This is a genomic window from Paludibaculum fermentans, assembly GCF_051172195.1.
GTDB classification, from domain to species: domain Bacteria; phylum Acidobacteriota; class Terriglobia; order Bryobacterales; family Bryobacteraceae; genus Paludibaculum; species Paludibaculum fermentans_A.
Map to the genome: position 1 here is coordinate 1,330,300 of NZ_JBPJAQ010000001.1, position 55,950 is coordinate 1,386,249.

The 55,950-nt window shown below is 62.3% G+C and carries 48 protein-coding genes and 2 pseudogenes (2 of these 50 cut by a window edge); 17 read left to right on the forward strand and 33 right to left on the reverse strand.

The window, feature by feature from the left end; genetic code table 11:
- A protein-coding gene (locus ACR9Y2_RS05385; RefSeq protein ID WP_435040032.1) for a carboxypeptidase regulatory-like domain-containing protein crosses the window boundary here: on the forward strand, positions 1 to 2,224 show its 3' portion. The gene continues 770 nt to the left of window position 1, outside the view; the window shows 2,224 of its 2,994 coding nt (coding positions 771-2,994); its start codon lies beyond the left edge, outside the window; the stop codon is at positions 2,222 to 2,224.
- Positions 2,225 to 2,279: 55 nt separating this feature from the next.
- Positions 2,280 to 3,050 carry an SDR family oxidoreductase gene (locus ACR9Y2_RS05390; RefSeq protein ID WP_435040033.1) on the forward strand — a complete coding sequence of 257 codons (771 nt, stop codon included), beginning with the start codon at positions 2,280 to 2,282 and terminating at the stop codon, positions 3,048 to 3,050.
- 56 nt (positions 3,051 to 3,106) lie between these two features.
- On the opposite strand, the gene ACR9Y2_RS05395 is transcribed toward ACR9Y2_RS05390, so the two are convergent.
- The 5 genes from ACR9Y2_RS05395 to ACR9Y2_RS05415 form a co-directional block, all read right to left on the reverse strand.
- Positions 3,107 to 3,889 carry a hypothetical protein gene (locus ACR9Y2_RS05395; RefSeq protein ID WP_435040034.1) on the reverse strand — a complete coding sequence of 261 codons (783 nt, stop codon included), beginning with the start codon at positions 3,887 to 3,889 and terminating at the stop codon, positions 3,107 to 3,109.
- A 19-nt stretch (positions 3,890 to 3,908) separates the two neighbouring features.
- Complete coding sequence (locus tag ACR9Y2_RS05400; RefSeq protein WP_435040035.1) at positions 3,909 to 5,297, reverse strand: sigma-54-dependent transcriptional regulator; 1,389 nt, start codon at positions 5,295 to 5,297, stop codon at positions 3,909 to 3,911.
- On the reverse strand, positions 5,294 to 6,325 hold the full coding sequence (locus ACR9Y2_RS05405; RefSeq protein WP_435040036.1) for a two-component system sensor histidine kinase NtrB: 1,032 nt from the start codon (positions 6,323 to 6,325) through the stop codon (positions 5,294 to 5,296). The genes ACR9Y2_RS05400 and ACR9Y2_RS05405 overlap by 4 nt, the downstream gene beginning before the upstream one ends.
- 183 nt (positions 6,326 to 6,508) lie before the next feature.
- On the reverse strand, positions 6,509 to 6,904 hold the full coding sequence (locus tag ACR9Y2_RS05410; RefSeq protein WP_435040037.1) for a hypothetical protein: 396 nt from the start codon (positions 6,902 to 6,904) through the stop codon (positions 6,509 to 6,511).
- Complete coding sequence (locus ACR9Y2_RS05415) at positions 6,901 to 7,269, reverse strand: HPF/RaiA family ribosome-associated protein (protein WP_435040038.1); 369 nt, start codon at positions 7,267 to 7,269, stop codon at positions 6,901 to 6,903. The genes ACR9Y2_RS05410 and ACR9Y2_RS05415 overlap by 4 nt, the downstream gene beginning before the upstream one ends.
- Before the next feature lie 221 nt (positions 7,270 to 7,490).
- Between ACR9Y2_RS05415 and ACR9Y2_RS05420 the strand changes: the two genes are divergently transcribed.
- Positions 7,491 to 9,305, forward strand: a complete 1,815-nt coding sequence (locus ACR9Y2_RS05420; RefSeq protein ID WP_435040039.1) for an alpha/beta hydrolase family protein — start codon at positions 7,491 to 7,493, stop codon at positions 9,303 to 9,305.
- Between the two features lie 19 nt (positions 9,306 to 9,324).
- Positions 9,325 to 11,094, forward strand: coding sequence for an ArnT family glycosyltransferase (locus ACR9Y2_RS05425; RefSeq protein ID WP_435040040.1), 1,770 nt, complete (start codon positions 9,325 to 9,327; stop codon positions 11,092 to 11,094).
- Here ACR9Y2_RS05425 and ACR9Y2_RS05430 read toward each other — a convergent pair.
- The 5 genes from ACR9Y2_RS05430 to ACR9Y2_RS05450 all read right to left on the reverse strand — a co-directional run bounded on the left by ACR9Y2_RS05430 (position 11,063) and on the right by ACR9Y2_RS05450 (position 14,340).
- Positions 11,063 to 11,860: a glycosyltransferase family 9 protein gene (locus ACR9Y2_RS05430; RefSeq protein WP_435040041.1), complete on the reverse strand. Its 798-nt coding sequence runs from the start codon at positions 11,858 to 11,860 to the stop codon at positions 11,063 to 11,065. The two genes, ACR9Y2_RS05425 and ACR9Y2_RS05430, sit on opposite strands and share 32 nt — an antisense overlap.
- Positions 11,857 to 12,327, reverse strand: a complete 471-nt coding sequence (locus ACR9Y2_RS05435) for a protein-disulfide reductase DsbD domain-containing protein (RefSeq protein WP_435040042.1) — start codon at positions 12,325 to 12,327, stop codon at positions 11,857 to 11,859. Before ACR9Y2_RS05435 ends, ACR9Y2_RS05430 begins: the two co-directional genes overlap by 4 nt.
- Positions 12,311 to 12,847: a TlpA family protein disulfide reductase gene (locus ACR9Y2_RS05440; protein ID WP_435040043.1), complete on the reverse strand. Its 537-nt coding sequence runs from the start codon at positions 12,845 to 12,847 to the stop codon at positions 12,311 to 12,313. Before ACR9Y2_RS05440 ends, ACR9Y2_RS05435 begins: the two co-directional genes overlap by 17 nt.
- Before the next feature lie 30 nt (positions 12,848 to 12,877).
- Positions 12,878 to 13,351, reverse strand: coding sequence for a hypothetical protein (locus ACR9Y2_RS05445; RefSeq protein ID WP_435040044.1), 474 nt, complete (start codon positions 13,349 to 13,351; stop codon positions 12,878 to 12,880).
- Between the two features lie 65 nt (positions 13,352 to 13,416).
- Positions 13,417 to 14,340, reverse strand: coding sequence for a peptidylprolyl isomerase (locus ACR9Y2_RS05450; RefSeq protein WP_435040045.1), 924 nt, complete (start codon positions 14,338 to 14,340; stop codon positions 13,417 to 13,419).
- A 29-nt stretch (positions 14,341 to 14,369) separates the two neighbouring features.
- On the opposite strand from ACR9Y2_RS05450, the gene ACR9Y2_RS05455 reads away from it, so the two are divergent.
- A complete protein-coding gene (locus tag ACR9Y2_RS05455) occupies positions 14,370 to 15,017 on the forward strand; it encodes a ribulose-phosphate 3-epimerase (protein WP_435040046.1) in 648 nt (215 codons plus the stop codon).
- Here the strand turns inward: ACR9Y2_RS05455 and ACR9Y2_RS05460 are convergent.
- Positions 15,009 to 16,436 (reverse strand): sialate O-acetylesterase, encoded by a 1,428-nt coding sequence (locus ACR9Y2_RS05460; protein WP_435040047.1) that lies wholly within the window; start codon positions 16,434 to 16,436, stop codon positions 15,009 to 15,011. The genes ACR9Y2_RS05455 and ACR9Y2_RS05460 overlap by 9 nt on opposite strands.
- Before the next feature lie 229 nt (positions 16,437 to 16,665).
- Between ACR9Y2_RS05460 and ACR9Y2_RS05465 the strand changes: the two genes are divergently transcribed.
- Entirely contained in the window at positions 16,666 to 17,880 is a 1,215-nt protein-coding gene (locus ACR9Y2_RS05465) for a Gfo/Idh/MocA family protein (RefSeq protein WP_435040048.1), read from the forward strand.
- Positions 17,881 to 18,064: 184 nt separating this feature from the next.
- Positions 18,065 to 20,485 carry an ATP-binding protein gene (locus ACR9Y2_RS05470; RefSeq protein WP_435040049.1) on the forward strand — a complete coding sequence of 807 codons (2,421 nt, stop codon included), beginning with the start codon at positions 18,065 to 18,067 and terminating at the stop codon, positions 20,483 to 20,485.
- Here the strand turns inward: ACR9Y2_RS05470 and ACR9Y2_RS05475 are convergent.
- On the reverse strand, positions 20,400 to 21,134 hold the full coding sequence (locus ACR9Y2_RS05475) for a DNA alkylation repair protein (RefSeq protein ID WP_435040050.1): 735 nt from the start codon (positions 21,132 to 21,134) through the stop codon (positions 20,400 to 20,402). The genes ACR9Y2_RS05470 and ACR9Y2_RS05475 overlap by 86 nt on opposite strands.
- A 19-nt stretch (positions 21,135 to 21,153) precedes the next feature.
- On the opposite strand from ACR9Y2_RS05475, the gene ACR9Y2_RS05480 reads away from it, so the two are divergent.
- Positions 21,154 to 22,368: an anaerobic sulfatase maturase gene (locus ACR9Y2_RS05480; RefSeq protein ID WP_435040051.1), complete on the forward strand. Its 1,215-nt coding sequence runs from the start codon at positions 21,154 to 21,156 to the stop codon at positions 22,366 to 22,368.
- 12 nt (positions 22,369 to 22,380) lie between these two features.
- On the opposite strand, the gene ACR9Y2_RS05485 is transcribed toward ACR9Y2_RS05480, so the two are convergent.
- Entirely contained in the window at positions 22,381 to 23,277 is an 897-nt protein-coding gene (locus ACR9Y2_RS05485; RefSeq protein WP_435040052.1) for an alpha/beta hydrolase, read from the reverse strand.
- Positions 23,278 to 23,395: 118 nt separating this feature from the next.
- Between ACR9Y2_RS05485 and ACR9Y2_RS05490 the strand changes: the two genes are divergently transcribed.
- Positions 23,396 to 26,023, forward strand: coding sequence for a protein kinase domain-containing protein (locus ACR9Y2_RS05490; protein WP_435040053.1), 2,628 nt, complete (start codon positions 23,396 to 23,398; stop codon positions 26,021 to 26,023).
- Here the strand turns inward: ACR9Y2_RS05490 and ACR9Y2_RS05495 are convergent, their stop codons facing one another.
- Positions 26,024 to 27,442 carry an esterase/lipase family protein gene (locus tag ACR9Y2_RS05495; RefSeq protein WP_435040054.1) on the reverse strand — a complete coding sequence of 473 codons (1,419 nt, stop codon included), beginning with the start codon at positions 27,440 to 27,442 and terminating at the stop codon, positions 26,024 to 26,026.
- A gap of 2 nt (positions 27,443 to 27,444) precedes the next feature.
- Positions 27,445 to 28,587: an FG-GAP repeat domain-containing protein gene (locus tag ACR9Y2_RS05500; RefSeq protein WP_435040055.1), complete on the reverse strand. Its 1,143-nt coding sequence runs from the start codon at positions 28,585 to 28,587 to the stop codon at positions 27,445 to 27,447.
- Between the two features lie 67 nt (positions 28,588 to 28,654).
- On the opposite strand from ACR9Y2_RS05500, the gene ACR9Y2_RS05505 reads away from it, so the two are divergent.
- Positions 28,655 to 30,124, forward strand: a complete 1,470-nt coding sequence (locus ACR9Y2_RS05505; protein ID WP_435040056.1) for a hypothetical protein — start codon at positions 28,655 to 28,657, stop codon at positions 30,122 to 30,124.
- Positions 30,125 to 30,127: 3 nt separating this feature from the next.
- Here ACR9Y2_RS05505 and ACR9Y2_RS05510 read toward each other — a convergent pair whose 3' ends face one another.
- Positions 30,128 to 30,991 carry an alkaline phosphatase family protein gene (locus ACR9Y2_RS05510; RefSeq protein ID WP_435040057.1) on the reverse strand — a complete coding sequence of 288 codons (864 nt, stop codon included), beginning with the start codon at positions 30,989 to 30,991 and terminating at the stop codon, positions 30,128 to 30,130.
- Positions 30,992 to 31,027: 36 nt separating this feature from the next.
- Complete coding sequence (locus ACR9Y2_RS05515; RefSeq protein ID WP_435040058.1) at positions 31,028 to 32,185, reverse strand: hypothetical protein; 1,158 nt, start codon at positions 32,183 to 32,185, stop codon at positions 31,028 to 31,030.
- Positions 32,186 to 32,505: 320 nt separating this feature from the next.
- Between ACR9Y2_RS05515 and ACR9Y2_RS05520 the strand changes: the two genes are divergently transcribed.
- Positions 32,506 to 32,832, forward strand: coding sequence for an HU family DNA-binding protein (locus ACR9Y2_RS05520; RefSeq protein WP_435040059.1), 327 nt, complete (start codon positions 32,506 to 32,508; stop codon positions 32,830 to 32,832).
- A gap of 248 nt (positions 32,833 to 33,080) precedes the next feature.
- On the opposite strand, the gene tatA is transcribed toward ACR9Y2_RS05520, so the two are convergent.
- Complete coding sequence (tatA, locus tag ACR9Y2_RS05525; protein ID WP_194453766.1) at positions 33,081 to 33,233, reverse strand: twin-arginine translocase TatA/TatE family subunit; 153 nt, start codon at positions 33,231 to 33,233, stop codon at positions 33,081 to 33,083.
- Between the two features lie 315 nt (positions 33,234 to 33,548).
- On the opposite strand from tatA, the gene ACR9Y2_RS05530 reads away from it, so the two are divergent.
- Positions 33,549 to 35,987, forward strand: a complete 2,439-nt coding sequence (locus ACR9Y2_RS05530) for a DNA internalization-related competence protein ComEC/Rec2 (RefSeq protein ID WP_435040060.1) — start codon at positions 33,549 to 33,551, stop codon at positions 35,985 to 35,987.
- A gap of 3 nt (positions 35,988 to 35,990) precedes the next feature.
- Here ACR9Y2_RS05530 and ACR9Y2_RS05535 read toward each other — a convergent pair whose 3' ends face one another.
- Complete coding sequence (locus ACR9Y2_RS05535; protein ID WP_435040061.1) at positions 35,991 to 36,248, reverse strand: putative signal transducing protein; 258 nt, start codon at positions 36,246 to 36,248, stop codon at positions 35,991 to 35,993.
- A gap of 81 nt (positions 36,249 to 36,329) precedes the next feature.
- On the opposite strand from ACR9Y2_RS05535, the gene ACR9Y2_RS05540 reads away from it, so the two are divergent.
- Together ACR9Y2_RS05540 and pruA are read left to right on the forward strand one after the other, a co-directional pair.
- Entirely contained in the window at positions 36,330 to 36,602 is a 273-nt protein-coding gene (locus tag ACR9Y2_RS05540) for a YtxH domain-containing protein (RefSeq protein WP_435040062.1), read from the forward strand.
- Positions 36,603 to 36,607: 5 nt separating this feature from the next.
- A complete protein-coding gene (gene pruA, locus ACR9Y2_RS05545; RefSeq protein ID WP_435040063.1) occupies positions 36,608 to 38,161 on the forward strand; it encodes an L-glutamate gamma-semialdehyde dehydrogenase in 1,554 nt (517 codons plus the stop codon).
- Positions 38,162 to 38,275: 114 nt separating this feature from the next.
- Here the strand turns inward: pruA and ACR9Y2_RS05550 are convergent, their stop codons facing one another.
- The 4 genes from ACR9Y2_RS05550 to ACR9Y2_RS05565 form a co-directional block, all read right to left on the reverse strand.
- Positions 38,276 to 38,998: a DUF429 domain-containing protein gene (locus ACR9Y2_RS05550; RefSeq protein WP_435040064.1), complete on the reverse strand. Its 723-nt coding sequence runs from the start codon at positions 38,996 to 38,998 to the stop codon at positions 38,276 to 38,278.
- Complete coding sequence (locus tag ACR9Y2_RS05555; RefSeq protein ID WP_435040065.1) at positions 38,995 to 39,636, reverse strand: MOSC domain-containing protein; 642 nt, start codon at positions 39,634 to 39,636, stop codon at positions 38,995 to 38,997. Before ACR9Y2_RS05555 ends, ACR9Y2_RS05550 begins: the two co-directional genes overlap by 4 nt.
- A gap of 162 nt (positions 39,637 to 39,798) precedes the next feature.
- Positions 39,799 to 40,659 carry a carbon-nitrogen hydrolase family protein gene (locus ACR9Y2_RS05560; RefSeq protein WP_435040066.1) on the reverse strand — a complete coding sequence of 287 codons (861 nt, stop codon included), beginning with the start codon at positions 40,657 to 40,659 and terminating at the stop codon, positions 39,799 to 39,801.
- Positions 40,660 to 40,757: 98 nt separating this feature from the next.
- Positions 40,758 to 41,921, reverse strand: a complete 1,164-nt coding sequence (locus tag ACR9Y2_RS05565) for a WG repeat-containing protein (protein ID WP_435040067.1) — start codon at positions 41,919 to 41,921, stop codon at positions 40,758 to 40,760.
- 117 nt (positions 41,922 to 42,038) lie between these two features.
- Between ACR9Y2_RS05565 and ACR9Y2_RS05570 the strand changes: the two are divergent.
- Together ACR9Y2_RS05570 and ACR9Y2_RS05575 are read left to right on the forward strand one after the other, a co-directional pair.
- Positions 42,039 to 43,412: pseudogene (locus tag ACR9Y2_RS05570) on the forward strand (glucuronyl esterase domain-containing protein); the annotation flags it as partial.
- 138 nt (positions 43,413 to 43,550) lie between these two features.
- Positions 43,551 to 44,159 (forward strand): annotated as a pseudogene (locus ACR9Y2_RS05575) (GDSL-type esterase/lipase family protein); the annotation flags it as partial.
- 86 nt (positions 44,160 to 44,245) lie between these two features.
- On the opposite strand, the gene ACR9Y2_RS05580 reads toward ACR9Y2_RS05575, so the two are convergent.
- From ACR9Y2_RS05580 to ACR9Y2_RS05590, 3 genes are all read right to left on the reverse strand, one after another.
- Positions 44,246 to 44,392 (reverse strand): hypothetical protein, encoded by a 147-nt coding sequence (locus ACR9Y2_RS05580; protein WP_435040068.1) that lies wholly within the window; start codon positions 44,390 to 44,392, stop codon positions 44,246 to 44,248.
- Positions 44,389 to 44,718: a hypothetical protein gene (locus ACR9Y2_RS05585; RefSeq protein ID WP_435040069.1), complete on the reverse strand. Its 330-nt coding sequence runs from the start codon at positions 44,716 to 44,718 to the stop codon at positions 44,389 to 44,391. The genes ACR9Y2_RS05580 and ACR9Y2_RS05585 overlap by 4 nt, the downstream gene beginning before the upstream one ends.
- A gap of 500 nt (positions 44,719 to 45,218) precedes the next feature.
- Entirely contained in the window at positions 45,219 to 47,570 is a 2,352-nt protein-coding gene (locus tag ACR9Y2_RS05590; protein WP_435040070.1) for an alpha/beta fold hydrolase, read from the reverse strand.
- A 223-nt stretch (positions 47,571 to 47,793) separates the two neighbouring features.
- On the opposite strand from ACR9Y2_RS05590, the gene ACR9Y2_RS05595 reads away from it, so the two are divergent.
- Positions 47,794 to 49,752, forward strand: a complete 1,959-nt coding sequence (locus ACR9Y2_RS05595) for a hypothetical protein (protein WP_435040071.1) — start codon at positions 47,794 to 47,796, stop codon at positions 49,750 to 49,752.
- Positions 49,753 to 49,821: 69 nt separating this feature from the next.
- Here ACR9Y2_RS05595 and ACR9Y2_RS05600 read toward each other — a convergent pair whose 3' ends face one another.
- From ACR9Y2_RS05600 to prfB, 7 genes are all read right to left on the reverse strand, one after another.
- Positions 49,822 to 50,511: an energy-coupling factor ABC transporter ATP-binding protein gene (locus ACR9Y2_RS05600; protein WP_435040072.1), complete on the reverse strand. Its 690-nt coding sequence runs from the start codon at positions 50,509 to 50,511 to the stop codon at positions 49,822 to 49,824.
- Positions 50,508 to 51,119: an energy-coupling factor transporter transmembrane component T family protein gene (locus tag ACR9Y2_RS05605; RefSeq protein ID WP_435040073.1), complete on the reverse strand. Its 612-nt coding sequence runs from the start codon at positions 51,117 to 51,119 to the stop codon at positions 50,508 to 50,510. The genes ACR9Y2_RS05600 and ACR9Y2_RS05605 overlap by 4 nt, the downstream gene beginning before the upstream one ends.
- Positions 51,104 to 51,979: an energy-coupling factor ABC transporter permease gene (locus ACR9Y2_RS05610; protein ID WP_435040074.1), complete on the reverse strand. Its 876-nt coding sequence runs from the start codon at positions 51,977 to 51,979 to the stop codon at positions 51,104 to 51,106. Before ACR9Y2_RS05610 ends, ACR9Y2_RS05605 begins: the two co-directional genes overlap by 16 nt.
- Before the next feature lie 98 nt (positions 51,980 to 52,077).
- Entirely contained in the window at positions 52,078 to 52,803 is a 726-nt protein-coding gene (locus tag ACR9Y2_RS05615) for a LytR/AlgR family response regulator transcription factor (protein ID WP_435040075.1), read from the reverse strand.
- Between the two features lie 5 nt (positions 52,804 to 52,808).
- The gene (locus tag ACR9Y2_RS05620) at positions 52,809 to 54,476 is read right to left on the reverse strand and encodes a sensor histidine kinase (RefSeq protein ID WP_435040076.1); all 1,668 of its coding nucleotides are present in this window, start codon (positions 54,474 to 54,476) and stop codon (positions 52,809 to 52,811) included.
- The gene (locus ACR9Y2_RS05625) at positions 54,473 to 55,384 is read right to left on the reverse strand and encodes an L-threonylcarbamoyladenylate synthase (protein WP_435040077.1); all 912 of its coding nucleotides are present in this window, start codon (positions 55,382 to 55,384) and stop codon (positions 54,473 to 54,475) included. The genes ACR9Y2_RS05620 and ACR9Y2_RS05625 overlap by 4 nt, the downstream gene beginning before the upstream one ends.
- A 7-nt stretch (positions 55,385 to 55,391) precedes the next feature.
- Positions 55,392 to 55,950 (reverse strand): peptide chain release factor 2 gene (gene prfB / locus ACR9Y2_RS05630; RefSeq protein WP_435040078.1) (it continues 579 nt past the right edge of the window). Within the gene, positions 55,392 to 55,950 belong to an annotated coding region that runs on past the window's edge; the region does not span the whole gene.

Here is a 55,950-nt window from a genome sequence, read left to right on the forward strand (position 1 = left end):
TTCGAACGAATACCGCGGTGCGCTCACTGAGTTTTTCCGCCACGAGAAACTGGCGGCCAACGACTGGTTCATGAACAAGCCGGGAGAGGGCCGGACGCCCTTGCGGGTCAATGACTTCAGCGGAGCATTGGGTGGCCCGCTGCTGCGCGACCGCACGTTCTTTTTTCTCAACTACGAGGGGCTGAGGCTGTTGCAGCCCACCTCCTGGATGCAGGCCGTACCGACGGCGCAACTACGCGGCAAGGTGCAGAATTGGGTTCGTCCGGTACTGGAACTCTTCCCGCTGCCGAATGGCCGGAACTTTGACCAGAACATCGGCGAGTGGACCGGACGGATCAGCCGGCCCGCTCATTCGGACAACGGGAGCGCGCGGTTGGACCATGCGTTGACCCAGAAGATCACCCTGTTCGCGCGCTTCCAGGAAGCGCCTTCGTCCAGCCGCTTCGGCAGCTCGCAAATCAGCGATTTGGACATCGATTCGAGAACCATCACCTGGGCGGCCAACTTCCGGCCCAGGCCAGACGCCGTCTTCGACCTGCGAATGAACTTCGCCCGGATTGAGGCCCACTCCGTCTGGCGTCCGGCGGATCCGACGGATTCGGCCGGCTGCACGATGAACGCGGTAGCAAGCACCTTTCTGCCGACCAAGAGCGCCTGCAACTACCTGTACCGGTTCTCCATCGCCGGCGTGGGCCAGACAGTTTCCGGCGCGGAGAGCGTGCAGCGCCAGGGGCAGTGGCAGATCGTACCAAGCGCTTACCTGATCCGCGGCGCACACCAGTTCCGTTTCGGCGGCGATCTACGGAGACTCGATCCCTCGCGCCGCGATGTGGACGGCAGCTTCAGCATCATCGCCGAGAGCCTCGAGGACCTGGTGGAAAGCCGCAATCTCTGGACAGCCTCGTCCACCCAGCAGAGCCGGGCCGGACGCCTGCTGGAGTCCTCGCTGTTCTTCCAGGACACCTGGCGCATCCACCGCACCCTGACGTTCACGGCTGGTGTCCGCTGGGAACTGGCGCCGGCGCCAACGACCAAGGACCTGACCGAGAATCCGTTCGGCGGAACGCCCAGCACGAGTCCCAGCTCAGCAATCTGGCCCATGCGGTATACCAACATCGCGCCGCGAGCCGGGCTGGCCTGGCGGCCGGGCCACGCCGGGCAGATGGTGATCCGCGCAGCGTACGGTTCCTATTACGACTCGAGCCTCAGCTTGGCTACGGATCTTGTCAATGGAGGTCCACTGAACATGGAGCAGTTCACCAGCGGGTCCTCGGCGCCGTTCACGACAATCCTGCAGTATGGCTTCGACAACAATGTCCGCCTGCCGCGCGTGCAACAGGGGAATCTTTCCGTGGAGCGGGCCTTCGGGCTGAACAACCTGCTCTCCGCCAGTTATGTGTTCGCCAAGGGCCAGTGGCTGGTGCGGCGCGAGTACGGCACGCTGGGGGGAAACGAGCTAATCCGGACGGTCCTCTCCACAAATCACGCCTCGTCGGATTACCGGGCCCTGCTGGTTCAGTACCGGCGCCGGATGGCGCGCGCCCTGCAGGCGCATGTCTCCTATTCCTGGGCTCACTCGATTGACGACAGTTCCAGCGACGCGGCCCTGTTCCTGGTGAACGCGGCCACGGTGGGCAGCAGCAACCGGGGCTCCTCGGATTTCGATGTCCGCCACTCGTTTACGGCGGCCTTCACCTTCGCGCCGAGGGTAATGCGGGGCGTAACGCTCGACGGCATCTACCGGGCGCGCAGCGGTTTCCCCATCACGGTGGTAAACCAGGAGTACGCGATGGGTTTGAGCTTCTCGAACGCATTCCGGCCCAACCTGCTGCCGGGTGTGCCGGTTTGGCTAAACGATCCCACCGCGGCAGGCGGCAGGCGGCTGAACGCGGCGGCCTTCCAAACCACGGGGACGACTAAACAGGGCAATCTGGGGCGGAATGCGATCACCGGTTTCGGAATGTCGCAGATGGATCTCGCCGTGCGCCGCGATTTCCGATTGAGCCGCCGCCAGACACTCGAGATGCGGGCTGAGGCGTTCAATCTCCTGAACCATCCGAACTTCGGCGACCCGGTGCGAACGCTGGCCAGCCCGCTGTTTGGACAGTCCACTTCGATGCTGAACCTGATGCTAGGTACGGGCAGCCCGGGCAGTGGACTGGCTCCGGTCTTCCAGTCCGGCGGTTCCCGCTCTGTCCAGTTGGTGCTGCGGCTCCGCTTTTAACCCTCCCTCCGGCTGCGATAACCTATCCACAGCAAAGAAAAGTTGAGGTTTGAGAATGTCCGATCTTTTTGACCTTTCCGGGAAAGTAGCCGCCATTGTGGGCGGCGGCGGCGTGTTGGCCGGCGAGATGGCCCTTGGACTGGCCCGTGCCGGAGCCGACATCGCCATCCTCGATTTCAATCTGGACGCGGCGAACGCGCGGGCCGCGCAGGTTCGTGAGTTGGGCCGCCGTGCCATCGGCGTCAAAGTCGATGCGACCAAGAAGGCCGACCTGCAGGCCGCGCTGGACGCGATCCTGGCGGAACTCGGCCATGTCGAGGTCCTCGTGAATGCGGCCGGGATCAACTCCGGCACCCCGTTCTTCGAGATCACCGAAGAGGAGTGGCACCGCATTCTGGATGTAGATCTCACCAGTGTCTTCCTGGCCTGCCAGGTCTTCGGCCAGCATATGGTGCAACCCGGCAAGGGCGGCTCGGTCATCAACATCTCGTCGGCCTCGTCCGGCCCGCCGCTGTCGAAGGTCTTCACCTATTCCGTGGCCAAGGGCGGCGTGAACCAGGTGACGCAGTTCCTGGCCCGCGAGTGGGCGACCCAGGGCGTGCGCGTCAACGCCATCCTGCCGGGCTTCTTCCCGGCCGAACAGAACCGTAAGCTGCTGACGGACGAGCGCGTGGCGTCCATCATGAAGCACACGCCGATGAACCGCTTCGGCGAAGCTTCGGAGTTGGTGGGCGCAGCCGTGTATCTGGCTTCCGACAAGGCATCGAGCTTCGTGACGGGCTCGATTATGCGTGTCGACGGCGGCTACATGGCAATGACGATCTAGCGCCTGCTGGAGATTGCCGGAATGGGCCGGGGGCGCGCGCCTCCGGCCCATTTCCATTAGTGGATCAACCGGCGGACAGGGACATAGATGTCGGCTGCGGTCAAACCGCACTGCTGTGCCATACGCAGGCAGTAGTCGATCTCGCCCATCCCCTTGACGTGGCTGTTGGAGCCGAAGGAGAACTTCGCCCCGGCGGCTTTGGCACGGCGGATGAACGCGGCACTCGGCACCTGGAAGTGGGCATTGATCTCTATGGCGACATGGTTGCGCACGGCGGCCTGGATCAACCGGTCCATGCGGGCAGTGGTCCAGAGGGCGTCGTATTGCGACTTCAGCTTCTCGGGGACATAGGTCGGATTGGCCCAGATCTGGATCGGCTGCGACAGTACACGCTCGTTGAAAGCAACGTACCGGTCCATGAAGTCCTGGGCTTCGCCCACTTCGATATTGGGCAGCCAGAGCCAGATGCTCTTGCCGCTCCTGTCGGGGAAGACGAGCGCGTCCGCGGCGATGTAGTCGAGTTGGCCGCGCAGGTCGGCGGAGAGGCAGGTCGCCCAGTCAAAGCCGTAGACCTGGAGACCGCGCCACAGCGGTTGGTCCCGCACTTCTCCCAGGAACTCACCCAGCGTCTGGTTGTCGTGAATGTCGCCGCGGCAGCCCCCTTCGGCCAGGATTCCGAAGCGGACGCCCAGCTTGCGGGAAAGGGCGGCGGCATCGGCAGGTTTCATTTCCGGTGTGTTGTGGTCTTCCCCGTGGAGGTGGATGTGCAGGTCCACCTTGGGCAGGTCGGCGGCCAGCAGCACGGGTGCGCAGAGAAGCAGTAAGAATTTAGAGACCATAGGATCTCTTTTACTGTAATCAACCGGGGCCCGCGTCTGTGCCCTTACGCCGGATGCCGTGCTTCTCCATACGGTAGATGAGCGTCTTCCGGCTGATGTCGAGATAGCGCGCGGCGTGGGTCTGATTCCAGTTGGACATCTCAAGCGCCTTCACGATCAGTTCCTTCTCCACCGAATCCAGGCTCAGGCCCTGCGCGGGCAGGTCGAGGCTGACGGCGGCCGCAGACGGACGCGCCTTGCGGATCATCTCCGGCAAGTCCTCTTCCGTGATGGTGTTGCCGCGGCACAGCACGACGATGCGCTCGACGATGTTCTCCAATTCGCGGATGTTGCCGGGCCAGCGGTAGCCCTGAAAGAACGGGATCAGCCTGCCTGGCAGATTCAGGTCGGGCCGGCCCACTTTTTCCTTCGATTTGAGGAAGAAACTCTGGACCAGCTCGGGGATGTCCTCGGCGCGCTCGCGCAGCGGAGGCAGTTCCAGCGGGATGACCGCCAGGCGGTAGTAGAGGTCCTCACGGAAGGCCGCGTCCTCGATCATGGCCTGCAGGTTGCGATGTGTGGCGGCAATGATGCGAACGTCGACGCGGCTGGCCGTAGCCGCACCCACCTTTTCAATCTCACCCTGCTGGATGAGGCGGAGCAACTTGGCCTGCACCTCCATCGGGAGCTCGCCGATTTCGTCCAGGAAAAGGGTGCCCCCGCTGGCCAGCTCCACCTTGCCCTGCTGGTGGGACACAGCTCCGGTGAAAGAGCCTTTCACGTGCCCGAACAGCTCACTTTCCAGCAAGTCCCGCGGGATGGCGCCGCAGTTGATCGTGACAAAAGCACGTTCCTTGCGCGGGCTGTTCTGGTGGATGGCCCGCGCGAGCAACTCCTTGCCGGTGCCGGTCTCGGCGCGGATCAGGATTGTGGAATTGGTCTGTGCGGCGCGCGACGCCATGTCCAGCACGGTCAGCAAGGTCTCCGACTGCCCGATGATGCTCTCGAAACCGTACTTGCGATCGAGGTTGGTGCGCAGGGTGCGGACCTCTTCAATCAGCCGCGAATGCTCCAGCGCGCGGCGTACCAGCAGGTTCAACTCCTCGAAGTCGATGGGCTTCGTGAGATAGTCATACGCTCCGGACTTCACGGCCTCAACGGCGTTCTGGATGGTGCCGAAGGCGGTGATGATCACGACGGGGAGATCCGGATTGGACTCGCGCAGCCGGCGCAGCAAGTCCAGGCCGGAGAGGCCGGGCATGCGCAGGTCTGTCAGGACGAGAGCGGGAGGATCGTTCGCGGCGAGGGTGAGCGCTTCTTCGGCCGTGCCGGCCGTCAGCACGGAATAACCGGCGTCCTCCAATTGAGTTTGCACCACCCACCTGAGATTCGCATCGTCGTCCACCAGCAGAATGCTCTGTGCAGTCATACTCCCTTTCGTTGCAGCGGCAGATGGACACTGAAGGTCATCCCTTTTCCGGGATTGCGGCGTGCGTCCAGCCAGCCGTGCATCTGGCCCACAATCTGGTGGGCCACGGGCAGGCCGAGGCCTGTTCCGTTCTCCTTAGTCGTAAAGAATGGGTCGAATAGTTTGTCGATATCGCCTGGGGCGACGCCGGAGCCCTCGTCGCGGACCCGGATCCAGACGTTGCGGCGGTCCGCACCGGCTTCCAGGACGACTGCCGCGCCATCCGGACTGGCTTCCACGGCATTGATGAGCAGGTTTAACAGCACCTGCTCCAGTTGCTCGGAGTCGCAGTAAAGCGACGGGATCTTGCCCTGCTGGCGGCGTTCGATGGTGATGCCGCGGCGGCCGACGCGATGTTCCGCCAGCGCGGCCACGTTTTCCAGCAGGGGTTCCAGCGCCGCCTGGCCCATCTTGGGCGGCCGCGGCCGGGCGAAATTGAGAAAGGTGGTCAGCAGGCCGTCGAGGCGGGCGCATTCCTGCCCGATGATGGTGACGCAGCGCGATTGCTTCTCGTCCAGGGCGGGTGCGCGGCTCAGGATCTGCGCCGCTCCAGCGATGCTCGCCAGCGGGTTACGGATTTCGTGCGCCAGTCCGGCGGAGAGTTGCCCAATGGCCGACAGGCGCTCAGCCCGCTTCATCGCTTCGGACGTCTCCTGGATCTTCTGGTAGGCGGCGTTCAGCCGTTCCGTCAGGATGCCGGTGCCGGTTCCGACAAAGCAGAACACGACGCTCTCCATGGCGTGGTGGAGCATGGTGTCGGTCTGCTTGAGGGAGAGGATCAGGCCGCTGCAGAGGCCGGCGGTGACAAGGCCACCGCGCCAACCATCATGTACGGCTGAAAACAGGATGGCGACATAGAACAGACGGGGCAGCACGAAATGCCAGTTGACGCGCTCCAGCGGCACGGTAGCCTGCAGCGCCGCGATGGAAAACGCGGCGAGAACGACAGCCGAGCGCTGCACCCATACATATCGTGTGTCGGTCACCATGGCCGTTACTTCCTTATATTGTGCCCATGGGATGGCCTGGACAGGGAGCTGAATTCAGCTCAAACAAAAAGTGGGCCGCCTCCGCGGGCGGCCCATGTTTCAGTTCCAGAATTTGACCGCCCGCCGTGACGGCCGGGGAGAAGGAGTAACCCGGTGTCACGGCGATGGCGGAGTAATACGATTTCAGGCGGCGTCGCATTGGGACCGTGCTTCTGCCTGGCTTGAGGCGAAATGCCACGCACAGGCAACGGTCCAGGCTGGCTCCATGGCCTCAAAGGGCCTCACAATCGTGTCGTAGACACCTGCGTCCTTGGCTTCCTTGATGTGGCGCGGGCCATCGCAAACGGCTACGACCAACGCGGGCGGATCCAATTGCCGCGCAGCATTGACGGCCTGGCTCCAGGAATGATCCGTAACCAGGATGCCGCCCGCCGCCTGAGGCAGCTCCTGGGCGGCATGTTCCCAATCAGCGAAGCAGAGTACATCCCAGCTTTGCTTGGTCAGGACCCGAGCGAGTTCTCCTCGCAGGACGCGATCTTCGCTTACCACCAACAGGGGTGGGTTGAACGGCCAGCTCAAACGGCACCTCCCACCTGCTCTAAACGAGCAGCACGGCGATGCAGGCGGTGTGCGGCGTCTTCCGGCCGGCGCCTGCGCAGAGACTGTTGAATTCGATAACCCAAGCGCCGTGCCGCGCCATCGACAGCGCCGGCAAAGGTCGCGTTCTGCTCCAGGATCTTCACTCGTTCCAATCCGGGCAGTTCGGCCGTGATCTGGCACAGCTTATCCACCCCGCCCTTCGGACCATTGGTGTCGTCCAGATAAACGACCACCTCGGCCAACCGCGTTTCGTAACGGTCCAGGGCAAAGCCGATCCGCCGTTCAACATACTGCTGCAGTTCCCCAGTCAACTCGATGCCGTGTGTCCTGATCGACAGATTCATTGGTGCCTCCTACCCTTCTCAATGGCAATCGCCGTGCCAATCGATTTCCACCTGGAATCAATGAGATATGGGGATGCAAGGCGGTTTTAGTGGTCCTTTTGAGGCAACCCTTACACTTTGAGTGCGATTTCCGACAGTACTTCCTTCCAGACAATACCCTTCGTCCGCTGGGGATTGCCTGCGTCGCCTCATCCGGCGGGATGAGCTACAATTCCGGCACAATGACCTCCCTCGTGCTATTGCTGGCCCTGCTCCAGCCGCCGGACGAAATCAGGGCGAAAATGGCGCAGTCGATCGGCGGGCTGCCGGACGTCCGGGCGGACCTGAATGCGCGCGTGACGGGCAGCTTCGAGCGCCAGGGGTACCGTGTCGAGAAGCTGTTTTTCGAGTCGCTGCCCGGCTTTCGGGTCACCGCCAACCTGTACATACCCACCGGGTCGGAAGGACCGTTCCCGGCGGTTCTGGGTGTGGCGGGACATGCGGACAGCGGCAAGGCCTATCCCACCTACCAGAAAGTCTGGATTACCCTCGCCCGGCGCGGCTACGTCGTGCTTGCCTACGATCCTCCGGGTCAAGGCGAGCGCTTGGAGTATTTCGATCCCGAACTGGGTCTGTCCCGGGTGGGTCCCGGGGTGAAAGAGCACATCACGGCCGGGGTACAGTGCCTGCTCACCGGCACCTCCATCGCCCGTTACTTCATCTGGGATGGGGTCCGCGCTGTGGATTACCTGCTGACCCGCAAAGAGGTGGATCCGGCCCGGATCGCTGTGGCGGGCAACTCCGGCGGTGGAACCCAGGCCGCCTACCTGGCGGTGTTCGAACCCAGGCTGGCGGCGGCGATTTCCTCCTGCTACATCACGCAATGGCGCGAACTGATGGAGGGCCCGGGGCCTCAGGATGCTGAGCAGGTCCTGCCCGGCTTTCTCAACATGGGTCTGGACTTTGTTGATTTCATTAAGGCTTTCGCTCCGAAACCGTTCCTGGTCACCTCCGCCACACGGGACTTTTTTCCAATTGCAGGAGCGCGGGCAACCTTTGCAGCGGCGGCGCGTCACTACGAGTCGGTGGACGCTCCGGGACGGGTTTCGTTCTTTGAGTTCGACGATACGCACGGCTGGTCGCAGCCGCGGCGCGAGGCGGCTTACCGCTTTCTGGATAAGTACTTAAAGGGTGTCGATGCCGAAGTGCACGAGGATTCCATCGATACTGAGCCGGAGAGTTTGCTGTGGGTGACGCCTACGGGTCAACTGGCGCCGTCCTTTGGAAGCGAGACGGTATTCTCGATGAACCGGGCGCTGGCGCAGAGACTCTATCCCGCGCGCAAGGCGCAGTCGGCCACGAATCCCCAGCAACTCCGGGAGTTGATCCTGCGGCGGGTTGCGCCGGCACCGCTTCATCTGATCGCGCGGACGGCGCCGCGCGGCAGCCGGCCAGGCATGGTCACTTCGGGCGTACCGGAGGTGGACCTGGCGGAATTGAGGGCGGCCGGGTATGTCCTGCGAGTGGTGAATTCTCCTCTTCCCCAGGGTGATTCAGGTGGATACAGCGCGGCCTACCAGGCTGCCGCGAAAGAGTGGCTGAACGGGCGGTCGCTTCTAGCCTGGCGTGTGAGCGAGTTGACCAGTGCTTTCTACGACCTGGCGGCCGACCCCGAGGTCGATCCCGAGAACATCTCCGTGTGGGGTCGAGGTAACGCCGGAGTGGCTGCGCTGCTGTTTACGGCACTGGAGCCGCGCGTCGCCCGGGTAATGGCGGAAGACACCATCACCAGTTGGTTTGTGGGCACACAAAGCCACCTGCATTCCAATCTGGCCGAGATCACGATCCCGGGCGTGCTGCTGGATTTCGATTTGCCGGACCTGGTCAAGGTGATCGCACCTCGGCCGATTTGGCTGGTGGATCCGCGCACCCCCACCGGTGCCAGGTCGCCGGCAGTGGAGTATCCGCGTGCGTTCGTCCAACTCTATGAGCGGCCGGAGGGTTGGCCGGTGTTGAAGGCATTCGGCGCCTGGCTGAACGCGCCTGTCCTGCGCTGAGCAGGGGTACACTGATTACTTGCGGAAGCAAGCACTCCTGGTCACCCTGTTTGTGCTGCTGGTGAGCCTGCCCTTTTGGAATCAGGCGATCCAGGGCGACGATTACTACTACCTGGCAGCCGCGCAGCACGCGCAGATCGACCCGCTGCATCCCCACCACGCCGAGTATGTTTTCCTGGGGATTCCCATGAGTATGCGGGGCCACTCGCATCCACCGGGGGACGCCTGGCTGCTGGCGGGGATCCTCGCTCTCGTGGGTGACATTCGCGAGGTGCCATTCCACGCCGTTTATTTTCTGCTGGCTTTGACCGCGGCGCTCTCAATGCTCGCCCTGGCCCGGCGGTTTGTGCCGGAGCGAGCGGTGGAGGCAACCTTACTCTTCTGTGCGGTGCCGGCGTTTCTGGTGAATGCGACCTCGCTGGAATCGGACCTGCCGTTTCTCGCCTTTTGGGTACTGACCGTGGCCTTGGTGGTGTACGACCGCCCGAAGAGCGCCGGGTTGGCGCTGGCGGCTTGCTCGTTGATGGCCTATCAGTCGGTGGTGTTGATCCCGATTCTGGGCCTGTATTTCTGGCAGCAAGGGACGCTGCGCAGGAACTGGTGGCTGCTGACCGTGCCCGTACTTGGGTTCGTGGGCTACCAGGGCTTTGAGCGGATCACCAGCGGCCAGTATCCGGCTCTGGTGCTGGGCCAGCATTTTCAGACATATAAGTTCCAGAGCAGCGAGATGAAGGTGCGCAGCGCCATCGGGCTGACGGGCCACCTGGCAGTGATGTTCACCCCGCTGGGGCTGTGGGCGCTGTTGCGTAGCCGCGACCGGTTTCTCAGCGCCTGGGTGGCGATCTTCTACGCAGCGGCGCTGGTGCTGTTCTTTGCAGGATCGGCGCGGTATCTGCTGCCGCTGGCGGCTCCGTTTGCGATTCTCGTGGCGCGCTATTACGCCGCGAAGCCCCGGTTGTTGTGGCTGATCTTTGGCCTGCAGTTGGCTTTGGGGCTGGGGCTGGCTTCGGTGAACTACCAGCACTGGGATGGTTACCGGAAGTTCGCGGCGGCGGCCATGAAGGACACCGCCAACCACCGGGTGTGGGTGAATAGCGAGTGGGGTCTGAGGTTCTATACGGAAGCCGAAGGCGCGCTGACGGTGACCCGAGGGCAAACACTGCGGCCGGGCGATATCCTGATCGGCAGCCAGCTGTCGGACCAGATTCCGTACACCACCGGCGGAGGGCAGGCGGTGGAACAGATGCGTGCGGAGATCCGGCCCACCTTGCCGCTGCGGCTCGTCGGCCTTGGCTCGCGGTCGGGTTACTCCAGTGTGGCTTTCGGCTTGTGGCCTTTCGATCTCAGCGACGCGCCGGTGGATATTGTCACGAAGTCGCTGATTGTAGAGAAGAAACCGGAGCTTTCCTGGCTACCCATGTCGACTGTGGCGGCCGAGCATCAGCTCGTCAGCGGCGTCTATAACCTGGAAAACCAACAGTGGCGTTGGATGAGCGGGCGGGCGGTGTTTCTGTTGAAGCCACCAGCTACCCCCCAACCCCTGATGGCAAAGGTGTACATCCCTGATGGGGCTCCGGGACGAACGGTGATACTCACCCTCAATGGAGTTGAAGTCGTGAAGCAGACCGTTCCGAAGCCGGAGAGCTACACGCTGGAGACCGGGCCGTTGACCGCGCCGGGTGACACGGCGACGGTGGTGTTGAGCATCGACCAGGAGTTCAGCCCGCCGGGCGACAACCGTCGTTTGGGCATGATTCTCACCGGGATCGGGTTTCAGCCGAAGCAGTAAGCAGGTCGGAGGCCTCGGCCGCGACGCGTGCCGGCGGCCAATCCCAGGCGGCAATGCGGACATGCCGGCCGCGCGGGGCCCAAACGGCGGGATCGGTGGGTCCAAAGACGGCCACGACCGGGACACCGCAGGCGGCCGCCAGGTGGGCGATCCCGCTGTCGTTGCCGACGAAGAGACTGGCAGTGCTCAGCCAGCGAGCCAAATCCCCTAAGTCTTGGAAACGAAAAGCTTCATCGAGGGACTCCTCGGGACCGGCACACCAGTGGACCGGGAGCTGCAGTAGGCGGGCAACCTCCTGGAAGCGTGCCAGCGGCCAATTCTTAGATTTCCCACCGGAGAAAGGGTGAATGACCGCGAAGCCCGCGGGCCGGTGCTCGATGGGCAAGCGGGGGCTTGCGCCGAGCGGCGCGCCGACCTGATCCAGGTAATAGTCGACGGCGTGCAGGGGGGAACCGGTGGGCGGCAGGGCGGTGAAAAAGCGAAAGGGGAGATGGCCCACTTGGGCTCGGAAGTCCTCGCGATTGGCGCCGTACCAGGAGACGATGTCGTCGAATGCGGCGAGACAGTCGAGAGTGGGTTGGGCCAGATGGAGGGCGTCGAGGCCGGTGGAGACGAGGGTGCGTGTGGCACCTAAGTGGCTGAGAAGTGGAAGATTGACGGATGGCGCCCACAGCTCTGTGGATTCTGTACAGAGGTGTTCAAGAGCGGGTAAGGAGACGATAGTATCGCCGATGGCGCCCGGGCGAACGATCAACCGGCGGGTCACTGCATCAGGATGGGCAGTTTGATCTCGACGCTCTTGGGCGGCAGGCACATCTTGTCGTTGCAGGCCTGATAGCGCAGCTTGCCGGTGATGTAACCCGGGCCGAGCGCCGGATTGGCGGCCCGCTTGAACTTGGTTACCACCGAGAAATCGCCGCCGAAGACGGAGATGGGTTTGGCGGCGAAATCGTACTTTTCCAGTTTGGCTTTGGGGTAGATGATCTCCGCCACTTCGAGGGCGCCCGGTTCCCAGGTGAGTTTGAAGGGAATCAGGTACTCCTCAGTGGGGGTATTGGAGTTGGCATGATAGCCGGGGCGAATGGAGAGTTTGAGCTCGAAGGCGGGGTTCTCGGTCCGCTTCACAATGAGCTTGGCAGGTTCCGTGACGGTGAGCACACCGGTGGAGGGCGCCTGGGCAAAGGCGAAGGAGGCGCAGAGCGCGATTCCGGCCAACCTACTGAAGCAGTTCATTGATGTCGCTCTCATACTCTTTTCTGCTGATCAGCCCCACATGCGTATTGGCAATGCGGCCTTCCTTGTCGATGATGAACGTGGTGGGCAGGGCGTCAATTCCGCCATAGAGCTGTTCGACGGACGCATTGCCCGTAACGACCGGATAGTTCACCTGTTTGTCCGAGATGTAGGGCTTAACCACTTCCCAGCCTTCGTCGTCCAGAGCCACACCGATCACGGTAAAGCCTTTATCCTTATAGGTTTTCTGAAACTCGATGAACCAGGGGATCTCGATCTTACAGGGGCCGCACCAAGTGGCCCAGAAGTTGAGCAGCACGACCTTACCCTTGTAGTCGGCAAGGGTGATGGGTTTGCCGTCAACGTCCTTGAGGGTGAAGTTCGGGGCGGGATTGCGGGTACTGGCCGGTTTGGAGCTGGGCGGCTTTTCCAGGCCTTTTTGAGCCTGAGAAGCACAACCCGCCATCGTGACCACAAAGACTGCGAGCGTGGCGGCGCTGCGCTTCCAGGAAGATGTCATTCAATAGGGTCCTAAAGGCGATTCTACCAACTAGATGCGCAGTGCGCCCCCATGGTGACTGGTAAGTTGGTCGAACCAGCGCCGCCTCGTCTTGCGGAAGCGGGGCTTCAAGGTAAACTCTTCATGTTCAGGGACCCCGCTGTAGATCCAGGCGGCTGTGTCGCAGAAACTCTCACAAATGTAGTCGCGCCAGAGCCGGGTATGGTCGTGGCGGTCCTCCATGCTGAGACGTTTTTTGCGGGCTTCAGAGGACCAGCCGAGTTCACCCACGGCGCCGCGGGCGAACTCATCTTCGAGGATCGCCTGCCACTCCAGCCGGTTGGGGTTGCCGAGGCGCCACCAGACGAAGTGAAACATCTCGTGTGTGAGAATCCGAGCCAGTTCAATCGAGTCGCGTTTGAGGGAGCTATCGAGAACCAATTCCCTTTTGCGCAGAAAACTGGCGGCATGAACCTGCTCACCGGGCCCTTCACCGGAGTGTAACCGGCCGCGGTAGGCTCTCAATTCATGCTGCCATGTGATGTTGACCGGTTTGCCCTCGAAATGAGGGAGACGCAGCAGTTGCTTGGCTACTCGATCGGAGACTTGTAGTCCAAGTACTTGTCGTCTTTGAACTGGACGTCGAGGCTCTTCTGCATGCCTTCCATCCACTGCTGAAAACGCTCCCTTTGAATCGTCAGGTAGATGTCGTCGCGGACTTCATCGAAGGGTGAAGTGACAAACTCATCGAGACGAAAGATCCAGAACCCACCGGTCTGGCGTACAGCATCGGAAATCTGGCCCGGCTTGAGGGCGAAAACGGCAGACTTGATCTGGACAGGCAACGAATTGTCGGCCGGCTGGATGACCGGGAACTCGCCGTTTTTGGCTTTGGAATCGGCGTCGTCAGAGTATTTCTGGACCAACTGCGCAAAATCCGCCCCACCGCGAGCTAATTGTATCACCTGATTCGCCAGCTTCTCGGCCTCGGCGCTGGTTTTCGGTTTCTTCGCTTTCGGGTCACCGGCAGTCACGGGCGTGTCGTTAAAAGCGAGGTAGATGACCCTCACTTTTGCCTTGGAATAGTCGGCTTTGTGGGCTTCGTAGTACGCCTTCTGATCCGCCGGTAGCACCAGGGTGGCCGTTTCCTGGGCAGCCATGAAGACTTGGGCCAAGTACAACTGGCGGTTGTACATCAGGCGCCATTTGTGCGGATCCACCTTGTCCATGCCCGAGGTTTCGGCCATGTTGGCAAACTTCGCCATGGTGGCGAGTGTCCGGAGGAAGGCCCGCTTGTCGGAGTAGTACTGATTCGGAATCCTGCCGCCGAGCGCCTTTACCAGGTGCTCCAGATCAGATCGTTTCCACTCTTTGCCCTCAATGACGACAACGACATTGTCGTCTTTTAGAGAGGGGGTAGCTTCGGCGGGAGCGGCGGGCTTCGGTTCGGCGGGAGGGGCTTGGGCGAACAGAACACCGCAGAAAATCGTGGCAAAGAGGGGCAAACACTTCATCGTGATACTTTGAATGTAGCATGGGGTCTTTGACTGAGAATCTATGGTTGGACGTTTCGCTATGGTCAGCGGACCTCGCCAACCTGCAGCAGGAAGTTGCCCGGATGGAGCCATTTGCGGACTCCTTTCACCTGGACGCCTGTGACGGGCATTACGCCCCGTCCCTGTTGTTCTTTCCTGACCTCGTGGCCCGGATTCGGGAACTGACGCGGGTCCCCTTTCACCTGCATCTGATGGCGACACGGCCGATGGATCTGCTGGACGCATTTCTGGATGCCGGGGTGGACCGGGTGACGGTCCCGATTGAGATTGGCAAACGAGTCTGGCAGGTGCTGGAGCGGGTGCAATCCCGAGGCAAGGCTGGCGGTATCTCGTTTGAGCTGGACACTCCGGTGGAACTCGTCAGACCTTTCAAAACAAAGGTAGATACCGTAGTTCTAATGGGTACGGCAATGGGCGTGAAGGGTTGCGGGTTGGACGAGCGGGCGTGCGACCGGGTGACGGCGATGAAGTCCCTGATCGACGAAACCCCCATCCGCCTGGTGGCCGATGGGGGTATTCGTCAGGAGACGGCGCCATTGCTGCGGGCGTCCGGAGCCGATGGGCTGGTCCCCGGATCCCTGATGTACAAAGCGGCGGACCTGGCGTCCACCGCCCAATGGCTCAAATCATTGTGAGATCGGCATGGGTCCGAACGCCGGGGCAGCCATGCCGGCTTCATCCCGCAGGTTGACATAGGGATCACGGCCCACGCCGTAGCGCAGCGTGGCGCCTTCCGGCAGTTTGCCGCCGAATAGCAACTCCACCACGTTCGGATCGTCGGCACTGACGCGCTGCCTGTAAATGACTGGAGCAAAAGCGCCGGCGGCATCGTGGACGCTGAAGCCGTAGAGGCGGCCTGCGTGTTTCAGGCGGCCGTTCACTTCGGCGAAGTCCACGCGGATGATGCCGTCCTTCGCGCGGGCGGAGACAGGACGGGGCCCCTTGCGGGTTTCGCCGGTGGCCAGATTGGCGAGGCGGTGGCCCAGCAGCGGCTGGTCGGAGGTGCCGACGTGGATGCCGTCGTCGAGTTCGCAATCCACACAGGTGACCATGCCGACGTTGGGGATCTTCGACTCGAGCTTGAGCTGCAGGTCCTGGATCTGATTCCACTCATTCTGATTGGTCAAGTTGGTATGGCGGCCGATCTGGACGTAGTAGAACGGTAAGTCGGGCTGGTTGAAGTCCTTGCGGACGGCGGCGATCAGGTTGGTGAACTTTTCGGCGAAGAGCGGCGCGGCCGTGGGGGAGGCGTCGGATTCGCCCTGATACCAAAGCAGCCCTTTGATCTTGCCGCCGGCCAACTGGAAGCGGCGCACCATGCCGCCGTAGAGGGAGTCGCCGCCCTTATCCTTCAGTGCGGGATTCCACTGTTCCATGGAAGTTCCGCCGTGGGCGCACGGGACGAGGCCGATGGGCACTCCGGTGCGCCGGACCATTTCCAGCGCGAACGGCAGCCCCGGGCCGGCGCCCTTTTTGCGGTTGGCGATCCACTTCGCCAGGGCCTCGCCTTCGAGTTTCTCGGGTTGGCGCTGGGCATTGACGCGCCAATGGACGCGGTCGTTGGAATCGGGCAGGCGGTGCAGCGGATCGGTGGCGGTGACCCAGATGTCGGTCATATCCAGGGAGTTGACCTGCGCGCTGGGCAGCGGCGTGTTCTCGAGGTTGCCGACGCCTTCCATATTGGACTGGCCGGCCAGGAGCCAGAGGTCGCCGACGAGGAGATTGGAGACGGCGGTGACGGGTCCGCCGGCCACGCGCAATTCCAGGCGGTACGGGCCGCCGGTGGGGACATTGGGGAGTTCGGCGGTGAAGGCGGTGGCGGTGGCTTTGCCGGAGGGTTTCCAGTCGAGGTCTTTGGCGGGCAGGCCGGCGGCGACCAGGCGGGCTTCGACGGCTTTTCCGGCAGCACCCTGGGCGGAGCCTTCGACGTGAATGGCGGCGGTATTGCCGGGACCGCGCTGGTAGACCTGGTATTCGGCGGCTCCTTTGGTGATTTGGAGGGTTTGCGCGGCCAGGGGCAGGGCCAGCAATAGACAGGACAGCAGGATACGCATAGGGGAATCTCCGAAGGATGATTGTATCGGAGTGGGCGGTCAGTCTTCTCAAGGTTGGTTCGTGGCTATCTTGTGTACCGTTCAAAGGGGATGTGGCTGCACCGTCGCGCTGCTTCTCGTTCCAAGTGCCTGGCAGCGCTTCCGGACTCCGTGAACCGATTACAAATTTGCGTGAACGAACCCGCAGATCGGTCCGCCGGAAGGGGTGCTCCGGGGATATAATTCCTGCATGCCAAGTCAGACTCACGCGCGGCGAGCGTTCCTGCGCTCCGCCGGCCAGGCTGCGATCGCCTGGTCGGCTCTCTCCTATTCCCGGATCCTGGGCGCCAACGACAAGATCAACATGGGCCTCATCGGCGCCGGCGAGCGCGGCCGCGGCGTGATGAGCAACTTCCTGAAGACCGGCGACACGAACCTGGTGGCGGCGTGTGATGTTTACGCCGAGATGATCGACCGGGCGCAGAGGATGGCGCCGGGCGCGAAGGGCTTCAAGGATCACCGCCAACTGCTGGAAGAGAAGGGCATCGACGCGGTTCTGATCGCCACGCCCGACCACTGGCACTCGACTGTAGCCATCGATGCGTTGAACGCAGGCAAGGACGTTTATGTCGAAAAGCCGCTGACGCTGCGGATGGAAGAAGGTCCGCTGATTGTGAAGGCGGCGCGGGTGAACAACCGGGTATGCCAGGTGGGCCTGCAGCAGCGCTCCGGCGCGCATTATATCGAGGCGAAGAAGAAGTATATCGACGAAGGCGTGCTGGGCAAGATCTCGCTGGTGCGCACATGGTGGCACGGGAACGGCTACCACCTGCGGAAGGCTCCGCCGTCGCTGGCGACGCTGCCGTCGAACCTGGATTGGGCGCGGTTCCTGGGTCCGGTGAAGTGGCGCGACTGGGATCCCCAGCAGTTCTGGAACTGGCGCGCGTACCTCGATTTCGGCGGCGGCCAGGTGACCGACCTGATGACGCACTGGATCGACGTGGTGCACATGTTCATGGGCACCGACGCGCCGACCTCCGGCGTGGCCGCGGGCGGCGTGTACTGCTATAAGGACGGCCGCACGGCTCCGGATACGATCAATGTCCTGCTGGAGTATGGCAACGAGTTCACGGCGACGTTCGAAGCCACCCTGGCGCCGGGTATCCGCGGCGAGGGTATCGAGTTCTGCGGCACGAAGGGCAAACTGTACATCGACCGGCGGCGGTATGAGTACACCAGTGCGGAGCGTGGAGCGAAGCCGGTGGAAGTGATGGGGCCGAAATATGACTTCACCTTGGACCATGTGAAGAACTTCCTGGAGTGTTGCAAGACGCGGCAGCGGCCCAACTGCGATGTGTACACGGGACACCGTTCCGCGATGGCCTCACACCTGGGCAACATCAGCTATGTGCAGAAGAGGCGGCTGAACTTCGATCCGCTGCGGGAAGAGATTCTTCCGCTCTAAGCAACGGAAACCGGCAGCTTCGGGTATCATGATCCGAACGGCACACCGGGGCGCTTATCTGGCGTTCCGGTGTGCAGATTCCGCTGAAGCAGCCGATTGAACCGTTGTGAGTCATCCTGAGCCAGCGTCCGCGAGTAAACCGGATCCTGCGGCCCACGGCAATTGGGCGCCAGTGCCGGTGTGGATGTTGTTCCAATGTGGCCTGTGGCGCCAACGGCCCGCGTTGCTACTGCTGGCTGGATGCGTGGTGCTCACCGGATTGTGTTGGGTGTATGGCCTGCATGTGAGCGCGGTGCCGTTCAACCGGGTAGAGGTTGGCACCTGGCCCATCTCGGTTTTCCCTCCCCTGGCGCTGGGCATCGTGCTGATGTTCTGGTTTGGGTTGGAGTATGCCGTACTGCCGGTGATTGCGGCCTGTGCGGGCATCGGCCTGGCGGTGCACCTGCCGCTGCGCTGGTTGGCTCCCTTCGGCCTGACGGATGCGGCGGCGCTGACGATTCTGGCTATTGTCTACCGCCTGAGCGGACTCCCTTACCAATTCACCAATACAGCCGCGCGACTGGGCTATTTCATGAGCGCGCTGCTGTGCACACTGGTCGCTTCCTCGGGTTCGTTCTTTCTCAGCCAGTTGACCGATGCGCAGGCCCAGGTGACGCTGGCGCAGTGGGAGGCGTGGTGGCTGGGTTCGCTGATCGATGCGGCGGCGGCGGCGCTGATCCTGTATACCTGTTCGCCCGCGGTGGAGCGCTGGAAGCAGCGCAGCTTCGGCGTCCTGAACCGGGCGCCTGTCTCCTCGCGCACCGTGTTTGCGGGTGTACTGGCCGGCGCGGTGATTCTGGCGGTGATTGTCTTCGGAGTCACCGATATGATGTGGCAACGGTTAGAGGCCACATTTCACTCGGGCTCGGCTGAACGGATCGGGCGCAACCTGCAGGTGCTCAGCCTACTGTGGACGTTGATGAGCAGGGTGACCATGTCGCTGATCCTCGCGCTGTGCGGAGGAGGCATCGTTCTAGCCTGGAAGTGGAATCAGGACCTGCAGCGCGAAGCCAGCCGCCGGGTACGCGAAGTGGACGAGATGGAGCGGCGCTTTCGCACTACGTTCGCCGAGGCGCCGCTGGGCATAGCGCATGTCTGGCCGACGGGCCGGTTCATCCTCGCGAATAACAAGTTCTGCGAGATCTTCGGCTATCCATGGGAAGAACTGCGGGAGATGAATTATCTCGACATCGTGGATCCGAAGGAGCACGGGGTCGCGAGGCAGAGGGCGTTTGATCTGGTGATGGGCGAGAGGCGCCATCACGATTTTGAGCGTGCCTTCGTGGCTAAGAACGGGGAGGCGGTATGGGCGCGGGCGCGGATCTCCATCGCCCTGACCACGGACGGGCAACCGGACTACTGCATCGTGCTTCTGGAAGATATCCGGCAGCGCAAGGAGATGGAGGAGCAGATCCGCCAGACCAGCAAGATGGAGGCGGTGGGGCGCCTGGCCGGCGGGGTGGCACACGACTTCAACAATCTGCTGACGGCGATTCTCGGGTTCAATGAGATTGCCAGGAATCAAGCGGGGCGCGGGCAGTCCCCTGCCTCCTCGCTGGAGCAGGTGAGAAAGGCCGCCGAGCGGGCCGCTGAATTGACGCGCCAGTTGCTCACCTTCAGCCGGCGGCAGATTACGCAGCCCCGGCTGCTTGACCTGAATGTGGAAATTCGGGAGACGCTGCAATTGCTGCCGCCGCTGCTGGGAGCGCGTATTGAGGTCAACTTCCAACCGGGCAGCGAACTGCCGGTGATCCTGGCGGATCCGAGCCAGATCTCACAGATTCTGGTGAATCTGGCGGCGAACGCAAAGGACGCGATGCCGGGTGGCGGACGGATTCTGATTAGCACCTATCTCTCCAAGTTTGAGAGCGGGCAAACGGGCGAGCTCACCGGCCTGCTGCCGGGTACGCATGTGACATTGGAGTTCCGGGATTCCGGCGAGGGAATCGCGAACGAGCTGCTGCCGAAGATCTTCGAACCCTTTTTCACTACCAAAGAAACGGGCCGCGGTACCGGACTGGGCTTGGCCACTGTCTACGGGATCGTGCGGCAGAACCAGGGCGCGATCGAAGTGCGCAGCGAACCGGGCCAAGGCACCCAATTCGTGATCCATTTTCCGGCCCGGACCGGCCCGGCAAAGCGGATTGATCAAGCGGTGACTGCGCCAGTGGAGACCGGCGCGGGCGCAAGGATACTACTGGTGGAGGATGAGCAGGCGGTACGCGAGTTTCTGGCGACGGCGCTGGAGCGATCGGGTTTTCACGTGCAACCGGCAGCGTCGGGCGCCGCGGCGCTGGAGCTTTTCGCGGGGCGGCCGTTCGATCTGGTGCTGACAGACGTTGTGATGCCGCATATGACCGGAGTCGAAATGGTGGCCAGGATGCGTGCGGTACAGCCCGAGATTCCGGTATTGTTTATGTCCGGCTACAGTCACGAGACGCGCGTCGAGGCGCTGCCGGGGCGGTTCATTCCCAAGCCCTTCACGATTGATGCGTTGATTGATGAGATGCGAGCAGCGATTGCCGGTGTTCCGGCGTCATCTTCTCCGCGGCATAGCGCAGGGTGAGGCGGGTGGCGATTTCGCGATTCTCCAGCAGGAACGAGTGGGTCTCGCGCGGCCGTTTGGGGTAAGTCTCTTTCAACAACCAGCCGATACCTTTTTCCACCATGTCATCGCGGTCCGGCAGCAACAGGCTGGCGATCTCGAAGATGTAGGCGGTGTGGCGGCCAGCCTTAGCCTCCTGCAGCAAAGAGACGGCGGAAGCGCGGCGTTTCCAACGGTTTAAAGAGGTGGTCCAGGGCTTCAGTGCAAATCGCAGCTCGGGTTCGTTCTCGATGCAGGCGGCGAGCAGCCAGGAGGAGACTCCGTCGGTGTGGGCCCAGTTGTGGACATAGCGGTCGAGCCAGCGTTCGAAGAGTTGGAATTCGCAGGCTGTGCACTGCCGGGCGAAGCGGCGGTAGAGGTGGCAGGCGAGAGTTCCCGATTCGAGCTTGCCGGTTTCCCACAGGTGCTTCATAAGGGTATTGCGGCCGGCCAACGGCCAGTCCCTGATGACGGCATAGACCTCGCGGACCAGGGCGTTGAGATGCTGCGTGCGCACACCGTAGGTGTCGACCTCATGCTGGAAGAAGCGCCGCTGGCCGGTGGCGAAGCCGGGATCGGCCAGAGCCAGCATACGTTCGTGGATATGGTCGGAGAGGCCTTCCGGAGTCATAGTGATACACTCCGAGCATATGACGCCTGGGAACCCCTTTGCGATCGTGAACGACAGTTATTCGACCGCGTCCATCCAGGGCCAGGCTCCGCGCATCACTTCGCTGCTGATCAAGCCGGCCTCAGCAGTTTGCAACCTCGATTGCTCGTACTGTTTCTATCTTGATCGCGATGCGGATCCGTACAAGGAATTGCCGGCGCGGCTGATGACTGACGATACGTTGGAGCGGTTGGTGGACAACTACCTGTTCTACTCCTACCCGGCGTCGACGTTCGCGTTTCAAGGTGGAGAGCCAACCTTGGCCGGTTTACCGTTCTTCCAGAAGCTGGTGAACCTGCAGCAGCGTCATGGCCGCAACGGGCAGTCGGTGTCGAATGCGCTGCAAACCAACGGCGTGCTGCTCGACAAGGATTGGGGGCAGCTCTTCCGCGAGTACAAATTCCTGATCGGCATTTCGCTGGACGGCCCGGAAGAGGTGAACGACCTCTACCGCTTCAACAAGGCGGGCCATGGCACGTGGAAGAACGTGATGCGCGGCGTGGAGGCGATGCAGAAGGAGAAGGTGGATTTCAACGTACTGTGCGTGCTGAGCCAGTCGAACGTGCACAAGCCGCGGGAGATCTATAAGTTTTACCGGTCGTTGGGCATCGACTACATGCAGTTCATTCCGCTGGCCGAGTTTGATGCCGAGGGCAAGCCGTTCCCCTTTACGATCACTCCGGAGGAGTACGGCCGATTTATGTGCGAGATCTTCGACCTGTGGTGGCCGGAGCGGCGCAGGATCCGTGTGCGGTTTTTCGACAATCTGGCGGAGTCGATCGCGGGGCAGAAGCCCGGCAGTTGTACGATGCACGAGACGTGCGACAGCTATGTAGTGGTGGAATACAACGGCGACGTGTATCCGTGCGACTTCTTCGTCGAGTCGTCGTGGAAGCTGGGGAATGTGAATCTGGATTCGTTCCCGGAGATCGCGCGGCGGCAGAAGCGCTATTCGTTCGCGGTGAAAAAGACGCTGGCGCATCCGGAGTGCCAGGTGTGTGAGTTCCAGACGATCTGTCACGGTGGATGTCCCAAGACGCGGCACGGGGTGAACCGGCGGTTTGAGGACCTGGATTATTTCTGCCAGGCGTACAAGATGATTTTCAGCAAAGCGGTGGGACCGCTGCGCAAGGATGTGGAGAAGCTGCTGGGGCGCAGCGCGGAACTGGCGCCGCACTCGATCAGTCCCTACTGAGAGAGCTGTCAGCTACTTCACTGCTGGCAGCAATCCGAGACCCCGCATCCACGACTCCGCCAGCTTCGGCCAGCCGGTTACCGGCAACTCTGTGGGACGCAAGCCGTAACCATGGCCGCCCTTTGCGAACAGGTGCATTTCGGCGGGCACGTGGGCGTTCTTTAGCGCCAGGTAGTACACGAGACTGTTTTCGACTCGCACACCGTCGTCCTCGGCTTGAACGAGGAAGGTCGGGGGCGTGTTGGCCGTGACGGGCGTCTCTTCAGCCAGTTTGTCCCCCTGCTCCTTCACTGCGAGGTAGGCGGGGTAGATCAAAACGGAGAAGTCGGGCCGGCTGCTCACCTGATCGGCCGCGTCTACGGTTTCGTAGCTGCGCCGCTCGAATTGAGTGCTGGCGAGGGCCGCCAGATGTCCCCCGGCGGAGAAGCCCAGGACGCCGATCTTCCTGGGGTCGAGCTGCAGTTCGACGGCGCGCGAGCGGACGATGCCGACGGCGCGTTGCGCGTCCTGCAGCGGCGCTGCCCAGCGCGGGCCACCTTTGCGGGCGGGCACGCGATATTTCAGCAGGATGCCGGTGACCCCAATGGAATTGAGCCACTCACATACCTCAGTACCCTCGAGGTCAAGGGCCAGGATGTTGTACCCGCCGCCAGGAAAAACAACCACGGCGGCTCCGGAATTCAAGCGCTTCGGGGCAGGATAAACCGTGATGGCTGGCTCACTTACGTTGCCCAGGCGGATGAGGCGGCGGCCGGCGACGAGGTCTCCGTCTGCTTTCGTTGTGTCTGCTTCCGGGGCGATATCGCCTTTCTCACCGGGCGCGCCCTTAGGCCAGATCTTCTGGGCGGGTGGCTCCGCTGCATAGGCGATGGTACTGGCGATGATCAGGAACACAGTGAAAATGCGCATGGTCGTAGGTATCCTTGCTGAGCCACTATCGTATCCCTTGCTCTATCGCCCTGGGAGACGGGCGCCGATAGTTTTCGATAACCGGGGAACGGTCCCCTGGTGACATCCGCCTCTATTTATGCCCAAGCTGAGCCTGGAGGAGATTCTGGCGCGCCTCAACACAGAGGAGGCCGCTCCGCTGCCGGACCGCGCCGCGTTTCTCGACGCGGCCTGCGGCTCGGATGCGGACCTGCGCCAATTGGCCGGGGCGTTGTTCGACAGGAAGTTCAACACAGTCGACGCCAAGTCGGCCGACTCCTCAGACATACCGCGGATGGGCGGGCGCGTGGGCCCTTACCGCATCGAGCGTGAACTGGGACGCGGCGGCATGGGCGTGGTGTACGTGGCGATGCGCGACGACGATCAGTATCACAAGCGCGTCGCGATCAAGGTGTTGAACATCAGCCAGGACAGCGAGGAGTTGCTGCACCGGTTCCACAACGAGCGCCAGATTCTCGCCAACCTCGACCATCCGAACATCTGCCGCTTGTTGGACGGAGGTGTGACCAGCGCGGGTCTGCCGTATTTCGTCATGGAGTACATCCGTGATGCGCGGCCGATTGATGAGTACGCGAATGCCCACAACCTGTCGCTGCGCCAGCGCCTCCTGCTGTTTCTCAAGGCCTGCGCGGCGGTGCAGCACGCCCACCGGTTCCTGATTGTGCACCGGGACCTGAAGCCCAGCAACATTCTCGTCTCAGAAGAGGGCGAGGTGAAGCTGATGGACTTCGGCATCGCCAAGAACCTGCTGGCCTGCCTGGACGGGAGCTTCCATTCGCAGACGATGGGGCTGCAGCCGATGACGCCCGCGTACGCGAGTCCGGAGCAGGTGAGCGGCGAACCCATCACCACCAGCAGCGATGTCTACTCGCTGGGTGTGGTGCTGTATGAACTGCTGACGGGCCAGCATCCGTCCCGTCGAACCGAGCAGCCCCTGCCGGAGCTGCTGAATTCCATCTGCCTGGCCGATCCGCAGCGGCCCAGCGCGACGGTGCTGAAGCACGCGCCCCCGCAGATGGAGGAGAGTCCCAAGAAGCTGAGCAAGTTGCTGCGCGGCGACCTGGATTGGATCATCCTGATGGCGTTGCGCAAGGATCCAAACCGGCGCTACGCGTCAGTGGAGCAACTGAGTGACGACCTGCGCCGCGTTCTGGGCGGCCGTCCGGTGAGAGCGCGCAACGATACGCTGCGGTATCGCGGCTGGAAGTTTGCGGGCCGGCACCGCTTTGGCGTCACCGTATTGTTTCTGCTGGGCCTCACGCTGATCTGGGGCGTCTGGTCCACGCAGAGCCAGAGGGCTCGGGCCGAGGAGCGGTTCCGGGATACGCGCGAGCTGGCGCACAGTATTCTGTTCGAGATCAGCGATGCGATTCGAGACCTGCCCGGATCCACACCGGCCCGCATGCTGCTGGTGCGGCGCGCGTTGACGTATCTGGACAAGTTAGCCAGTGAGGCTGGTAACGATTTGACGCTGCAGTCGGAGCTGGCCGAGGCGTATCACAAGATCGGCGAAGTGCAGTTCCGGGTTGGCTATCCCAACATCGGTGACATTGCCGGCGCCCTCACGAGTGCCCGCAAGGAGTTGGAGATCCGCTACAAGCTAGCCAACGCTGTGCCCGGCCAGATCTCGCAGTTGAACCTGGCCTCGGCGCACCAGCGTGTGAGTGAGATGTTCGACGGGACGGGGGACTCTTTTAACGCCTCCCATCACCTGGGCAAAGCGCTGGAGATCCGCGAGACATTGCGGGCGAAGGATCCGGAGAACGCGGCCGTTCAAGCGGACCTGGCTTCCACTTACCGCGTGCTGGGCGACAACCAGAAGATCGCGGGCAAGCCGCAGGATGCGATCGATTGGAATCGGAAGGCCCTGGCGATCCGGGAAGCGCTGCTGGCCAGCAGCCCGAGCGATGAGGGGCTGCGGCGACAGATCTCGATGGACCTGGTGCGAATCGCCGACTCGCTGGGCAGCCCGAATGAGACGAATCTGGGCCGCTATGCCGAGGCTCGCTCAGTGTACGAGAAGGCCCTGGTGATCCGGTTGGAGATTCTGGCCGCCAATCCGAACAGCCCCACGGCTTTGCGTGAGGTAGGCAATATCTACCAACGCATGGGCGTGATGCTCATTGAAACCGGGGAGTATAAAGATTCGCTGGCCATGAGCCTGAAGAGCGCCGAGATCTCGGAAAGGTTAGCGCAGGACGACCCGGCGAACTTCGAGGTAAGCCGCGACCTGGGCGTGAAATGCGACCAGATCGGAGTAGTGCTGGAGAAACTAGGCAACATGGCCGGAGCCGAGGCGAGCCTGCGCCGCGGTTTGGCGCTGAAGTCTGCTTTGCTGGCGCGCAGCCCCAGCAGCCAGCGCAGCCAGGAGGATGTGGCCATCACCAACTCCCTGCTGGGCGTCCTGCTGGCACGCGTACATCGCCCCATTGAGGCCTTGACGCACCTGAAGCAGTCGGCTGACGCGTTTCAACAGATTGTCCGGTCGAACGCCGAAGCAGGCCGTTACCAGTTGAACCTGCTCAAGGCGCTCGCCGCCATGGCGGAGATACATGCCACGAATCGCAACTGGCCGGAAGCGCGCGCCTCCTATCAGCGGGCCCTCGATCTCGCGCGGCAGTTGCAACAGGACGGCAAACTGGGGGCAACGGACCAGGAGGAACCTGAGCGCCTGGCCCGCTGCCTGCAGGCAATCCCGACAGAGTAACTACGGGACGAGCTGTCCAAGGGGCACGCCGCTGATCTCCTCACCCTGGTCGCCGGTGGGCAGATTCTCAGTGAACCGGAATACACGGGCATCCACATTGCGGTTGAGCGTGATATCGATCATCACTGTGGCGTTGGGCCGCAGCATGCTGGTGACGCCGCCCACATCGGACTGGAACTCGGCTACCTCGTAGTAGACCAGGCCGCCCTTCACGGGCCGCGCCATGATCTTGAAGCCCAGGCGGCCTTCGGCGGTCTTGCCTTTCAGCTTGGCCATGGCGTCGTAGTTCAGATAGTACGTGAGCTTGCCTGGGTTGCGCTGGTTGCGCTGGCGGTCGACGAAGAAGCCCTCGGGTAAGTCGTCCGGCGAGTACTCTGGACCCGCTGTCAGCAGCAGGTCGTAGTCGGAAAGGTACTCGCCGCGGTCATTCTTTAGCCGGAAGACGAGCATCACATAGCGGTCGGTCTGGTACCGGGTGGTGCGCAGCAGGCCTTTGACCTCTTCCACCCTCTCGTCCTTCTGGGTTTGCGCGGTGAGGGCTTCGAGATCCCTGGAAAGCGCGTCGTAGGCGGCAGCATCCGACACGGCCAGGCAGCGCATCACCCATTCCAGAGTGGGATGATCACCCGTACCCCGCACACTGGCGATGATGCCCATCGCGCGGCCGGAGTGCGACCGTCCCGGCAGCACGCCGAGGGCGGTTTCGGCCGTCTTCTTTTGCCCTGTGAACTGGAGTTTGCGGCCTTTCTGTTCAAAGGAAAGAAGCACCGTATTCAGATTGGCGGCGGCGACGCGGACCACACCGTCCGAGCCTGCTTCGCCCGTGTAGCTGTTGAGGTGGTCGTACAGGCTGCGGTCGATGCGCTGGCCGGTGAGGGTGAACACCCAGCAGGCAGCGGCCCGGCAGTCGTAATCGAGCCACCTGGCGTTGAGCTGCCAGCTGAGCTCGCTGCCGAGTTCGAGCCAATCGAGGACGCGCTGGCCGGGCTCCACGCCGTCGAAGAAGCTCTTGATGCGGCTCAGGCGGCTCTTGCCCAACTGCGCGAGGGCCGAACCGTGATTCGCAGGAGCCAGCATGATGAGGTGCGACATCGGGCAGTCGACCAGATGGCCGGCGCCATAGTAGAGATCCATCCAGAGCCGCGCGACCGGGCCCCCGGTGGAGTGGGTGATGCAAGCGAATTTCTTCCACTGCTTCGTGGCCGGGTCGTAGAGCTTTTCGCGCAGGGCGCAGTCGAACGCCCTGGCGATGTCGTCGACCGTCACCTGGTCGTCGAAGCTCACGTATTGTCCGAGGTAGATGTTCTCCACCTGAACCGGCTGCCCGGCCGCTTTGAAGCTTTTCTTGAGACGCAGGGGCAGTTGCCCGTACGTGTTGGTGTTGCGCACGCTCCATCCGTGGACGAAGACGATGACCATGCTCACCTCCGAAGGTTTTCGTACAGCTTTATGTTTGCGGTGGAAGCCCCAATGCAGACGATATCCGATTTTCCGTCACCCGTGAGGTCCTCGATTTTGCAGTCGGCGCCGGCGATGCCGCCATCGTCCAGCACGGTCCGTTTCCAGTGCTCGCCGGCCTGGTCTTCGGCCTGGTAGACGGAGAGCCGGAAGCCCTTGCCGCGGAAGCCGGAAACGATCTCATCGCGGCCGTCGCCATCCAGGTCGCCCACGGCCAGGGCATGAGCGTTGATCATACCGTCTTCGATCACCACACGCTTCCACGACTTCCCTTTTGGCAGATAGACGACCACCTGATTGCCGTGCCAGGGTTCGATCGCCGTGATGAATCGCTGTTTACCCAATTTGCCCAGGCGCACTTCGCTGCTGCCGCACTCCGGGCACTTACGAGTGTCGCCTTTGCTGAGCTCAGTCCACTTCCAGCCGCCGCCCTTCTTGGGTTCGAACAGCCGCAGACCGTCGAAGCTGGCGGTGATCAACCGCTGGCCGTGCGTGGTCCAATCTACTGGAGCGATGGCGTGAACGATGCCATGCAGCTCTTCCGACACGGTTTCGCGCTTCCAGGTATCGGGGCGGTATAGATACACCGGCGTTTGCCCTTCGTAGAGCGGCGGCCGGGCCGTCAGGCCCACCAGTGGCGACAGCAGCAGTACCTTTTTGCCATCGCCGTTCCAGTCGATCCAACGCAGGCGGTGTGCGGTGGGAATGCGGTCGATTTCCCGCATGGTCCAGGGCTGGCGGACGTCCTTGCCGCTCTTCAGCACATAGACGTCGCCGATGCTCTTTTCCGGACTGGTTTCGAAATGTGTCGCCACCACGCATTCCGGAATCCCGTCGGCGTCGTAGTCGAAGCAGTCGACATTGATGGGACGCGGCGCATTCGAAGCCATGACGTGGCGCTCCCACGTGGGGTTCTCGAACCAGGCAAGTTCCGTCGCGCGTTCGTCGACCGCAATCAGGTCCTTCTTCCCGTCGCCATTCAAGTCCACGGAGACCAACTGGTAGCCCGTCTTGAGGCCGCTGGTAACAACATGCGCCCGGAAGGCCGGCAACTCGCCGCCGAACAGGGGCAGCGCCAGGAGGAACAGATACAGGTGTCTAGTCATGTCAATGAAACCCCGCTTGCGCGGGACACATCCTTTGGAGAAAGAGTTCTCTGTGATAATAGATACTATGCGTTTCGTGCGCACCTTATTCTGGTGCACATTAGCCGCCGTCTGTACTGGGGCGCTGGAGGCTCAATCCGTGATTGAGCCGTTGAGTGTGGAGGATCCGGAGGCGAATTCTGTACCAACGCTCCCTGTCCTGCCACCCGCATTCGTTCGTCCCATCCAGTCCCTGCCGCGTGAGGCCTGGATTCAGCCCAGCCGCCAGGAGGGCGTCAACTGGAGCGGTGTTTTTAAGCAATCGGCCCTGTTTCTGGGGATTGAACACTCCTTCCGTTTGTTGACAGAGCCTGGAACCCGCGCGGGGATGAAAGGATCGTTCCTTTCCGGTTGGCTGGCTGCGTCGGGCAATCTCCATGGCTGGGCCGATGGCGATCCCTTTTATGTAAATTACGTCGGACACCCAATGCAGGGTGCGGTTTCGGGCTTCATCTGGGCCCAGAACGACGGCAAATACCTTGACGCCGAGTTCGGTTCCAACCGGCACTACTGGAAGAGCCGGCTGCGCGCGGCCGCATTCTCAACGGCTTACAGCTTCCAATTCGAGGCCGGCCCGCTGAGTGAGGCCTCCATCGGCAAGGTACAGAACAAATGGCCGCAACAGGGGCTTGTCGACCATGTAATTACGCCATTTGTCGGAACCGGGTGGATGATCGGTGAAGACGCGATTGACCGCTTCATCATTAAGAAGCTCGAAGCGAAGTGGGACAACCCCTACGCCATGGTATTCGTGCGAGGTGTTTTGAATCCCTCGCGCTCTCTGGCGAACATCCTGCGCTTCCAGGTGCCGTGGGTGCGCGACGACCGGCCAGGCCTATGGTCGCCAATGCATTCAGCCTACGTGCGCGACCTGCGCGAGGGTCGAATCACGGGCTTCCCGCCTGACGCTCCGCCGGAACTGGAAGGCGCAGCCGGGTTGTCATCCTTTGAGTTCAGCCTCGACGCCCAGCCGCAGTTCTTCTTCGGCAGCGGGGGGACGGGGCCATGTATGGGCGGCGGCGGCGAGGCCGCGTTCCGTATCACTCCCAACTGGCAACTGGTGACGCAGGTGCATGGCTGCAAGCTGAGCGGTTTGGAACAGAATGTCAGCGGCGATACGCTCAGTTTCTATGCCGGACCACGCTGGAATCCTAAGCCGACCAGCCGCTGGAGCCCCTACTTCCACGTCCTGGTGGGCGGGATGAAGGTGTCGCAGGAAGAGATGTTCCCGGCGCTCAAGGAGGCCGTGGAGAAGGCCGCCAAGGAGAAAGGCGAGCCCGAGGTTTCGCTACATGATCTCTACACCAAAGAATACGAAGCGAATGGCTTCTCGATGGCCGCCGGCGGCGGTGTGGACTTGCGGGTGAATCCGGCGATCGCGCTACGGCTCGCCAATCTCGAGTACAAGCGTTCGTGGCTGCCTGCGGCCAATGGGCGCGACTACAACAATGGCCTCGCGTTCACCGTTTCGATGGTGCTGCGCATGGGCACCTGGTAGAAGTTACCGCAGCGCTTCCGTCACTGGCTTACCGGTCCAACAGGGATGTGGCGCCACGCCGAAGATCGCTGCGATGGTGGCCGCCGTATCGATGGTGCGGACCAGTGAGCGGATCTCGCGCCCGGCCGGCACTCCGGGCCCGGTGAGAATCCAGGGAATTTCAAGATCGCGCTGGGTCGGGTGGCCGTGGCTCTTCTCGGTGCCGCCATGGTCTGCCGTTAGGAGCAGATAGGTGCTGTCCGCGGTACCGGCTTCCTTGATAGCGGCGTTCAGTGGGTCCAGGAGACCTCCGACCATCTCGACTGCCTGGCGGTACTCCGGACCGGACCAGCCGTGATTGTGCCCGGCATGATCGACGTCATCCAGGTGGATGAAGAGCAGATCCGGCTTGGCGGCCTTCCAATACTCGATGGCGGTGCGCATCGTGGCCGGACTGCCTTCCACATGGCGCAGCACTGGCACGGCTCCGGGTTCGATCAGCCGGCCAAAGTCCTTCCAGTCGTGGAACACTGCCATTCGCAGCTCCGGTCTCTTGTCGTGCAGCAGCCCGAAGATGGTGGGAAACCGGCCCTGCGTGTCTTTACAGGACGGAGAGATGTCGAACTTGTCGGGTTGCCAGTCGTTCGATGTAACGCCATGCAATTCCGGCACGGCGCCCATGATCATCGACGCCCAGTTGGGACTGCTGACGGTGGGCAGCACACCGCGCGCGTGCAGCGTCCAGGCGCCATTCTTCATGAGTCCCTGAATCTGCGGAGGGGCCACTTCGCGCAGCATCTCCGCGCCAAGACCATCGACACCGACAACAATCACATGCCGTTGGCCATAGGCGGCCATCGCTATCAGGAGTACCAGGGCCAAACGCATACCGAGCATCATATCGGCATGCGCGGAAGGACGTCACTACCGGGCGTTCAGTGAACGGATTCCGTCGGCCAGATCGGCGGGCCGGTAGATGGGCACTACCTTCCCTTTGGCCGATTTCACCAGGCTGGTAACGGAATCGCCGTCTCCGGCATACGCCGGCGGAGTAAAAGCAAGGAACCAGGTCTTCGGCAACGATTCCCGCAGGGCTGGATCCATGGGCGGCAGCTTGGGACCGGCGCGCCAGGTTGGGCCCACAAACACGAAGGCATCGCTCTGTTTGGGATCCTTGACCTCCTGGCGGAGCATATTCTCCAGGAATTCCTTCGGTGAGGAGCCCTGCTTCAGCGTGGCCATATCGATCGTGCTGAGATCCACCCCTGCCAACTGCCGGATGAGTTGGCGCATACTGCGCCGGTTGAACGAGGCATCCCTGTAGATGACGTTGCGGCGCTCCAGATCGAATACCACGACGCAGGCCGAGGTGAAGTTTCCATCGCGCAGCAGCGAGTTCAGGCTGCTGAGCAGGATCTGGCGATCCCAGGGAGACAGCTTGGTGACCACACGCCGTGGCCACACGGGCGCGGCATTCAGGAAAATCGTCGCGTGCGATTGCCTGGCGCCTGTCGCCGGCGCGGGAAAGCCCGGCCAGATCTCATTGCCCTGCGCCAGCACAGTGCCGGGCGGCACGGTGGGCGAAACATCCTTGAAACTTGCATTCAGCTTCCAGGAGGCTTTACAGCGGCGGCCCTTGCCATCCGCCATCAGCCAGTCGACGGAGTATTTGCCTTGGCCCACGTAGAAGCCACCGCCCATGCGGAGCTCCAGTTTCTTCAGGTCCGCGCCTTCAGGGAACTTCGTGGGCACTTCAAAAGGCACCCATAGATACTTGGTCTTCGCCTGGCCATCCTGCGGCGTGACACGGAACACTACGGCGGAGCTGCGATCCGGCTTGCCCTGGAACTCCGCAGCGGGTATGGCGACCTGGAAGCCGGTCCAGATGCGCAATCCGTAGTCGAGCGCCGGATTGAAGTGTGTAATGGTGCACGCCAACTTGCCGGCCTGCGGATCCTTCCAGAACGATTCGAAGGCTGCGACGGCCTTGCGTCCCGTCTGTGATTCGAGGTCGAGCTCCAGCTGCGCGAGCAGGGGAGTGGCTGCCCACAGCGCGATCAGGCAAATCCGCCCGTTGAACATCACATTCCTTCTCCCTCAATCATAGATGGCTGTGTGTGGTCTGTCGTATTCCCTACTTGCCTGTGAAGGACGATCTGGTAGTCATACAAGGGGCAAAAGCCCACTATTTCGGCCTCTAGACCCCTGTCTGACCAAAAAAGGCCCGGAAAATAGGGGTTTCTGGGTCCAGGCCCCTTTACACCGCGCGCGGCCATCCCTTATGATTGATCTGCAAACGAGACCTTCGAACAAAATCGATTGGTTTTGTTTTTAGCTTCCGATCCTCCTCCCGACGGCCTGTCACGGCCGCGACAACGATCGGAGATGTCAAAGGAGTCGTTATGGCCGAAGTAAAGAAATTGACGCAGACTCAGTTGGTGAAGGAGATCGCCACCGCAACCGGGATTTCCAACAAGCAGGCGAAGGCCGTTCTCGACAAGTATGTTGAGATTGCCATCGCCCAGACGAAGAAGGTTGGCCTGTGTGTGTTGCCTGGCATCGGCCGCCTGAAGAAAGTGGAGCGCAAGGCCCGGACTGGCCGCAATCCTGCCACCGGCGCCACCATCAAGATTCCGGCTAAGAAGGTCGTGAAGCTCACGCTGGCGAAGTCCCTGAAGGATGCCATCGTTCCGGCGCCGAAGCCGAAGGCCGCCAAGAAGAAGGCGTAGTCTCCGGACAGTCGCTGGATTCATTCATTTCCAGTTGCAATGAAGCCCCGCGTCCTGCCCAACCAGGATGGCGGGGCTCTTGCTTGAGATCGGAAGGATTGCCGGTGTCGGGCCGATGCCGGCGTCCAGAAACTGGAAAAGCCCCGAATCCGCTGGGATCGGGGCTTTTCATCTTTGGGAGACTTAGATAGGATCGCCGCTCAAAGTGCGGGCGGTGTTCCGGAAGAGGGCAAGCGCGAAGCGCGGGCCTAAGCCTGCTTCTTCTCTTCGGGCTTCGATTCTTCTTCCTTCAAGGCGTGCTTGAAGTTCTTGATCCCCTCTCCGAGGCCTTTCGCCAATTCCGGGATCTTCTTGCCGCCAAACAGCAGGACGGCGACCGCCAGAATAATAACCAACTCCATAGGGCCAATGGAACGCACAGGGCCTCCTTATCCTCTAACATTGTAGGTATTGCGGAAAACGGGCGTCAAGCACCGCCCTGGGTGGACCACCTCTCTTACGGATGCTATGAAGAAGCCTAAACCATTGGAGATTAAAGAGGATCGCTCTCTCCAGGCACGCCGCCGGGCGCGCCAGGCCGTAGGTACAGTGAAACCGGCTCGAGTTATTATGCCCAAGGTGATGAAGGATCCCAGGCACAAGAAGTTTCAGCTCGACGACCCGGAATCCTGACCTCCGCTGAGAATCCGCTCCTCCTCCAACCACTACTTTCCTAGATGAAAAATCCGCTGGTCGCGCCCGCGGCTGCTTTTGCCGCCGGCATCGTCCTGGTGCGCCTGGCCGACTTCGGCTGGGCGGAACTGACGGTGTGCGCAGGCGGATTCGCTCTTCTCGCTCTCTTCGGGCAGCGCCGGCGATGGACTTGGCTGAGGTGGACCGCCGTCGCATTGTCTATGCTTGCCCTTGGCGGGCTCGATGCCCTCTGGCATCAGGACCCTCCCGTTCCGCCCATCCCAGATGGACCCCTTTTGACTGGCTGCGTGGTGGAGCCTGCCGTGGCCAGCGGCGACCGTCATCAATTCACCCTCGAACTGGGGCCCGGCATCCGCGCCAGAATCAGCACGGGCTCGCACGCGGAGCTGTTTGTGTACGGCCGCCTTGTTCGAGTGGAAGCTGCGCTGCGGCCTGTGCACGGTTTCCACAACCCCGGAGCGTTTGACCTGGAAGCATGGATGGCGCGCCGCCAGATCTACTGGTCCGGCTCGATCGGAAAAAACACGCGCAGTGAGGTTCTGCCTGGTGAGTGCGGCAGCATCTGGCACCGCAGTCTGGAGCGTATGCGTGCCGCGGCACTGGCTCGGGTCGACAGCCTGTATCCAGGCGATACGTATCGCAGTGCCATGATGCGCGGCCTGCTGCTGGGCGACAAGAGCGGTATCCGCAAAGCCTGGACCGAGGACTTCCGCCGCACCGGCACCTATCACGCGCTGGTGATCTCGGGCAGCCACATCACACTCGTCTGTGGAATCCTGCTGCTTTGGCGGCGTTTCTTCGGCTATGGCGGCCGCACTGTCCTCATTGCTTCCGCCCTCATTGCCTGGCTCTATTCTTTGGTGGCCGGCGGCGACGCTCCGGTGCTACGCTCCGCCGCGGGTTTCAGTCTATTTGTCGTAGCGGCCTTACTGTATCGCCGGACACAGATTCTGAATCTTCTGGCCGCCGTGGCCCTCGTCTTTCTTGCTTTCGACCCCGGCCAGCTCTTCGATGCCAGCTTCCAGCTCTCCTTTCTGGCGGTGGCAGCCATCGGAGCATTTCTGCCGTATGAGCGACGGCCGCTGCTAGAATCGCCGGCCGATGCCCAAGTCTTGCTGGAACGCCGCCTGGTCGCCGAAACCATTCATCAACTTCTCCGGTTACCGCTGGGTTTCTGCCTCACCTCCATTCGGTTGCTCGCTCAGTTGTGCCACTTCACGTTTGATGCACTGCGTCTCTCAGCGGCCGTGCAGGTGGGGCTCGCGCTACCGATGGTTCTTTATTTTCACCGCCTGTCCGCGACGGGTCTCACAGCGAACGTGCTCGCGGTGCCTGTGGTGTCAGCCGCGGTGCCTGTTGGCTTCATTGCGGTCTTCACCGGTTGGCGCTGGCCTGCTTCCCTAGCTGGATGGCTTCTTGATGTCTCACAGGCGATTGCCGCCTGGCATTCGCTGCATGAGCCAGCGTGGCGTATTGCCGATCCACCCTTGTGGTTATCCCTTGCACTCGCGGCGAGTCTCGTTGCCTTGGCCGCCCGCTGGCCTTCGCGCTGGTTGCCGGCCGCACTGTGCACCGTGTTTCTCATTCTGCTGGTCTGGCATCCCTTCCCACCCCAACAGCAGGCTGGCGCATTGGAACTCACCGCCATCGACGTCGGCCAAGGCGAAAGTCTGCTGGTCAGCCTGCCAAACGGAGAAATGGCGCTGGTGGATGGAGGCGGAATTCCGCAGTTTGGCCGCCGTACTGCGCCACAGATGGATGTCGGCGAGGACGTCGTGTCGCCCTACCTGTGGGCGCGCGGCATCCGGCGCCTGGCCGTGATCGCCATTTCCCATCTGCACGACGACCATTGCGGCGGTGTGGCCGCCCTGCTGGAGAATTTCCACCCGCGCGAGCTGTGGACCGGGTTTACGCCGAATGCCAAAGTCTGGCGGGTAATCGAAGCGACTGCCCGGCGCTCCGGAACGCGGATTCGTATCGTCAAGGAAGGTGACCGGTTGGATCTGGGCGGCATCCGTTGGCAGGCGCTGGCGCCCGCCCGCGGGCAACGCTGGACCGGCCGGCCGCAAAACAACGACTCGCTCGTATTCCGCCTCAACCACGGGCGCCACTCGTTCTTGCTCACGGGGGACATCGAGCAGGGCGTGGAGCGGCGCCTGCTGGATGAGGCCGCACTGGGCCACGTCGACGTGCTCAAGGTCGCGCATCATGGAAGCAAACGTTCGTCCAGCGACGCCTGGCTCGACGCCATGCATCCTTCAGTGGCTTTGGTCTCCGCCGGAACCGGCAACATGTACGGCTTGCCCCACCCGCGGGTGATCGACGAACTGGACACACATCATGCTCTGATCCTGCGAACAGACCAGGACGGACTGGTCACGGTGCGCAGCGACGGCCGCTATCTGACTGTCAGCAAAGCGCGCTGGGAGCCGCGAGAGTGGCGGCTACTGGATCTGTACTGAAATTTACTCGGAGGCTTCGACGCCCGTTTGCTGTGCGTCGCGTACCACGCGAACCGCTTCCTGCAGTTGGTTGGACGGGACCAGAATCTCGTACGGCAGGTTCGGCATTTGGCTCGCGCCCTGCACGACAACCTGAATGTCATTTGCTTCAAGCAGCGTCTTGATGGAGAGGCACTCCATCTCGGAGAGCTCGAGCTCTAAGCCGCCCTCCGTCAGGGGAACGAGGTTCACGTCCGGGGTGGGGATGCTGGAATCACTCATAAGGCCTCCGCCTTCATTCTACGCATATGGGGCACGTCCGGCCGGGTGGGCGCTACAATGGCGGTCGGAGGCACATTTTCCATGTATTCGGAAATCGAAGAAAATTCGGGCAAGGCTCTGTGGTTTGTAGCCGGCGTCGCCGTGGGCGCCACCATCGCCCTGTTGTTCGCTCCCTCGTCGGGCCTCGTGACGCGCCGACGCATTGGTCGTGTCGCTGAACGCGGGCGCGACTCGCTAGCCGATACCGGCCGTGACATTGCCGAAAAGGGCAAGGAACTGTATGAGAAGGGCCGTCGCCTCGCTGACGAAGCTGCTGACATGATCGATCGCGGCAAGAAACTAGTGGAAGGCTGAGGTTTATGCGTCTTTGTGATTTCAGGAACGAGCCGTACGCCGACTTTTCGAAACCCGAAAACGCCGAGCCTATGCGTGCGGCTCTGGCGGCGGTCCGCGCCGAATTCGGAAAAGAATATGATCTCCGGATCGGCGATACGCACCACCGCACCGGCGACCTGCTGAAGTCCATCAACCCGTCGCAGCCCGGCGAGGTGGTGGGCCTTCATCATAAAGCCACACCCGAACTGGCCAATCAGGCCGTCGCCGTGGCTGACGCCTATTTTCCGGTCTGGGCGGCCGTACCTGCGGCCGACCGGATCGCCAGCCTTCGCAAGGCATCGGCGATTCTGCGCCGCCGCAAGCTCGAGTTCGACGCCTGGCTCGTCTATGAAGCCGGCAAGAGCTGGGCCGAAGCGGAAGCCGACGTCAGCGAAGCCATCGACTTCTGCGACTACTATGCCCTGCTTGCGGAACGTCTAGCGTCGCCCGAATCACTGGTGCAGTTGCCCGGCGAGCACGACGAAATGCGCTACCTGCCGCTGGGCGTCGGCATCGTGATCCCGCCGTGGAACTTCCCTCTCGCGATCCTGGTCGGCATGACTACGGCGGCGCTGGTTACCGGCAATACCGTCGTGGTGAAACCGTCCTCAGATACGCCGACCATCGCAGCCAAGTTCGCTGAGGTGCTCGATGAGGCCGGCTTCCCGCCGCACAGCTTCACCCTCATGGTGGGCAGTGGCGCTGAAGTGGGGGACTTACTCATCAGTCACCCGCGCACCCGCTTCATCTCGTTCACCGGTTCGCGTGAAGTGGGTCTGCGTATCAACGAACTGGCGGCTAAAACGGCGCCAGGACAGATCTGGATCAAACGAGTTATCGCCGAGATGGGCGGCAAAGACGGCATCATCGTGGACGATGAGGCGGATCTGGACGCAGCCGTACAGGGCGTACTCTGGAGCGCCTATGGCTACCAGGGCCAGAAGTGCTCAGCCTGTTCCCGGGCTATCGTCAGTGAGAAGCTGTACGACACGTTCCTTGAAAAGTTGGTGGCAAAGGTGAAGGAGCTCAAGGTAGGCCCGTCCGACGATCCGGCCTACTACATGGGCCCAGTCATCAACGAGCGTTCGATGAAGTCGATCCTGGCTTATGCGGAAGTCGGCAGGACGGAAGGCCGCGTGTTGACCGGCGGCGAACGTCTGCCGGGCGAGGGCTACTTCGTGGCACCGACGGTAATCGCAGACATCGACGTCAAGTCGCGCATCTTCCAGGAGGAGATCTTCGGACCAGTCCTGGGCGTCACCAAGGCGCGTGATTTCGATCATGCCCTGGAACTGGCGAATGCGACTGACTATGGCTTGACCGGAGCAGTGTACACCAACAATCCCGAGAAGATTGCCAAAGCGAAGGAGCAGTTCTTCGTCGGGAATCTGTACATCAACCGCAAGTGCACCGGAGCCATGGTAGGAGCCCACCCCTTCGGAGGCTTCAATATGTCCGGTACCGATTCGAAGGCCGGCGGCCCGGATTACTTACTCTGGTTCGTACAAGCGAAGAGCATCGCCCAGAAGCTGAGTTAGTGGAGCTATACTGATGGTGACCCCGATTAGAAGGGGACCATCAAGTAACAGACACAGGGTCAATTCCGATCCACGTGGCGAACGGCGCAGCTTCGGTTGCGCCGTTCTCCCTTTTCAGGGGTGCCTGTTCCCGGCGGGCACCACAATGAAGCCCTCCTCATTCGACCCGTATACGGTATTCCGTGCCCTGCCCCACCACCACCAGTGGGCAGCGATGTACGCACACAGCACCGCATCGATCTGGTCTTCCACCGGCTTGACAGGACCTTTCTCGGGAATCTCCGGCAGAGTGAGAGCCAGAGGAGGATCCAGTTCCGGTAGTTTCGACAGCATCAAGCCGCGCAAACGCGCCAGTTCCGCGGCCCGCTCCGCCCGACGCCCGCGTTTGTATTTCACGATCCGCTCCAACCCGAACAACCGCACCGACGCTGCGTGCGGATGGATCTCAATCTGGAACCGGCCCTCCGCTTTCGCTGTCAGATCCGCGCCATGAACGAAGCCGGCGTCGGCCAACCGCCGGCTGAAGGACAGCACCAGCGGAGCAAACGGCAGTCCCAGATTCGCGGCGTGGCAGCCAGCATGATAGCGGCGGAAGTCTTTGTTCAGCTCGCGCTCAGCCCGGCGGATCCCGGTCTGCTGCGTGATGATTGTCGGGGCGTCGACTCCAATTACCCCGCCTTCATCACCCGTTTCCGTGCGGATCCAGGCCAGGATGGCATCGGGGGACTCCAACCGGGTGACGTTCCGAAGCCGTAAGCCCGTGCCCTCAGGAACAACCGAAGCCAGGCCGCTTGGCTTCCCATACCAGCCCAGATCCACTCCGATGAACACACTCACGGCTGGATTAACTCCACCTCATCCCCCTCGCTAACCCGGCCAGGCTCGATGACATAGCTATTCAAACCCAGCACACCCTGGAACTCCCGTTGAATGCGCCGCAGCACGTTCACATCCTGCGCGCCGGTATCCGGGTCGTAAGTCGTCGTGATGCACCGCCCACGCAAATCCTCCATCCCAATCAAAACGGGGCCGATTCGCAAGGCAGCACCCTCCCATTCCCGTTCTGCGAGGCCGGGTACTCCACTGATTACCAGATTCGGCCGGAAGCGCCGCGTGTCCACGCCGACCGCCTGCAGCATCCCGTCGGTGGCTACCAGCAGCGGAAGGATATCGAACCGGGCGTTTGCCGGGCCCTGAACGAGTCTTGCGCCAGCGCCAGCAGCGGATTCGACTATCTGACGGACCTCGTCGGACTGCCAGGGAAGTCCGTCCACCAGAGCATCTCCCTCAGGCGTCAAGGTGCCTCGGTGCCGCAGCAGTTTGGGCCGCGTGCGGGCCGTATAAAGCCGGCCCTGTTCGCTGCGCACCTGGATCATGCGGTCGCCGGCAACCCCTGCCGGTCCGATCTGCGCTGTCGATAGACGTTCCCCAGCCATCGACTTCACCGGGTATCGCCAGATTTCCTGGACTCGCATCGCTTTGCCCTCGCTCTCAATCGATGAGTTCAGAGATGGCAAGTGAAGAGCCAAAGGAACAGGGCTGTACTTTCAATAGCTTGCGAAGAGGGCCTGGAACCCATCGCCATGAGATCTCACGCTAAACCTGAGATCTCATGGCCAACAAGAGCGGATTGCCGTCTACTCCGGTTTGGAGTCCGCCCGTCGCCTCACGTCCGCGATCATCCGCTCCCAGTGCTCCTTCAGGAACGGAGGATTCTCCAGGCTGTCCAGGACATATCCACGATCGGCCCGTCCCAGATCCAGCACCGAGGTGATCATCTCTTCCTGGTAATAGCCTGCTTCCGCCAGCGGGATCCCGTTCGGCTCGCGAATGAAGGACATTCCGCTTGAGGTCTGCAGCCCGTCCGGGGACTGGCCGATTGTGTTGGCCACACAGTGGAAGATTTTCGAGTTCGGGCCTACCGGCTGTTGCGCCCGGCCTGAGGTTCGCTTCCAGCACACGGCTTCGATTTCGTCCGAACTGCACGACGGGTGGAACAGGATCTGCGCCCCGGCCATGGCCGGGATCCGGTAGAGCTCGGGATGCCGCCCGTCGCGGCAGATCACCAGGGTGCACACCGCGCCGTCGATCTCGAACAGGGCCAACTTGTTGCCACCCCGGCAATACTCCTTTTCATCCCGTCCGGCCATGTGAACCTTGGCGTATTCGTGCGTGATGGCCCCATCGGGCGAGATCACGTGGGCAAGATTCAGGAATCGGTCGTGCGTCTTCTGGATGGTACCGGCGATTACCCAAACGCCAGACTCCTGCGCAGCCTTTTGGGTTTGTTCCAGCGCCTCCAGCACAGCCTTCTGGTCGAGATTCACGAGATAGGGAAAGTAGTAGCTGGTAAGGTGTGCTTCCGGAAACAACACGACGCGGCTGCCTGCCTCGGCGGCGGCGCGGATATATTTCAAGGTGGTGCGCAGGTTCGCTTCCAACGGGGTGGCCCAGTGCATCTGGACGCAGGAGACCTGCAGCGTGGCGGGCGCGGACATGGCTTCGTTCCTCCTGGATGAATGACAGCTTGCTCCCTCATTGTCGAATGAGGAGGCGCCTGCCCGCTGACTGGGGGTTTGTCGGGCGCTCGCTGAGTTCAGCGTTTGTATTGGTACACGCGCTTGCCTGACTTGTTGATGTACGCGTAGGTTCCGTGACGGTCAGGTCCCGTGTCGGGGGCCAGTTTGACGTGGGCGAGTCCGTGGAAGAAGCGGCTGGCAAGGAGATAGCGGCCCGGGATGGCTTGCTTGCCAGTAGTGTCGATGTAGATGTAGCCCTCGGTCGGTGACCCAATGGCGGATAGTCCTTCGGAGAACGGTTCAGCCTTATGGAAGTCTACGGGGATTTTCAGAGCCCCTGACTTGTCGATGAAACCGCTGATTTGTGCATTTGCAACGAGGGCCAAATCGTCTGAGAAGGAGTGGACCGAGAGGAAGGCGGGGTAGATCTCGTAAGAACCCTGAAGATTCAGAAACCCCCATTGGCCACCGGAACGGACGGCCGCGAGTCCCTCGTGGAACGCCATGGCGCCTTCAAATTGCGAGGAGATCGCTTTTCGGCCGGTCTTGTCGATGAAAATCCACTGGCAAGTGGGGCCCGGATTGGTGGTGCGAGCCCCTCCTGCTTGGGTGGTGGGCGCAGTGGCGGGCGAACCGGCAATGCAGGGGTCGATGGAGTCGTATTTCCAGTAAACGCATGGTCCGCTCACCACAACCCGGGCCAGGCCGTTTTCAAAGGGGGTGCCGGCGGCGAACTGGGGCACGATCACGAAGGCGCCCGTGCGGTCGATGTAGCCGAGTTTTCCCTCCACCTCGACGGCGGCCAGTCCCTCCGAGAAACTGCTTACTACTCCTTTCGGGTAGGAAGGAAACTTCGGCGGAATCGCGAATTTGCCGGTGCGGTCGATGTAGCCCCACATGGATCCGGGCGTCTCCATCGCCGCGGCCAGACCCTCAGAGAAACTCCAGATGCGATAGAAGTGATTGTCCAGGACCCTTTGTCCGTTCGTGGTAAGAAAAGGGCCCTCCGCCATGCCGAGAGAAAGGAGGCCATCTTCGAAGGCTTGGCCGCCCTCGTCGATGACTGGCAGCGTCGGCGGGATGACCACATGGCCGGCGGCGTCGATAAAGCCTGCGCGTCCGTCTTTGACGATGCGGTAGAGCGGATCAGCGGAGTTCGTAGCAGGCATCCAGATCAGGCGAGCGGATGTGCAGCCATAGATGACGGTAGCGATGAGGGCGAAGAGAGCCAGCAGCCGCATATGTGAATTCTAGCCTTGTCGAGAACGTCTGCAATCTTGAAAATGAATCGATACACTAGGTGCTGCCGATTCCGGGAGCCCATGATGCTTAGCCGCCCCAATTGCCCTACCCGCTCAATGATCCTATTGTTCACTGCCTCGATGTTGTTCGCAGTGCACGGCCAATCCCCTGAACCGAAGAACTGGACCGCTGTTGAAGACCATCGCAACATGCTGGAACAGCTCGGCATCAAGGCTCTTCGCCCCGGTCCCAGCGGCAACGAAAACGCGCCAAATCACGCGAATTACGACGAAGCCGCCGCCAATCCTTTTCCCGATTACCCGGTCATTCTGACGTTGAAGAATGGGCAGCCTGTCACGACGCCCGAGGCGTGGTGGAAGCAGCGGCGGCCAGAGATCGTGGAAGACTTCGATCGCGAAGTACTAGGCCGGGTTCCTCCCATCGTCCCCAGGATCACCTGGACCGTAACAAAAACCGTGAACGATATGGTGGGCCCCTATCCCGTCATCGCGAAGGAACTCACGGGGCGTGCCGACAACAGCTTGTGCCCGTCGATCAGCGTGGAGATCCAGATGGTGCTGGTAACTCCGGCATGGACGAAGAAACCGGTGCCGGTGATGATGATGTTCGGCCGGGCTGCATTGCCTTCCACGCCCCTGCCGGCGGCCTATGCACGATTTGCGGCCATGGCGGGCACGGATCCACCCTCGACGATGCAGTTGATAGCGGCAGGCTGGGGTTACGCGATGTTGAATCCTGGCAGCGTGCAGGCCGACAACGGCGCCGGTCTGACGAAAGGCATCATCGGGCTCGTGAACAAAGGCCAGCCGAGAAAGCCGGATGACTGGGGCGCACTGCGCGCTTGGGGCTGGGGCGCTTCGCGGGGTTTGGACTATCTCGAAACCGATCCGACCGTCGATGCGAAGCATGTGGGCATCGAGGGTGTCTCGCGCTATGGAAAGGCAGCCCTGGTCACGATGGCTTACGATGCGCGATTCGCGGTGGTGCTGGTGGGTTCATCAGGCGAAGGCGGGGCCAAACCGCATCGCCGCAACTTTGGCGAGGCTGTGGAGAACCTGACGGGCTCCGGTGAGTATCACTGGATGGCCGGCAACTTTCTGAAGTATGGCGCGGCGGAAGCTACGTTTGGCAGCAAGAACGCTGGCGACCTGCCGGTGGACTCGCACGAGTTGATCGCTCTTTGCGCGCCGCGGCTCACTTTCATCAGCTACGGCATTCCGGAAAAGGGCGACGCGAAGTGGCTCGACCAGCAAGGGAGCTTCATGGCTACGGTGGCCGCGGGCCCGGTATTCCGGCTGCTTGGGGTGAAAGATATCGGCGTGACCGCGGACTACCGCACAGCCAAAATGCCGGCCGTGAATGTCAGCCTGCTGGAGGGCCAACTGGCGTGGCGGCAGCACGATGGTGGTCACACGGACGGCCCGAACTGGAAGTACTTCATCCCGTGGGCGAGCAAGTTCATATCCTATGTGGGCGAGTCGGCGCCCCCGATCGCGGCCGATGTGGCGGCGCCGCGCATGGATGCAAATTCGATCGTCGCTCATGGCCAACTCATGGAGAAGGCCAAAAAAGGACGCATCGATATCTACTTCGAAGGCGATTCGATCACACGGCGTTGGGGCGCGACCGACTACCCCGACCTGCTGGCCAATTGGAAGCGAAACTTCTCCGGCTGGAATGCGGCCGATTTCGGCTGGGGCGGAGATCGGACGCAGAACATCCTCTGGCGTCTCAACAATGGGGAATTGGAAGGTGTGAATCCCAAGGTGGTCGTGCTGATGGCCGGCACCAACAACATCGGCGCAAGGACGCCGAAGGGTTCGGAGGAGGCCATTACGGCAGATATCACCAGGGGGCTGCAGGCTGTCGTGGACCTGATCAAGGCTAAGGCGCCCAACGCCACAATCATCATCACTGGCATCTTCCCGCGCAACGACAACATGGCCGCCGTTCCGGTGATCAACGCTATCAACGCCAACCTGGCTAAGCTGGCCGATGGCGCGAAGGTGCGGTATCTGAACATCAACGACAAGCTCGCGGACGGGAATGGGGTCCTGAAACCGGGCATGATGAGCCCGGACAAACTCCATCCATTGGAACCGGCGTATCAGATTTGGGCAGACGCCCTGAAACCGCTGTTTCAGGAGCTCTTGGGCGCGCCGGCCCAGGAGGATCTGGCTCCGCCGCCGACGGGTGATCCCAGCGCCGGTAGGTAGGTCGCAAATCGACGTTCGCGAGTCGAGGAGCATGGCGAACCTGCAAGGGCGCCATGCTCCTTCTTTTTTGCAGAGCAACTCAACCGCTATGCGCCGGCAAAGGCGAGCCAGACGAGTCCGCCAACCCCAACCAGTGCCATGTACAGCCCCGGCAGCAGGCCTGCCCACAACGCCCAAGGCGAAGCGCAGCGGCAGGTACGCGGCTTCTGAATGACCGCAGGCAAGAGACTCATAGTCCTTCCAGGCCGGGCGGCATGCTGCCGGGTAGTTGATGCGGCGGGTTGAGTCGACGGCCATGCAGCAACAGTTCGAACTGGGCCGCACTTGTATTCATCAGCGCCGCAAGCTGCATATAGGCTTCCGGGGTCAGTGTCAGGCTAACCGGCCCAATACTCAAGTGCAGATTCCCGCAACCGCCGCAGTCGTAGATCCGCCCAAAGCCCGGGATCTCTGCCAGAACATACCCATCCGCTTCCATATTCCCGCCTCTCTTGTTGGATCCCAGCGCGATGCAGCTCAGTGTTGTGTCGCCTGCTGCCGATTGCGGCAGGAGCGGCAATGGCCAGTCGCCCCCAACCGTACGGCCTGCACGGCATAGCCCGTCGTGCGGGCAATCTCGTCCCTGACAATCGCAAACAGAGGGCTGGCTAATTCCTCTATCCGCCCGCAACCCAGACACTCGAGATGAATGCGATCCGTTCGCGGTTCCTTTTTGGCGCCGCTCGCCGTTCTGCCGGTTTCCGTAGGTTCCATGGGGCTCAGTCCGCTCGCTGAGAGCGCGCTGGCGTCCCCAGTCCAGCCTCTCTCCGCTCCAGATTACTAAGGCTCATGGCGTGAGTCAACATGTTTCTGCAAGTGATTTGCATGTTGTGTAGTGACCGTTCACAACATGATTTGGCAGTGACCCGGTAGTTCCCAGAGCGGCTGGCTAGCTCCAAATATCAGGACTATGCTCCGTAAAATCTAGGAATCCAGTCAGTTACTCGCCCTGGGCTTGGTTCACTCCGGCAACATAGTTGAGATTGCCGGCGCAGCTTAGAATGCAAGTCACTTGCCTATTCAACGGAGATATTGCTCCAGCCAGGCGAAGATGCGCCGCCACACATCCTCAATATTCGCCGGCGACTCGATGATGTGCCCCTCGCCCCAGTAGCGGACGAAGTCTGCGGGTTTGTTCTGGCGATACAGGGATGTGAAGAATTCCTCGCCTTGCTGGATGGGCACATAGTCCTGGTCGCCTTGCGCAATGAGAACCGGAGTGGTGACGCGGTCCACCTGCGTAATTGGGCTATTGCGCAGGTAGCGCTCGATCGCCTGCGAGGGCGGCCCGCCCATCCGGTCTTGCCCGGATTCGAGCAGTGTCATGTGCAACAGGCGGTCGCGGGCATACTCGGCGTAGCGGTGGCGCGGGTCCAGTTGCCCGTAGAGGCTCACCAGATTGCAGAAGCCGCCCAGGGCTACTGCGGCCTGAAAGCGCTGCGACTGCGTGATCATGGCGTAGGTGCTATAGCCGCCATAGCTGTGGCCCATCACCGCCAGGCGGCGAGGATCGGCCAAGCCGAGTTCTAACGCTTTGTCGACGGCGGGCAACACGGTCCTGGGGATGTCGAGGTAGGGATCACTCGGCCGGCCTTCGGGCGCGAGGGGCATGCTGGGCATCACCACCAAATAACCGCGCGCCGCGAGAAGCTGCAGGTTGAAGACACCGGACGAGTTCAAAGGAACCCAGAAGGGCGGCGGCTCCGGCCCGAAGGACAGTCCACCGTAGAGCCAGAAGACGGTGGGATAACGTTTCCCCTTCTCATAGCCGTGCGGGCGCAGGCACCAGGCGATCAGCGGCTTGCCGTCCGGACCGGGATATTCGAATCTCTCGAGCGTACCTGCGGCGATCTGCTCCAGAAACTCGTTGGCGGCTTCCACGCGGCGCGGCGGTGCGGAACCTGGGCTGGAGGTCCAAAGGAAGGATCCGCGCGGAGTGACATCCTTAAACAGGGCAGTCGAGGACTGTGGTACAAAGTCGGTGAACTGCGCTGTCGGGCTGGGCGATTCCATGGGAAGGAACGCGCCCTGTGCTGGATCCGCCACGATCAGACGCTGGGACGCCATGACCACCAATGAGTTGGTGGACGACCCGTCCATGGGCCAGACGATATTGTCCAGCCGAGGAGTGGATTGTGCGTCGCCCACCGGAGTGAATGCAGCCGCCCCGGCGCGCATAAGCCACAGCCGGCCATCAGCTACGGCAGCGAGTTCCTGCTTCGTCCCGAATGCCACCAAGCTGGAAGGCGGTCGTGTCAGGGAAGCCGTCATGTTCAGCGGCGCGGCCCCTTCAGCCAAAAGCCAGTCCGCGCGGCCGTTCGCACGAATCTGGACAAGCAGGCGGCCATCCGGAGTCCACTGCACGCCACGCGGAGAGGCGAGAATACCCTCGTAACTGGACGCAAGCCTCAGCGACCCGCCACTGATGTCGAACCGCGAGACACGCGGCCCTTCGGGCGTATTGGCTACACACGCCAAGGCGGCGCTGGTGGGCGACCAGCGGAGGGACCCCGGGATCACGTCGTTCGGGGACGAACCTGCGAACCCCAGGCGTCGCCCTCTTGCATCCACCACAACGAGACTGTATTTGATCGGATTCCGATTGGGTATTGGGCGGCCCGCCTCGGGCTGCAGGATACCGGCAACCTCCAACATCGCCCGATGGAGTCCGTCCGGCGATGGGCTGATGCTGGTGAAGTTGCCAGGTAGCAGCGTCGAAACGGCGCCGGAAGCCAGGTCAAACTGGATTAGGCGGCCCTGTGGGCGTTTCGCCATGTCGGGCGGTGTTCCGCTGTGGAGGACACTGGCCGTGCTCGTGCGGCCGGCCCAGGCCAGGGGCCAGGCGCGCATCGCCTCCTCTGGCGCCTGCGTCTCCAGGGAAAACACACCAGGCTGCCGGCCGGGCGGTGGGGTGGCGCAGAGCACCTTCGCCGGACCGATCCAGATGGGCCGCGCAACCTCTACCGTTTCATCGGCGGCGAGACGTATCGCTCCTGTGGCGCGGCTCCATACCCACAGCCTTATCTTGTTCCCGCGTGTGGACAGCATCGCCAACCGTTGGCCATCCGGCGACCAGACAGGCTGGAAGAAGCCCGCGCCATCCGTGAATCCGTTCGTGATCCGCCGCGGCGTGCCATTCCGCGGGGCGATCCAGATATCGGCACGGTCGTTTCCGTTCATGAAGTCGCGCATGGCATTGGCGGCGGAAGTCCGGGCGCGAATGCGAACAAAGGCGAACAGTTGACCGTCAGGCGAGGCGGCTGTTTCGCCCCACTGCTCGATGCGGAGTATGTCTTGCGGTGTGAGCGGACGCAGAGTGGGCTCAGCCTGCAAGGGCAGCAGGAGGAGAATTGGAATCCAGCGGGAGCTCATGTGCGACTTTCAGCATACTTGCCGGAAACCGCAGCCGCGTGAGGCACCTGAGGATTGACAGGGAAATCGAACCTGTGCGAATCTGCTGCCAGCGCGCCGAGGGGCGCCTCCTTTCCGCGGCAAGGGAGCCTGCTCCCACCCTTGTAGGTGTTCACGATTCACGGACCTTTCATTCCGGCCCTGAATTAAGCGGAATCCGGGCATTGACGGAAGGAAGGTTGCCATGCAGCGAACAATTACCTCAACTACCTCGCTTGAATATCTCAAGCGGGACGCGAAGCGCTGGCTGAAAGCCCTGCGCGAAGATGACGCGGAAGCGCGCGAACGGTTCCGGCAGGCTTACCCAAATGGACCCGGCGTGCCCGTTTTGCGCGATGTGCAGCACGCGCTGGCCCGCGAATTCGGCCAGACAAGCTGGAAAGATCTGAAACAGGCGCTGGAGGCGCGCGATGCGACGACCGCCTCGCCGCAGGCACTGGCGTCCCAGGCAGCCTATGCCCAGGCAGCTGAGGACTTCGTCCAGGCGTATGAAGGAGACGCAGACGCCTTGCAGCGCCTGAATGTGCACTACGAGCGCGCGTTTTCGCACGCCGATGTACGGGCAGAGGCGTGGCGGCGGGTCTACGCCCTCCGGCAACGCTCCTCGAAAGTACCTAAGAACTATTTAGCCCTGGAAGAGGCAAAGACGGTCGTTGCGCAGGATGCCGGATTCGGCAACTGGTCCTCTCTACTGGAGGCTGTGGCGACCGGCGCTCCGCCCTCGGTGGAGGCATTCGAGGTCGATGCGAAGGAGAACCGCATCGCTCCCCGGCGCCGCATGAACCGCGGCGAATGGGACGGTTTCCTCGGCGCGATGAGGGAACTGCGAATTCCCACTGTAGATGCCGGCGGGTTGATGACGGACGCGACGTTGGCGCGCATTGCGGAGTTGGGCCACGTCACCCGGCTGAACCTGGGCGGCTCGCGGGAACTCACCGACGAAGGCCTGTTGCAGTTGGCGCGCATGCCGCAGTTGGAACACTTGAACCTCAGCGAGTATCCCGGGGGCAAGCTGACTGACCGCGGCTTGGAAGTGCTGCGCCACTTGCCGAATCTGAAAACATTTGAGATGACCTGGCAGGCGGGCATTACCGATGCCGGTGCAGCGAATCTGCGGTTCTGCGATCAGCTCGAAGTGGTCGACCTGATGGGGTCGCCCACCGGTGACGGGGCGATTGAGGCGCTGCAGGGCAAAGCGAAACTGCGCCGCTTCAGCACCGGCCGTCTGGTGACCGACACCGGTCTGCCTCTGCTGCGGAACTTCCCGTTGTTGAAGCAGTGGCATGGCCCCGAAATCGCAAGCACCGAGGGGGCAGCGCGGGATAGGGCGGTGAAGCTGCTCATCGACGGTCCATTCACGAATACCGGACTGGCGGGGCTGGCAGGACTGGAAGGAGTCTTTGAACTCGACCTGTTCTGGCACGTCAGCGGCATCACGGCCGAAGGGATGGCGCACCTGGCTCAAATGCCGAACCTGAGTGTGTTGGGCTGCGACGGCGATCTCAGCCGCGACGAGGCTATGCCACACATTGCTGCAATCCCTCGCCTGCAGCGCCTGCGCATACAGGAATCAACCGCGACCGACGCAGGCTTCGAGGCGTTGAGCCAGTCGCAGACGCTGGAAGAAATCTGGGGCCGGGTCTGCCAGCACTTCGGCAGCCGCGGCTTTCTCGCACTGTCGAGGATGCCGTCCCTACGGAGCTTGGCGATTGGACTCGCCAAGGTTGACGACGATGCTCTATCGAACCTGCCCCACTTCCCGGCGTTGCGGGAACTCACACCCATCGGAGTGCTGGATGAGGGCTTCCGGCATGTGGGCCGCTGCGCGAACCTGGAACGCCTGACCTGCATGTACTGCCGTGAGACGACAGACCTCGCGACAGAGTACATCGCCGAACTGGCCATCAATTATTACTATGCGGGCCTGACCCAGATCACCGACCGCAGTCTGGCGATCCTCGGCCGGATGCCTTCCCTAGAGCAGGTGGAGCTCTATCAATGCCAGAAGGTCACTGATGCCGGACTGGCATTCCTGGCCGCGCTGCCAAACCTGCGCGAAGTGCACCTGGACGGAATCCCAGGTGTAACTCTCGCGGGGACACGTGTGTTTCCCCAGCAGGTACGCGTCGCTTACTCCACCTGAGCGGTTGTGCTGAGCGTCCTCCGGAACGTCTCTGCTCCGGAGGGCGGCTCGGCCCAGGGCGCCCGGCGTTCAGAATTCCCATTGGAAGCGCGCGACGATCTCGTCTGTGCTGCCTTGGGCCTGGACTCGGCCGTTTTCGAAGAACGCGGCTTGCTGGCAGAGCGCTTTCGCAAAAGCAGTGTCGTGCGTGACCACAAGTTTGGCTTGAGGCAGTGATTGCAGCAACTCCAACAGATGGCGTCGGGCCGGCGGATCCAGGTGTGTTGTGGGCTCGTCCAGGACGAGGATTTCCGGCTCGACGGCCAGGATCCCGGCCAGGGCCACACGCTGCTTTTCGCCTCCGCTCAGGTGGTAGGGCGGGCGCTCCCAACCGCTGCGGATCCCCACCTGCTCCAGCACGCGCTTTGCGCGGGCTTCTGCTTCGGCTTGACTCAGGCCCGATTGCAGTGGACCAAAGCAGACATCCTCGAGAATGCTCGGCAGGAAAAGCTGGTCTTCCGGGTCCTGGAACAGGAAGCCGACTTTGCGGCGGATGGCGATATAGTGGCGAGGTTCCACCGCCAGTCCACAGACGCGCAACTCTCCCTCCCCCTGCAGGACTCCATTGAGATGCAGCAGGAAGGTTGTTTTGCCGGAGCCGTTGGGGCCGAGTAGCGCCACATTCTGGCCCGGATCCAGGCGGAAATCGACACCGCGCAGGGCTTCGAAACCGCTGTCGTAGTGAAAGCGCAAGCCGCGTGCTTCAATCACGGGGCTCATCGGGAGACTCCTGCAGCTCCGCGGGCGAGCATCGCGCGATGAATGCGCTCGGCCCGGGCGTATGAGCTCGCGAAGAGGACGGCCAGGCTTGCAGCCGAGACCTGAAATGACTTCTCTCCGCCGCGAGCCAGGGCGGCCGTGCGCATACGCCAGGCTTGGGCGGAGATGACCGCGATGTAGCGCCACGTGAAGTGCATGACATCGACCAGCAGGCGCGGCACACCGAGTCGGGCGGCCGCTTCCAGCAGGCGTTCGAGCGGGGTGCAGCCCATGAGCAGGCAGACCCAGAGCGCGGACAAGTAGCTCTTCCAGAGGAGGGCCACCGCGCGCGGGGTGTCGCCCATCCAGGCGGTGAATGCGGCGAAGACCAGTGTGAAGGGTAGAACCACCGCGGCCCTCGCGGCGATCGGGAACAGCGGCAGGCGGGCGGCGAGGATCAGGATCAGCGCTAGAACAGAGAGGGTCCAGGCCAGCGGCCAGGTGCCGGTGGCGATGAGAAGCGTCAGGCAGGCGAGGATTTTGGCGCGCGGGTCGAGGGAGTGGATGGGGCTTTTGCGGCGGCTCCATTCATCGAAGGCGAAGAGAGTGGGTGCTATGCGTTGCGCCACCGGACGATCCACCGACCGAGGAGATAGCAGGCCAGAAATGTGGCCACGAGTCCGGAGAGCCCGAGGGCTGCCTGGCGGAGCCAGGGCTCGGCTGCTGCCGCGGCGACGTCCTTGCTCCCGAGCCCGGCGAGACCTGCGACTCGTTCGAGACCATCGGGCAGGGCGGAGGCGGCGAGGAAGCCGGCGGAGACGAGGACGAGGGCAAAGAGGCCAAGCAGGATGAGCGCGGGGCGGCCATCCGTTTCAGGGGCACGCAACCAGCGCGGGTTCATTTTCTCGAGTGAGCCGAGCACTGCAAGAGTAATGGCGCCTTCGAGGAGTCCGGTGATGCAGAAGACAATGAGGCCGAGGCCGAGCGCGTGACTCGGGATGCGGACGCCCGAAAGGGAGAGTTCACCAAGGCAGAGGAGGGCGGAGACGAAGACACTGAGGAAACCACCGAGGGCGATGCCAAAGAGGCGGGCCCGGGTGCGGGCGAGCAGGCGGTAGGGCCAGTAGCCGGCAAGGACACCGGCGATGGCCATGTTGAAGACATTGGCACCGAGGGCGAGCAGGCCGCCGTCCTGGAAGACGAGGGCTTGAATGATGAGGATCGCCGTCATGACGATGGCGGCGGGGGCGGGTCCGAGGGTGGCGGCGAGCAGGGCGCCGCCAACGAGGTGGCCGCTGGTACCGATGCCGACGGGGAAGTTGATCATCTGGGCGGCGAAGACGAAGGCGCCCATGACGCCCATGAGGGGCAGGCGGGCATCCTTGAGTCCGGCTTGGGCACGGCGTGCCAGCATGCCGATGGAAGGCACGCTGAGTGTTGCCAGGCCGGCCCACACTGGAGTGGACAGGAAGCCATCCGGAATGTGCATGATCGCCTTCACAGTAGCAAAAACGGCTGAGAGTTGCTACGGACTGAGAAAGTGGTTGGATGGGGTCTCGTACGGGGATTGAAGCAGCCCCGTAGGGCTTACCAATGGGTGGCGTCCCGGATGACTCCGGCCATGCGTTTGGACACGATCGCTTCCAGTCCGTTCGACATCTTCAACAACCAGCGTTTTGAGGTAAGCGGTGAAATCTTGCGGATGTGGTCTGTATTGATGATGGTGCCGCGATGGATGCGGCGGAACTGCGGAGGCGGCAGTTTGGACTCCAGCGTACGCAGCGAGTGGTCCGCATAGTAGCGGCCCTGGGCTGTGATGATCTGTACCGTGTCCCCCTCAGCCTGGAAGGCAATGACATCGCCGGGGTTGAGCATGTGGAGGTCAGCGCCCAACCGGCCCAGGATGCGTCGTAGGGGTTCGGCGGCGGGCGGCGGCGGCGGTTGCGATTTCAGCCCTGCGATTTGGGTGCGGGCCTTCTCGAGGGCGGCGGTGAGACGCTCTTTGCGGACCGGCTTGAGCAGGTAGTCGACGGCTCCGGTCTCGAACGCCTGCAGAGCGTGGGTTTCGAACGCGGTGACGAAGATGACGATGGGGAGCGAGTCGCCGCGCAGGGTGCGGGCCACGGAGAAGCCGTCGAGGCCGGGCATCTGGAGGTCGAGAAGGACTATGTCGGGGTGAAGGCGGGCGATCTGCTCGACTGCCTCGAGACCGGTGGAGGCTTCACCGGCCAAGGTCGCGCCCGGGTGCTCTTCGAGCAGCTCACGGAGGACCTGGCGGGCAATGGGCTCGTCGTCGACAATCAGAACGTTCATCCGGATCACCAATTTAGTGGCGCATGGAAGCCAACGACGGTTTCCCCCTGCTGCCTGCTGATTTCCAGTTTGGCGACCTGCCCGTAGCGGAGCTGCAGGCGTTGGCGCACGTTATCGAGGCCGACGCCCGCTCCGGCTCCGGTCGATTGAGTGAAGCCCGGGCCCGTATCCTGCACACAAACGCACAGCATCCCGTTGTCGACATGGGTCCGGATGCGGACGATGCCACCTTCCGGGAGGGGCGAGATGCCGTGTTTGACGGCGTTCTCGACCAGCGGTTGAACACTGAGTACCGGGATGGGCGCGCTTTTGGACTCGGGGGAGATGTCGAATTCGATCTTGAGCTTGGGGCCGAGGCGAAGACTCTCGATTTCGAGATAGGCGCGGATGATTTCGAGTTCCTGCTCCAGAGCTATGGTTTGGCGATCGCCGCGCAGAAAGTAGCGGAAGATGTCGGAGAGATTGAGGACGGTGCGGCGAGCTCCGGCAGCTTCTTTGGGAATGATCCCGTAGAGGGTGTTGAGGGCGTTGAAGAGGAAGTGGGGGTGGATCTGGGCCTGCAGGGCACGGAGTTCGGCCTGGGAGAGCAGGTGTTTGCGTTCGCTTTCGCGATATTGCTCGATGCGCTCGGAGGTTTGGGCTTCGAGACGGGTGAGGATGGCGAGGTCTTCACTCAAATAGGGACGGCCACCGGCCCGGCGACCGGGACCATCGGGTAGCCGTTCGGCTTCCATGAACCGGGCGATTTCGCTGTGGGCCCATTCAAGATAGGCCGGTTCGGATTCGATGGGTTCCTTGCGGAGCCGTTCGAGGAGTTGGTCTGGGTCGCCGCGGCGGAAGACGAGCCGGGTGAGCATAGCTTGGGCGGCGCCGCGCGCGGCGGAGAAGGCAATGAGGGATGCGCCGGTACCGAGGGCCATGAGCGCGATCTGGCGGACGGGCATTTGGTCGTAACGAACCCAACCGGTGCGGTGCGCTACCTCGGCGGCGCCCCAGGTGAAGAGCCCGGCGAGCAGCATGTTAGCCAGGAAGCGGAGGAAGGCATCCAGCAGGAGGAAGCGGTAGTCCTGCATGAGGACAAAGACCGCGAGCGGAATGCCGGCATGGTGGACAGCAAGTTCGGCAGGCCAGGCGTGTTCAGATCCTTCGTTATGGAAGTGGGCGAAAGAAAGGGCGAAGAGGAAGAGGGCCATGGCGGGGATGGCACGGCGGGCGGCGGGCGCTTTCCGGAGAAGGAATGCGGCGCTGATGGCGGTGAGGATGGCGAAACCGATGGCTGTGGCGGCCAGAGTGCGCCGGTGCATCTCAGTGACCGGCATGGGGATCCATTGTTCCGTGGCATGGAGAAGCATGGAAACGGCGCTGAAAGCGTAGCCGGCCCAGGCAATGGGGCGGAGGCGGCCGTCGAGCAGGAGGTCGAGCAGCAGCGCCGGCAGGAGGCTGAGGGAGCAGGTGGTGATAACCAGAAGGAAGAACGAGTCAGTAAACAGGAGAGCAAGGGAGCCGGCGTTCCAGATGAGCGCCATGGCGGCGGCGGCGAGAGAAAGGCGGCTGGTGCGCAGGCGCTGGCCGGCGCGATCCAAAGTAAGGAGGACAAAGAAGATGGCGAAAATGAGGGTACCGGCAGAATAGCCGAGAAGGTTAGCGAGAAGCGGCTCGTGCGGCGTATTCATCGCTCAGGCGAGGCGGCGCGGCTCAGACGGTCGCGGATGCCGGACCACGCGGAGTCTAAAGGTACCTCTTCCACGGCCAGCCAGTCCAGCCCCTGCTCATCGAGTTGGTGGAGAGTGGAATACAGTGCGGCGGCGTATGCTTTTGGCTCGGCGGGCATGTTGGCGCCGTACTGGAGGTAGACTCCGCGGCCGGTATTGGGAAGCTTGCCATTCCGGACGAGGAACAGCGGGGTGCGGGGGCTATAGTGGCGGGCGTGCATGCCGGGAGCGGCGTGGGCTCCGGCGCCGGGGTCGCTGGCGAGGTCTACACGTCCGATTAGCTGCTCAATTTCGTCGCGTCCGATCATGCCCGGACGAAGGAGGATGGGGCGTTCGGCTGCAAGGGAGAGAACGGTGGATTCGATGCCGACCGGGGTGGAGCCACCGTCCAGGATAAGGTCTACCGAGTCGCCGAGGCTTTTGCGGACGTGGGCGGCGGAGGTGGGGGAGAGGCTCATGAACCGGTTGGCGCTGGGAGCAGCGATGGGACAACCGCTGCGCCGAATGAGTTCGAGGGCAATGGGATGGGCCGGCATGCGTAGACCGACGCTGGGTAACCCGGCGGTCACCTCGCCGGGAATGTCCTGTGTTTTCGGCAGGACCAGGGTGAGAGGGCCGGGCCAGTGGCGGGCGGTTAGGAGTTCGGCGGAGCCGGGCCAAGTCGTGCAATAACGGCGGGCCATTTCCGGAGAATCGACGTGGACGATGAGGGGACTGGTGGCTGGGCGGCCCTTGGCGGCGAAGATGAGGCGGACGGCGGCGGAGTTGAGGGCATTGGCGCCGAGGCCGTAAACAGTCTCGGTGGGAAAGGCGACGAGGCGGCCGGCGCGGATGAGCTCGGCCGCCTGATCCATTACTGCTTCGTCCATGGTGCAGTTAGTCGGCGAGATCGTCCTTGGAGGTCTCGCCGAAGGTTTTGCCGGTCTTCTTCCACACAAGATAGGCGTGGAGCATGTCTTCCATGTCGCCGTCGAGCAGGCGGTCGACATCGCCGACGGAGTAGCGGGAGCGGAGGTCCTTCACCATTCGGTATGGGGCGAGCACATAGGAGCGGATCTGGCTGCCGAAGTTGGCGTCGGCCTTGGAGTCTTCCAACTTCTTTTCAGCGGCGCGGCGTTTGTCCATCTCGTATTCGTAGAGACGGGCGCGGAGCTGTTTGAGGGCGGCAGCGCGGTTCTTGTGCTGGCTGCGTTCGTTCTGGCACTGAACCACAATCCCGGTAGGGATGTGGGTGAAGCGGACGGCGGATTCCGTGCGGTTGACGTGCTGGCCGCCGGCGCCACTGGCCCGGAAGACATCGATCCGGATGTCTTCGGTTTTGATATCGATCTTCACATCGTCGTCGATCAGAGGAATGACGAAGACGCTGGCGAAGGAGGTGTGACGGCGGGCGTTGGCGTCAAACGGAGAGATGCGCACGAGGCGATGGACACCG

What these genes read in the sequence shown, in the direction of transcription:
- ACR9Y2_RS05510 (WP_435040057.1), bottom strand. Translation starts at nt 30,991, where the DNA reads ATGCGTTTGGCCCTGGTACTCCTGATAGCGATGGCCGCCTATGGCCAA.
- ACR9Y2_RS05420 (WP_435040039.1), top strand. Translation starts at nt 7,491, where the DNA reads ATGACCTCCCTCGTGCTATTGCTGGCCCTGCTCCAGCCGCCGGACGAA.
- ACR9Y2_RS05565 (WP_435040067.1), bottom strand. Translation starts at nt 41,921, where the DNA reads ATGCGGCTGCTGGCTCTCTTCGCCCTCATCGCTACCGTCATCTATGGC.
- ACR9Y2_RS05560 (WP_435040066.1), bottom strand. Translation starts at nt 40,659, where the DNA reads ATGTCCGCGCCCGCCACGCTGCAGGTCTCCTGCGTCCAGATGCACTGG.
- ACR9Y2_RS05440 (WP_435040043.1), bottom strand. Translation starts at nt 12,847, where the DNA reads ATGACATCTTCCTGGAAGCGCAGCGCCGCCACGCTCGCAGTCTTTGTG.
- ACR9Y2_RS05395 (WP_435040034.1), bottom strand. Translation starts at nt 3,889, where the DNA reads ATGGTCTCTAAATTCTTACTGCTTCTCTGCGCACCCGTGCTGCTGGCC.
- ACR9Y2_RS05495 (WP_435040054.1), bottom strand. Translation starts at nt 27,442, where the DNA reads ATGGTCATCGTCTTCGTCCACGGATGGAGCGTGCGCAACACCAACACG.
- ACR9Y2_RS05505 (WP_435040056.1), top strand. Translation starts at nt 28,655, where the DNA reads ATGCGTTTCGTGCGCACCTTATTCTGGTGCACATTAGCCGCCGTCTGT.
- ACR9Y2_RS05470 (WP_435040049.1), top strand. Translation starts at nt 18,065, where the DNA reads ATGTTGTTCCAATGTGGCCTGTGGCGCCAACGGCCCGCGTTGCTACTG.
- ACR9Y2_RS05520 (WP_435040059.1), top strand. Translation starts at nt 32,506, where the DNA reads ATGGCCGAAGTAAAGAAATTGACGCAGACTCAGTTGGTGAAGGAGATC.
- ACR9Y2_RS05600 (WP_435040072.1), bottom strand. Translation starts at nt 50,511, where the DNA reads ATGAGCCCCGTGATTGAAGCACGCGGCTTGCGCTTTCACTACGACAGC.
- ACR9Y2_RS05475 (WP_435040050.1), bottom strand. Translation starts at nt 21,134, where the DNA reads ATGACTCCGGAAGGCCTCTCCGACCATATCCACGAACGTATGCTGGCT.
- ACR9Y2_RS05490 (WP_435040053.1), top strand. Translation starts at nt 23,396, where the DNA reads ATGCCCAAGCTGAGCCTGGAGGAGATTCTGGCGCGCCTCAACACAGAG.
- ACR9Y2_RS05580 (WP_435040068.1), bottom strand. Translation starts at nt 44,392, where the DNA reads ATGAGTCTCTTGCCTGCGGTCATTCAGAAGCCGCGTACCTGCCGCTGC.
- ACR9Y2_RS05625 (WP_435040077.1), bottom strand. Translation starts at nt 55,384, where the DNA reads ATGGACGAAGCAGTAATGGATCAGGCGGCCGAGCTCATCCGCGCCGGC.
- pruA (WP_435040063.1), top strand. Translation starts at nt 36,608, where the DNA reads ATGCGTCTTTGTGATTTCAGGAACGAGCCGTACGCCGACTTTTCGAAA.
- ACR9Y2_RS05555 (WP_435040065.1), bottom strand. Translation starts at nt 39,636, where the DNA reads ATGCGAGTCCAGGAAATCTGGCGATACCCGGTGAAGTCGATGGCTGGG.
- ACR9Y2_RS05465 (WP_435040048.1), top strand. Translation starts at nt 16,666, where the DNA reads ATGCCAAGTCAGACTCACGCGCGGCGAGCGTTCCTGCGCTCCGCCGGC.
- ACR9Y2_RS05460 (WP_435040047.1), bottom strand. Translation starts at nt 16,436, where the DNA reads ATGCGTATCCTGCTGTCCTGTCTATTGCTGGCCCTGCCCCTGGCCGCG.
- ACR9Y2_RS05530 (WP_435040060.1), top strand. Translation starts at nt 33,549, where the DNA reads ATGAAAAATCCGCTGGTCGCGCCCGCGGCTGCTTTTGCCGCCGGCATC.
- ACR9Y2_RS05590 (WP_435040070.1), bottom strand. Translation starts at nt 47,570, where the DNA reads ATGAGCTCCCGCTGGATTCCAATTCTCCTCCTGCTGCCCTTGCAGGCT.
- ACR9Y2_RS05595 (WP_435040071.1), top strand. Translation starts at nt 47,794, where the DNA reads ATGCAGCGAACAATTACCTCAACTACCTCGCTTGAATATCTCAAGCGG.
- ACR9Y2_RS05610 (WP_435040074.1), bottom strand. Translation starts at nt 51,979, where the DNA reads ATGCACATTCCGGATGGCTTCCTGTCCACTCCAGTGTGGGCCGGCCTG.
- ACR9Y2_RS05485 (WP_435040052.1), bottom strand. Translation starts at nt 23,277, where the DNA reads ATGCGCATTTTCACTGTGTTCCTGATCATCGCCAGTACCATCGCCTAT.
- ACR9Y2_RS05400 (WP_435040035.1), bottom strand. Translation starts at nt 5,297, where the DNA reads ATGACTGCACAGAGCATTCTGCTGGTGGACGACGATGCGAATCTCAGG.
- ACR9Y2_RS05540 (WP_435040062.1), top strand. Translation starts at nt 36,330, where the DNA reads ATGTATTCGGAAATCGAAGAAAATTCGGGCAAGGCTCTGTGGTTTGTA.
- ACR9Y2_RS05615 (WP_435040075.1), bottom strand. Translation starts at nt 52,803, where the DNA reads ATGAACGTTCTGATTGTCGACGACGAGCCCATTGCCCGCCAGGTCCTC.
- ACR9Y2_RS05435 (WP_435040042.1), bottom strand. Translation starts at nt 12,327, where the DNA reads ATGAACTGCTTCAGTAGGTTGGCCGGAATCGCGCTCTGCGCCTCCTTC.
- ACR9Y2_RS05515 (WP_435040058.1), bottom strand. Translation starts at nt 32,185, where the DNA reads ATGTTCAACGGGCGGATTTGCCTGATCGCGCTGTGGGCAGCCACTCCC.
- ACR9Y2_RS05415 (WP_435040038.1), bottom strand. Translation starts at nt 7,269, where the DNA reads ATGAATCTGTCGATCAGGACACACGGCATCGAGTTGACTGGGGAACTG.
- ACR9Y2_RS05535 (WP_435040061.1), bottom strand. Translation starts at nt 36,248, where the DNA reads ATGAGTGATTCCAGCATCCCCACCCCGGACGTGAACCTCGTTCCCCTG.
- ACR9Y2_RS05620 (WP_435040076.1), bottom strand. Translation starts at nt 54,476, where the DNA reads ATGAATACGCCGCACGAGCCGCTTCTCGCTAACCTTCTCGGCTATTCT.
- ACR9Y2_RS05500 (WP_435040055.1), bottom strand. Translation starts at nt 28,587, where the DNA reads ATGACTAGACACCTGTATCTGTTCCTCCTGGCGCTGCCCCTGTTCGGC.
- ACR9Y2_RS05480 (WP_435040051.1), top strand. Translation starts at nt 21,154, where the DNA reads ATGACGCCTGGGAACCCCTTTGCGATCGTGAACGACAGTTATTCGACC.
- ACR9Y2_RS05450 (WP_435040045.1), bottom strand. Translation starts at nt 14,340, where the DNA reads ATGAAGTGTTTGCCCCTCTTTGCCACGATTTTCTGCGGTGTTCTGTTC.
- tatA (WP_194453766.1), bottom strand. Translation starts at nt 33,233, where the DNA reads ATGGAGTTGGTTATTATTCTGGCGGTCGCCGTCCTGCTGTTTGGCGGC.
- ACR9Y2_RS05405 (WP_435040036.1), bottom strand. Translation starts at nt 6,325, where the DNA reads ATGGTGACCGACACACGATATGTATGGGTGCAGCGCTCGGCTGTCGTT.
- ACR9Y2_RS05390 (WP_435040033.1), top strand. Translation starts at nt 2,280, where the DNA reads ATGTCCGATCTTTTTGACCTTTCCGGGAAAGTAGCCGCCATTGTGGGC.